The following is a 54,186-nucleotide window of genomic DNA, read 5'->3' as shown; positions in this document are numbered from 1 at the left end:
CCGAAGAGCAGGCCGTATCCCCGGGCCATCGGCGCGGCGGCGGTCTGTGGCGCCCTGGTCCTGACCGGCTGCGGCGCGGAGCACAAGTCGTCCACCCCCTCCGGCACGGCGCCCGCCACTCCCCTCGCCTCCACCACCATCGCCGCCGGTGGCATCGCCTGCGGCAAGGCGGCCAACCTGCTGGCATCCGGCTCGACCGCGCAGCAGTACGCCATGCGGTACTGGATCAAGAACTTTACGCGGGCATGCCCAGGCACCCGGATCACCTACAACGGCACCGGATCCGGAGCCGGGCAGACGGACTTTCTGCAGGGCCGCACCGCGCTCGCAGGCTCCGACTCCGCGCTGAGCCCGGATCAGATCGCCCAGTCCAAGAGTGTCTGCGCCGACGGCGGGCGCGCCGTCGACCTGCCGATGCTCGGCGGCCCGATCGCGGTCGGCTACAACGTCCGGGGAGTCAGCAAACTGGTCCTCGACGCCCCCACGCTCGCGAAGATCTTCGACTCGCAGATCACCATGTGGAACGATCCCGCGATCGCGAAGCTCAACCCGGGCACCACGTTGCCGAAGATGCCGATCCGGCCGTTGCACCGCGCCGACGCCTCGGGCACCACCGACAACTTCACCTCCTACCTGAGCGCCACCGCATCCAGCGCCTGGCCGTACAAGCACGGCAAGCAATGGGTCGCCAAGGGCGGCCAGTCCGCCACAGGCTCCTCAGGTCTGGCCACCAAGGTCAAACAGACAGCGGGCGCGATCGGCTACTTCGAATTGCCGTACGCCATCGACAACGCCATCCCCACGACCTCCATCGCCACGGGCGCCCCTTCCCCCGTCGACCCGAACATCATCAACGCGTCGAAAGCCATCGCAGGAGCGAAGATGTCCGGTAGCGAGGGCGACATCACGCTCACCCTCGACTACACGACCAAGGCCGCGAACGCCTATCCCATCGACATGGTCACCTACGAAGTCGTCTGCAACAAAGGCAACAAGCCGGCAACCTGGCCCGCCACCAAGGCTTTTCTCGCCTACATCGCCGGCCAGAAAGGCCAGCAGGACCTCAGTTTCGAGGGCTACGCCACGCTCCCCGCCGACGTCATCGCCAAAGTCCGAGCCAGCATCGACAGCATGCCTTGACCGCATACGCAGCAGCGAGCCGGTCGCCTTCCGGCCCGCCGACACCGGCATCTCGACGCCATCGACGCCTGCGCCCGAACCGCGGGACGGCCGGCAAGACGGCCAGTTCGCCAAGCACCAGCAGGACGAACCCGGCCTTCGGCAGCACCGAGCCCAGCAGATCGCCGCGCGAGCGGTATCCCCAGTCGTCGGCGGCGACCGTGGAGCCCTTTCTCGTCGGCTCGCTGCCCGCGTCGACATACCCCTCGCCGGTACGCTCGCCGGCGAAACGCCACGTCGCGCGGCAGGTGTACAACTGTGTGCCCTTGTAGCTGTGGGTCGTGCACCGACGCACGTCCAGCACGCCGGCCCGCTCCCCCGTGGCCAACGGCTCGACTTGGTCTGTTCCCCGCCAGCAGCTACGAACTGCGGTCGAGAGGGCGAACGTTGCCTGATCCGGCACTAGCCGACACGGCCTCCGGCGGTGTGCTCGAGGATCGCCGGGACGATCGTCGCCCAGTCGGCTCGCTCGACCCCGTGGCCGGCGTCCTGCAGAGCCAACAGCCTGCCTGCGGGGATCTGTTCTGCGAGTGCCTCACCGTGACCGAGCGGGAACATCGGATCGGCGGTCCCGTGGATCACAAGCGTGGGCACGGCGATCGAGGACAGGGGCGGTTGTGAGCCTTCGCCGTCCGGCAGTACATCGTGGTTGCGGGCCGCGGCGAAGTCGTGTGCGCGCTCGACGTCGCGACGGACAAGGCTACGGGCGGCAGTCTCGTCGAACGGGCGTCGTCCCCCCGAGAGCATGCGCGCGTAGGCGACCAGGTAGTCGATCACCGACTCTGCTTCCGACCAATCGACCTGCACGGACGAGACGAACCGCATGAACTCCTCGGTCGGCCCAGGAAGCTCGCGGTCGCCGGGCACAGCGGAGGACGTGCTGATCAGGACGAGCGACAGGACGCGGTCGGCGTAATTGAGCGCGAGCAGTTGCGCGAACGCTCCTCCGGCCGAGACGCCCACGACGTGCGCGGCTGGGATCTCATGGGCGTCGAGCACGCGGGCGGCGTCACCGACCAGGTCCGACGCGGTGTACCCGGGACGGCCCGGCTCGTAGGTGACCGATCGGCCGGTGTCCCGGTGGTCGTAACGAATGACGAACCGCCCGCCCCCGGCGAGCATCCGGCAAAAGCCCTCCTCCCACCAGAGCATCGAAGCCCCCGTGCCCATGATGAGCAGGACGGGCGGATCCGACGGGTCGCCGAAGGATTCGGTGCACAGCTCGATGCCGTCCGCCTCGATCATGCGCTCGGCCATCGCCGGCTCCCTTCTCCTGCCGCTCCTGACCGATTGTGCCCATCCGTCGGGGCATCGGTCAGGCAGCAGCCCGGTTGCAGACTCCGTGGCGCCGGCGGGCTGCGAAAGGGTTTGGCGGCGCTGAGTTGAGTGGCCGTTCTCCCAGCCGATGCCTGGCGGGAGGGCGGCGTAAGTGGCGTCACCACAGGACAAGTAGGGCGAGCCAGGACGTCCTGCCGACTATCGCTTTGGGAGTGATCGCGGTAGCCCGAACCATGGAAGCACGCTGTTGTCGAAGCGGGTCATGGCGCAGATCCGGTCGCCGGTAAGGGTGAGGACGTAGAGACCGGTCCCGTGGCGGATGCCGGTCGGGGTGCGCAGGTAGGCTCCGAACGCCGGTTGGCCGTTGGCTCGCGTGGGGATGAGGTCGAACCTGCGTCCTGCGCGGAAGATGCTGGCGCAGAAGCGTGCCGTGACTTCTCGGCCCTGGTACTCGAAAGGCATCGGCGGCATCGACATGAAGACGTCGTCGGTGAGTAGGGCCACCAGCGCATCGACATCGGCCGCCTCCCACGCGCGGACGAACTTCGCCACGACCGCCTCCTCGGAGGGTGACTCGGAGGCGGGCTGCGGCCGACGGTCGTCGCTCGTGGGCCGTTGGTGCTGCAGGCTGGCGCGCGCCCGCTTGAGGACGCTCTTGACCGACTCGACGCTGGAGTCCAGCATGTCGGCCACTTCGTCGGCGTGGAATCCGAGGACGTCGCGCAGGATGAGCACGGCCGTCTGGCGTGGCGGCAGGATCTGCAGGGCAGTCACGAAGGCCAGGGAGACGGATTCGGTCTGCTCGTAGCGGGCCTCTGGGCCGAGCGGGGCGTTGACGGCACCCTCGATGAGGGCGTCGGGGTAGGGCTCGAGCCAGACGACTTCGCCGAGTCGGGTCGGCTCGGGCGGTTCGACATTGGGCACCTCCCAGGGCCTGCCAGGGCGTCGGGCTGCCGACCGGCGTGCGTTGAGGCACCGGTTGGTGGCGATCCGGTACAGCCAGGTGCGCAGCGAGGAGCGCCCCTCGAACCCCGCGAAGCCCCGCCAGGCGGCCAGCAGCGTGTCCTGCAGAACGTCCTCGGCGTCCTGGAACGATCCGAGCATCCGGTAGCAGTGCACCTGCAGCTCCCGGCGGTACGGCTCGGTCAGCTCCCGGAACGCCTCGCCGTCCCCGGCCCGCGCCCGGGACATCAGGTCGCCGGTTACCACCCTTGCGTCACCTTCTTCCTGCACCTCGCGGCACTTCCATCGTGTACGGACACCGCCCGAAGAGCGAAGGGGGCGGTCCGCGGGCGCCCCCTTCGCGACGCCGCGGTGTCTACCCCAGCAGTAGTCGGCAACGCCAACCAAGGAGAACCACGATGGGAAAGATCATCATCAGCGAGAACGTCTCACTCGACGGTGTCGTCCAGGACCCGACCGGCGACGAGGGCTTCAGCCGCGGCGGCTGGTTCCTTCAGCTGGGGGACGAGGACCGCGAAGCGTGGGCCAAGCGCCTGCTCGACGAGGCACTGGGCGCCGAGGCCCTGCTGCTTGGCCGGCGTAGCGACGAGTGGTTCGCCGCGCGGTGGCTGTCCCGCAATGGCGAGTGGGCGGACAGGTTAAACAGCTTGCCCAAGTACGTCGTGTCCTCCACCCTCCAAGAGCCCAGGTGGAGCAACTCGACGGCATTCAAGGGCAGGGTGCTCAACGGCGACGTGGTGGACGAGGTCGCGAAGCTGAAGCAGGAGCTGGACGGCGACATCGTCGTCTACGCCAGCACCCAGCTCGTGCACACACTGCTGGAGCACGACCTCGTTGACGAACTGCGGCTCACCATCTTCCCGGTCGTGCTCGGGGCCGGCGAGCGCCTCTTCGGCGAGACCACCGGCAGGGAACCCATGCGCCTCATCGACACCCGCACCGTTGGTGACGGTCTCGCCTTCCTCACCTACCAGCTCGTCCGAGACGCATGAGTGCTGTGCCGTAGACGGAGGTGATTCGGCTCAGGCGGTGGCGGTCAGGGGTGCAGTGGCTTCCCAGACGAACCCGTCCGGGTCGCTGAACGGGCCGGCGGCGCTGGAGAGCACGAGCCGGTGCGATCCGGTGCCGTCGACGGGGACACCCGCATCCTTGGCGAGAGCACGGCGCTTGTACAGAGCGAGCTTGACGGGGCCCGACCCGGTGGCGAACTCGACGTACTTGCCGCCGAAGCTCTTACCCACACTGAGGCCCTGCTCGACGTAGAACTGCTTGCTGGCCTTCACGTCCTCGACGCCCAACAGCAGCACGAGCTCGCCGAAGTCCCGGGTGACCGGGGCCGTGTCCTTCCTTGCCGACGTCGCGATCTTCCAGATTGTGCCGTCCGGGGCCTGAACGACGCCGCCGTAGCCCCACAGCGACTTCGAGGTGGGCTTGAGGGCGGTGGCGCCGCCGTCGAGGGCGGCGTCGACGAGGGCGTCGACGTTGCCCGGCTGGGACACCACAAGCGCAGAGTGAAGCCGCGGAAACCGGTCGTGGGGGCCTCGGAGGCGCGCAGGCGCACTTGCGACGGGTCCAGCCCGAAGGCGGCGGAGTAGAAGCGGCCGGCGGCCGTGGTGTCGGCCACCTCAAGTGTGATGGAGTCGATGGAGTTCATGTCTTCGACGGTATGGGCGGCCGGGTCACCGATGCTTCTCGAAAACTGCTCAGTCCGGCTGCGGCACGGGGCCACGAGCTCGAGCGGCTCTCCGACCACCGCCCCGCCCACTGGTCGTCTACTTCGTCCTGGGTCTCGCATGGTTCTCGTCCGCGCTGTTTCCGGAAGTGCTGCGGCATCTGACCGAGCGGCTGCGTGTGGGACTTGTGGACCAGCTGGCGGATCGCGGCGAAGTCCTCGCTGTTTGTAAAACTCACGCTCTAGGAAACCTGAGTACAGAGGGTGCAGTCGGGGTGTGTTGGTTTTCGAGGTCGCCGACACGGATGTGAAGCTCGGCTGCACTCCTGTCCGAGCGCGACGAGACGTGCCCCGCGGAGCGAGCTATGCACCCTCGTCGGCACCGCGCAGGGAATGGATCATGCTTTGCAGGATCCGGAACGCCTCTGACTGCTCGGTCCCGGTCAGGCCGGCCAGCATTCTGGCCTCGACGGACCGGACGGCGGCGCTCGCCTTCTCGAGGCTTCGCCGGCCGCGGGGCGTGAGCCGCGTGGGAAGCACCTTCCCGACGGGTGCCTCCGCGGGCCTGGTCACGTAGCCGTCTCGTTCCAGGGCCTGGAGCAGCACGTTCATCGTCTGCCGTGTCACGAACGCGCCCCGTGCGAGCTCGGAGTTCGACAGGCCCGGCCGTTGCGCCAGCAGCTCGAGGCAGGAGTAGTGCGTCACGCTCATCCCGAGCGGCCGCAGCACTTCCTCCATGGCCGCGCGCAGCGCGCTCGACGCTTCTTTGAGCAGGTAGCCCAGTGACGTCTCCAGGTCGACGCCGACACCTTCTTGACTCATGTCAGTATTCTGACATACGTTGATGCGTGTCAGAAAACTGACATGCAAAAAGGAGTGTCATCATATGCCCGCCACCGGCCCCGACTTCATCTCGCTCCAAGTACGCGACCTCGACGCTTCGCAGGCGTTCTACGAGCAGTACCTGGGCCTCGTCCGCTCGCCCGCCGGACCTGCGCACGCCGTCGTCTTCGAGACGAAGCCGATCGCGTTCGCACTCCGCGACGTCATTCCCGGCACCGACCTCGCATCCGTCGCCCAGCCCGGCATCGGTGCCGCGATCTGGCTCCACGCCACAGACGTCCAGGCCATCCACGACGCGCTCGTCACCGACGGTCACACCATCGTCTCCGCACCGATCGACGGCCCCTTCGGCCGGACCTTCACCTTCGCCGACCCCGACGGCTACCAGGTCACGCTCCACGACCGCGCCTGACCGACCCAACCCCACCGGACCATCATCAGCGGTTGCGCCCCCCGCTCGTGCGCGACGCCACCTTCCGCCCTGCCGACCTCACGACGTTCTGCCAGCCGGATCACCTCGGCCTGGAAGTGGTCGGCCAACAGCTGCGCGACTGTCCGGGGGTGCCGCGCGACAGCGTGCCGCGCCGACCGGCGCACATCCCGCTCGGCTGGCGGGCAACGATCCTGCACGTCCCATCCACCGCCACCGCCGTTCGGACTGCGGGCAGGTCCGGCGCCAAGACACGACCGCGGCCGCCGCGCCTAGGGCGAAACTCCCGCCGCAGGCGGTGATGCGGGCGTTGAAGAGTGTCGTCATCGACCGGATGTCGATCGCCCGGATCGCCGCCGGGCTCGGGGTGTCCTGGCGACCGGCCGCCAATTGCTGATCGCCGACCCGACCCGCTTCGACGGTGTCCAAGCCTTAGGCGTGGATGAGCATGCGTGGCGCCACACCCTCCACGGGGACAAGCTCGTCACCGTCATCACTGATCTCACCCCGGTCCGCGACGGCACCGGACCGTCGAGACTGCTGGACATAGCCGAATGCCGACCCAAGCAGGTGTTCAAGACCTGGCCCGTAGGCCCAGAGGCCAGCGTTCCGCGACGGGATCAGATCGCGGCCATGGACGGCTTCACCGGCTTCAAGACCGCCGCAGCCGACGAAGTCCCCGATGCAGTCGCGGTGATGGACCCGTTTCATGTTGTCGCCCTGGCCGGCGATGCGCTGGACCGATGCCGCCAACGCGTCCAGCAAGACACCAACGGGGCCCGCGGGCGGCCGGGTCGGTGATCCGCTCTACGGCATCCGCACAGTGCTGCGCACCGCTGTCAGCCAGCTCACCGACCGCCAACACGCCCGACTCGCCATCGACGGTCCGCAGGTACCGTCCGTGAGCCTCACAACGGCACGGCACGCCCTTCACGGGCCAGCTCCCCGGCGAAGCCGAATACATCGACTACGGCTTCTATTGCCGCCTCGAACCGAGCGGCGACGAACCCTGCAATGCCGACGGCATTGGCACGAAGCTTGACTACAACCGTCCCTACCGCGCATGCCGTTGGGACGTCGCCAGCCGGCGAATGCCCCTGTTGCGGCCTGTGCCCGGCGCATGCAAGGTGTCGACGCCATCGGTTGGGACATTCGCCCTGCCACCGAGTTGCTTCGTGGATTCCTTGGCCCCGAGCAGGTTGATGGCGGTCGCGTACCGGTCGGTCATCTGGCCTTCGCGCGTGAGTTCCGCAGCTTCCCGGTCCTTGTCCTGCGTGTGGGTGAACAAGTCACGGATGTGACGGAAGTTGCGATGCGTGTAGTGGAGCCCAATGCCTGCGACGATCCCGGCGCCGACTGCTACGACGGCTGTGCGGAAGCCACCACCAAAGCCGTCGAGCACAGGAAGACCGCCGCATTCAAGGGCCACATGCTCGCCACTGAGCAGCCGTGATTGCGTCACGCTGCGGCTTCCGGTTGATACCTACCCGCCAGTAGCAGCACGCTGGTCCGGCGGTCGTCCCCACCCGCACGAAACACCCCAACCGCCACACCTGACGAACCATCAGGAACCTCAGCATTGGGTCAGGATTGGGTCAGCATCAGTCCGATCAGACCCGGTTCCACCCGACTACACCTGCACATAGACTGGCACCCCACCCCGTGCCCTCTGACCAGCTAGAACGCGGCGGTTGAGCCGATCCGCTAAAGTGAGGAGCGACCCCTTGTTCTATTACGTACTCAAATACGTGTTGTTGGGACCTCTGCTGAGACTGGTCTTCCGGCCTCGCATCGAAGGCCTCGAGCATGTGCCGGCCGAAGGTGCGGCGATCGTCGCCGGCAACCATCTGTCGTTCTCGGACCACTTCCTGATGCCGGCGATGCTCAAGCGCCGTATCACCTTCCTCGCGAAGAAGGAGTACTTCACGGGTCCGGGTATCAAGGGTCGTCTCACCGCGGCCTTCTTCCGCAGCGCGGGCCAGATCCCGGTGGACCGCAAGGGCAAGGAGGCGGGTCAGGCCGCGATCCGCGAGGGCCTCGGCGTGCTGCGCAAGGACGAACTGCTCGGCATCTACCCGGAGGGCACGCGCTCGCACGACGGCCGCCTCTACAAGGGCAAGGTCGGCGTCGCGGTGATGGCACTGAAGGCCCAGGTCCCGGTGATTCCCTGCGCGATGATCGGCACTTTCGAGGCGCAGCCGCCCGGCAAGGTCATCCCGAACATCCACCCCGTCGTCATCCGCTTCGGCAAGCCCCTGGACTTCTCCCGCTACGCGGGCATGGAGAACGAGAGGGCGATCCTGCGCGCCGTGACCGACGAGATCATGTACGCGATCCTGTCGCTGTCCGAGCAGGAGTACGTCGACGAGTACGCGGCCGTCGCGAAGGCGGCGCAGACCGAGGCGGCCGGGGCCGCGGAGAAGAAGCGGCCCTTCCCGCGAATGCCGCTGGGATAGGGCGAGTTGAACAAGTGCGAGGGGCGGCCGGGTTGTTCCGGCCGCCCCTCACTTCGTTCTCGTACGACTACCGGTTACGGCTTGGGCGTGGCGTGCGGGGTGCAGGTCACGTCCGCGGCGTCCAGCTTGCCGGTGAGCAGGTAGTCGTCCACCCGCTGGTTGATGCACGGGTTGACCAGGCCGGTCACACCGTGCGAGCCCGCGTCCTTCTCGGTGATCAGGCGGGAGCCCTTGAACCGCTCGTGCAGTTCGACGGCGCCGTCGTACGGGGTGGCGGCGTCACGCGTGGACTGCACGATCAGCACCTGCGGCAGACCCTTGTGGGTCTTGACGTTGACCGGGTTCTGCTGCTTGACCGGCCAGGTCGCACAAGGCAGGTTGAGCCATGCATTGGCCCAAGTCATGAACGGATACTGCTTGTTGAGCTCGGTGTTGTCCTTGTCCCACTTCTTCCAGCTGGTGGGCCACTTGGCGTCGGTGCACTCGACGGCCGTGTAGACGGCGTTGCCGTTCTCCGAGGCGATGTTGCCCGCGGTGTCGGACAGGTCCGGGGCGGCCGCGTCGACCAGCGCCTGGGTGTCGCCGGCGAAGTACTTGCTGAAGACCGTCGCGACCGGCACCCACGAGGAGTCGTAGTACGGGGCGCTCTGGAAGAAGCCGATCAGCTCGGCCGGGCCGACGACCCCGCCGATGGGGTTCTTCTTCGCGGTGGCCCGAAGCTCCAGCCACTTCGACTGGACCGCGGCACGTGTGGTGCCGAGGTGGAAGGCGGCGTCGTTGGCGGCGACCCAGTCCTCCCAGTCCTTCCAGCGGCCCTCGAAGGCGACGTCCTGGTCCAGGTTGGCCTGGTACCAGATCTTCTCCCGCGACGGGTTGACCACGCTGTCCACGATCATGCGGCGCAGGTGGCCCGGGAACATCGTGCCGTAGACGGCGCCGATGTAGGTGCCGTAGGAGACGCCCAGGTAGTTGAGCTTCTTCTCGCCCAGCGCGGCACGGATCACGTCCAGGTCGCGCACCGTGTTGGGCGTGGTCATCTGCGCGAGGACGTCCTTGCCGCTGCGGTCGGCGCAGCCCTCGGCGTACTCGCGGGCCAGCTTGCGCTGGGCCGTCTTGTCGGCCTCGCTGTCCGGCACCGGGTCCATCTTCGGGGCCTTCACGAACTCCTGCGGGTCGATGCAGGAGATGGGCGCCGAGTGGCCGACGCCGCGCGGGTCGAAGCCCACGAAGTCGTACGCCTTGGCAGTGTTGGCCCAGATCGGGTTCTTGGTCGTGACCCGGCGCGGGAAGCGCAGGCCGGAACCTCCGGGACCACCGGGGTTGTAGACGAGCGCGCCCTGGCGCTCCTCCTTCGTCCCCGTGTTGCCGATGCGGTCGACGGCGAGCTTGATCTGCTTGCCGTACGGCTTGGCGTAGTCGAGCGGGACGCTGACATAGCCGCACTGAATGGGCTTCTCGAGCCCCCAGTCCGCGGGACAGTCCTGCCAGTCGATGCCGGCCTTGGCGGCTCGCGCGGCGGTGATCGCCGCGCCACGGGCCTCACGGTCCTGCCCGTGCCGCGAGCCGGCGCTCGCGTTCGCGGTCGGCGCGGCGACGGCACCGGCTATGAGCGTCGCGGTGACCAGCGCCCCTGCCGAGCCGAGCACCGTCGTCCGCCTGTTCCGTCTCATATCCCTCAAGTGGGATCTCCCCCCAACGTCTTTGCGATTGGTAGAGGGATCCTCGCGGCTGTGAGCTGCCTGGGAACAGGGGTCGTTGACCTTCTTTGCCAATCCGATAAACGGAGAGACCCGTCCCGCTCAGCGGTGACTCAACCGAGCTCGGCGAGCGCCTCGTCCAGCACCCGCCGCAGCCGCAGCGCGTCGGCCGCCACAGCGCTCACGAGCACAGCGGGCCCGGCGAGCGGCACCAGGGCGGCACCGTCCCCAAGTACCCGGGCCGCCACCGGTTCCACCCCGAACTCCGGCCGTACGACGACGAGTTGCCCCACGGCCCGATGCCCGCCCAGCACGGCGGGACCGTCCCACCCACCGGGCGCTCCAGGCCCGCAGGCCAGTTCCTGATCGAGCACGACGCGCCCCGCGACGCGCACCGTAAGACGACTGGCAAGCCGCCCGGGTTCCTCCCCCACCCGACCGAGTACCTGCTCCTCACGCAGTACGAGCCGCGCGGCGGCACCGAGTTCGACCCGGGTGGTGACGTACAGGTCACTGCCCTTGGCGGAGATCAACTGCTCGGGCAGCCAGACCAGTTCACCTTGGTCGGCCACCCGGAGCCGTACGTCGTAGTGAGCCTCCCCCTTCGCCTGCCCGGGCAGCGCGATGGTGGCGGCGGCCGACCCGACGCGCAGCCGCGCGCCGCTCTCCACCTCCGCCTCCACGGCGAAGGCGTCGCCGCCGAGCGGTCCGCTCATCGCCCCGACGAGCATGACCCGGGCCTCGGTGCCGCTCCCCCGGGTCCGCCGCAGCGCGAGCGGTCCGTCGCCCTCCAGCACGGGCAGGGCGGTACCGCCTCTGCCGTCCTCCCGGGCGACGATCCGGGCGGTGGCCCGCACCCCGCTCACGGTCACGCCGTCCAGGCGGCGAGCTGCGCCCGCACCCACGCGGCGACGTCGCCCACACCGGCCTCGCTCCTCAACGACTGGAAGACGACGGGCAGTTCGGCACGCTGGGCCTTGGCGTCGGCCGCCATCCGCGCGAGGTCGGAGCCGACGTGGGGCGCGAGGTCGGTCTTGTTGACGACGAGCAGGTCGGCGGTGGTCACACCCGGCCCGCCCTTGCGCGGAATGTCATCCCCGCCCGCGACATCGATGACGAAGATCTGCGCGTCGACGAGCCCCTTGGAGAAGGTCGCGGTGAGATTGTCCCCACCGGACTCGACCAGGATCAGATCCAACGGCCCGACCTCGGCCTCCAGGTCCTCGACGGCCTCGAGGTTGGCGGAGATGTCGTCCCGGATCGCGGTGTGCGGACAGGCCCCCGTCTCCACGGCAGTGATCCGCTCGGGCGGCAACACGGCTTCCCTGAGCAGGAATTCGGCGTCCTCGCGGGTGTAGATGTCGTTAGTGACGACGGCGAGGGAGAGTTCGTCGCGCAGGGCGCGGCAGAGCGCGGCGACGGTGGCGGTCTTGCCCGACCCGACGGGACCGCCGAGCCCGATCCGCAGGGCACGGCGGGAACCGTCGGGCCGGTGAGCATCGGCGCTTATGGCGGCGGGGCCGTCGTGGGTGTGGTCGAGGTGCATATACGGCTCCTATACAGCTGTGCCTGGCACTTCGGCCCGTCCGGCGTTTGAGGACGAGGCCGTTCAGGCCGATCGGGGGTCCAGGGGGCGGAGCCTCCTGGCGGGGTCGAAGGGGCAGATCCCCTGGTGGTGGGACGGGTAGGGGCGGCGGGGGCGACAACCTCCTACGACGCGAACAGCCGTACAGCCCAAGCGGCATGCACCTCCGCCCCGATCTCCAACAACGGCGCAGAAGCCGCAGGCAACGCATCGACCCCGTCGTCGACAACGGCCCGCGCCGCCTCCACCGCCCGATCCGCGACGCGATCCACCTCCGGCGCCAGCCGAGCCAACACCCCCGTGGCATCGAAGGGATCAAGACTCAGCAACCGCACCGTCGCACTCGCCGGCCCACTGACACTTTCGTAGGCCGCGCAGTAAGCCGCATCCTCGGCCCCCAGCCCCGCCGCCCGGGCCGCAAGCCCCAACACGACCGGCTGATGGGCCCCCTTGGGGAACTCCCGTGCCAGGCCGTCGAGTTCAGCAGAAGGCCAGGTCGCCCGAGCCGCCCGCATCAACTGCCGCCCCAGCTTCCGCGCGGCAACCCGCAACGCAGGCGACGGCGTCCGCGCGTCCGCAGCCGCGTCCAACTCCACCGGATCCACACCGAGTACGGCAGCGGCGGCGAGCGAGGCCGAGACCAGACCCGTGGTGTGCAGCCGTCCCCGGCAGAAGGACTCCAGGCTCGCCGCCCCGGTGATCCGCCCGGCCTTCACGGCCGCCTCGGCCCCGCCGGAGTGCGCATGCCCCCCGGCGGGAAAGCGCCCGTCGGCCAGAACCAGTAGTGCAGCCCTGGACATCAGAAGAGGAAGTACCGCTGGGCCATGGGCAGTTCGGCGGCAGGCGTGGCCTCCACCAGCTCCCCGTCGATGTGCACGGCGAAGCTGTCGGGGTCGACCTGCACCCGCGGCCGGGCGTCGTTCTCCCGCATGTCCGCCTTGGTCACCCCGCGCGTCGACTCGATGGCGACGAACCGCTTCGCGAGCGAGAGCCGCTCCGGCAGCCCGTCCTCGATGGCGAGCGGGGCAACGAAGTTGAAGGAGTTGGAGGCGGGCGCCCGCCCGATCGCCCCGTACATCGGCCGCGGCAGGATCGGCTGCGGCGTGGGGATCGAGGCGTTGGCGTCGCCCATCTGCGCGTAGGCGATCTGCCCGCCCTTGACGACCAGATGCGGCTTGACGCCGAAGAACGCGGGCTCCCACAGCACGAGGTCGGCGAGCTTCCCGGTCTCCACCGACCCGACCTCGCGCGCAAGTCCCTGCGCGACCGCGGGATTGATCGTGTACTTGGCGACGTAGCGCCGTACCCGGCGGTTGTCCGCACGCCCGTCCCCCGGCAGCGCTCCGCGCCGCCGCTTCATGACGTGCGCGGTCTGCCAGGTCCGCATGATCACCTCGCCCACGCGCCCCATGGCCTGGGCGTCGGACGAGATGATGGAGATGGCGCCCAGGTCGTGCAGTATGTCCTCCGCCCCGATCGTGGACGGCCGGATCCGCGACTCGGCGAACGCCAGGTCTTCGGGCACCGCCGGGTTGAGGTGGTGGCACACCATCAGCATGTCGAGGTGTTCCTCGGCGGTGTTGACGGTGAACGGCCGCGTCGGGTTCGTCGAACTCGGCAGCACATACGGCTCGGAGACCACGGTCATGATGTCCGGCGCATGCCCGCCGCCCGCGCCCTCGGTGTGGTACGCGTGGATACCGCGTCCGCCGATCGCGGCGAGCGTGTCGCCCACGAACCCGGCTTCGTTCAATGTGTCCGTGTGGATGGCGACCTGGATACCCGTCTGGTCCGCCACGGTCAGCGAGGCGTCGATGACGGCCGGGGTCGATCCCCAGTCCTCGTGCAGCTTGAGACCCAGCGCACCGCCCCGGATCTGCGACAGCATCGCCTCGCGCGAGACGGTGTTGCCCTTGCCGAGGAAGCCGATGTTGAGCGGGTACTCCTCCATCGCCTCCAGCATCCGCGCGAGGTGCCACGGGCCCGGCGTCACGGTCGTGGCCTTCGAGCCCTCGGCCGGACCGGTGCCGCCACCGACCAGTGTCGTGACACCGGCGGACAGCGCCTCGTCGGCGATCTGCGGACAGATGAAGTGCACGTGCGCGTCGATGGCGCCGGCCGTCAGGATCCGCCCGTTGCCCGCGATGACCTCGGTCTCCGGGCCGATCACCAGATCCGGATGCACCCCGTCCATCGTGTCGGGGTTGCCGGCCTTGCCGATCCCGGTGATCCGGCCGTCACGGATGCCGACGTCGGCCTTGACGATCCCCCAGTGGTCGACGATCACCGCACCGGTGATGACGGTGTCCGGGGTGCCTTCTGCGCGCGTAGCACGCGACTGGCCCATGGACTCCCGGATGACCTTGCCGCCGCCGAACACCGCCTCGTCACCGGCGAGTCCGGGCCCGCCGGAACGATCCTCCTCGATCTCGACGACGAGGTCGGTGTCGGCGAGCCGGATGCGGTCGCCGGTGGTGGGGCCGAACAGGTCGGCGTACGCGGCACGCGAGATCTCAGGCATCGAGGGCACCTCCGGTCTCCCCGCGCAGCCCGGGCACCACTCGGGCACCGGAGAGCGGGACGAGTTCTACGTCTACGGGGATTCCGGGCTCGAAGCGCACGGCCGTACCCGCGGCGATGTTGAGCCGCTTGCCGCGCGCGGCTGCGCGGTCGAAGTCCAGACCGGGGTTGGCCTCGGCGAAGTGGTAGTGGGAGCCGACCTGGACGGGCCGGTCGGCGGCGTTGAGGACGGTCAGGCGGGTGACCTCGCGGCCCTCGTTGTACACAACGGGCTCGTCCGCGAACAGGATCTCGCCGGGAATCATCGAGGCCCCCTCAGACGATCGGGTCGTGGACGGTGACGAGCTTGGTGCCGTCCGGGAAGGTCGCCTCGACCTGGACGTCGTGGATCATCTCGGGGATGCCCTCCATGACGTCGTCCCGGGTGAGCAGCTTGCGTCCCGAGGCCATGAGCTCGGCGACCGTACGGCCGTCACGGGCGCCTTCGAGGATGTGCGACGTGATGAGGGCGACGGCCTCGGGGTGGTTGAGCTTGAGCCCGCGGGCCCGGCGCTTCTCGGCCACGTCGGCCGCCACGTGGATGAGCAGCCTCTCTTGCTCGTGCGGGGTCAGTTGCACGTCCCACCTCACAGTCCTCGCTCCGGACCGTGCGGGGTCCGGTTGCCTCAGCCGCCGGGAAAAGTCCCTGGTGGCGTGGATCGGCAGGCTAGTTGGACCGAGTTTCAAGCAAGTTAACCGAGCTGTGATCCTGCACGCTCATCAACGCCCGTAGACCGTCCCGCAGGACCTCGCTCGACGCCGGCCCGAACAGGGCCTGCTGCGCGAGGAAACCCATCGCGGCGGCCATCATCGTGCGGGCCACGCGGTCCGGGGGCACGTCCGACCGCATCATCCCGGCGTCCTGGTACCCCTCGGCGATCCGTGTCCACGCATCCTGGACGGCGCCGTAGCCCTCGCGCAGCAGGGCCGCGAGCTCGTCGTTGCGGAGCGTCTCCGTCCAGACCTGGACGACCAGCCTCGGGAACGCGGGCCGCCCGTCCACGGTCACGGACTCCCTGCTGGCGAGGACGCCGCCCAGGACCGACGCCACCAGAAGGTCCGGAGGCGGGGGCGGGCTGCTGTGGGCCGCCGCCTCGAAACCCTCGTGGACCTGGCCGAGCACCTCGCCGACGATCGCGGCGATGAGCTCCTCCTTGCCGCTGAAGTAGCGGTACACGGCTCCGGCCGACAGATCGACCTCCTTCAGCACGTCCTGCATGGACGTGGCATGGAACCCGTTGCGGGCGAAGCAGCGCGCGGCGCCGTCGAGGATCTGCCGGCGGCGGGCGTCGAGGTGTTCCTGGGATACGCGGGCCATGGTTCCCAAATTAAAACGAACATTCCTTCTTGACAAGGGACCCCGGACGGCAGGACGGTGGTGCCACAGCTAAAACGAACGATCCTTCTTTTTGACTCCGCCCCGAAGAGGAAGCCCATGTCCGCCACATCCGCTACCCCCGCAAGGACACAGACCCGCCGCCTGATCGCGGTCGTCGTCCTCGTCCCCGTCCTCGCCGCCCTGGCGCTGTGGGCCTTCGCCTGGCCCGCCGCCCGCACCGCCCCGCGCGACCTGCCGCTCGGCGTGGCCGGGCCCGCCGCGGCGACGGTCCAGGTGGAGAAGCAACTGGCGCAGCACAAGGGTGCGTTCGAGATCCACCGCTACGCCGACGAGGCCGCGGCCCGCGACGCCATCGAGGACCGGACCGTATACGGCGCGGTCGTCGTCACCACCCAGGGCCCCGAGCTGCTGACCGCGTCGGCCGCAGGCCCCGTCGTGGCGCAGATGCTGCAGCAGGCGGTGGCACAGCAGGCGTCCGCCGACGGCACTCAGGTCCGGACGGTCGACGTCGTGGCCGCACCGGAGAAGGACCCGCGCGGCGCGGCCCTGACCGCCAGTGTGCTGCCGCTCGCCCTGGCCGGGATCACGGCGGGCGCGGTGGTGACGATGCTCGGGCTGCGCGGATTCCGTGCCGTGACCGCGCTGGTCGGTGCTGCCGCCCTGGTCGGCGTGGCCGGCGCCGGCATCGCGCACAGCTGGCTCGGAGTGCTCACCGGTGACTGGTGGGCGGAGGCCGGCACGCTGGGCCTTGCGACGCTGGCCGTGAGCGGCGCGGTCGCCGGACTCGCCGCACTCGTCGGTCAGGCCGGCATCGGGCTGGTCGCCGGTGTGGTGATGCTGTTCGGCAACCCCTTCTCCGGCGCGTCCTCGGCGCCGCAGATGCTGCCGGAGCCGGCCGGCACGATCGGCCAGTGGCTGCCGCCGGGCGCCGGCACGACCCTGCTCCGGTCGGTGTCGTTCTTCGACGGCGCGGCGGCGACCGGCCCCGCCCTGACACTCACCTGGTGGGCCGCGCTGGGCCTGGGCGCCGTAATCCTCGGCAACGCGCTCAAGGGACGCACGAAGACCGCGGAGCCGACCGTCGATCGGCAGCTCGCCCCCGTCGGCTGACCGCCCGCCACCTCACCCCAGGACCGGCCGTGCACCCCGCAGTAGCGGACGGGGTGCACGGTCTTTGCGTTGCGTCTCTTACGAGGCGCCGCTTCCCCGGTGGTGCGCCGCGATGCCGAAGCGCTGCTGTTCGCGAGGAGCGGACGCCACCTCGCGGACCGAGGAGACCGAGCTGATCACCTGCTCCTCGGCCGGTTCCTCGAGCTCCTGGAGCTTTTCCAGTCGTGCCAGGTCGGCGGCGGAGACGAGGGCGACGAGGGGCTTGCCGTGCCGTGTCACGACGACGCGCTCACCGCCGTACACCACCCGGTTGATCAGGTCGGCGAGCTCAGCCCTGGCTTGCGTCACCGGAATCTCGTAGGCCATACCCCCATCATAACGTCACGTACGTCCTGTACATTTTTTACAGACGCCGAAGGAGGGGTACCCATGACCCGACCGACCGCCCGCTACGTCCTGCCCGAGTTCACCGAACGCACGAGTTACGGAACCAAGTCGATGGATCCGTACTCGAAGCTGCTGGAGGAGCGGATCGTCTTCCTCGGCACGCAGATCGACGACACCTCGGCGAACGACGTGATGGCGCAGTTCATGTACCTGGAGCACAAGGACCCCGACCGGGACATCGCGCTGTACATCAATTCGCCGGGCGGCTCGTTCAGTGCGATGACGGCGATCTACGACACGATGCAGTACGTCACCTGCGACGTGGAGACGACCTGTCTGGGCCAGGCGGGTTCCTCCGCCGCGGTGCTGCTGGGCGCCGGCGCGCCGGGCAAGCGGTTCGTGCTGCCGGGTGCCCGCGTGGTGATCCACCAGCCGGCTCTGACCGAGCCCGTCGAGGGACAGGCCAGTGATCTGGCCATCCAGGCAGCGGAGTTGACGCGGACGCGCAACCGCCTGGAGGAGATGCTCGTACGGCACACGGGACGCAGCCCGGAGCAGGTCAACGCGGACATCGAGCGGGACAAGATCCTGGACGCCCAAGGGGCTGTCGACTACGGGCTGGTGGACCAGATCATCCCCAGCCGCAAGGCCACCCTCGCCCCGCCCACCGGGCGGTGAGCGTCCGGTGCTCCCACCCGAACTTCCGCCGTTGCCCGCACTCACGCGCGCCGAAGGCGAGTTGATCGACCGCTACCTCGACGTGGTCGACCTGCTCGGCCGCATCAACCCGGCGCACCACGGGGACACGTACCGCGGACTGCGCGCCGCGCAGGCGCTGGTGAGCAAGGCCGCCGAACTGCGCGACGCGCTCGCGCTGATGCACCAGCGGGGCGAGACCGAGCTGCACGCCCCCACGCTCGGGCGGGCCCTCAGGGTCCTGGACGGAGAGCGGCGCACGGCCCGGGTCACCGTGCCGCCGCAGACCGACAGTTGACGCACGTACGACCGGTCCGGACGCCCTGACCCGACGGCGAGGCGTCCGGACCGGCGTTCAAACGGACCAAATGGCGTACCCCCTTTTGGAGTAGACACGGCTCCCTTTTCACGACCGTCAGGGTTGCGCAACGCGCGTATCCAGAGGGCGGAATGAACTGTTCCGCCGCAGGTCCGAGGCTCGTCGGGGGCCTCAACGCCCCCTCGAACACAGGGGTGTCCACCCGAACGGGTGAGTGGTGAGTAACAACACAAACACCCGTTTCCATTGGGATTTTCGGACTTCTTTAGGTGAAGATCCCTTCCTGACGACAAGCCCCCGCCGCAGCGGCGGGGCGGTCCGGGCGGACGCCGAGTCCTGCCGCCTCCCGGATGACCGGTCGACAGGAGTGGATCGGCAGGAGTGGAGGACCCAAGCAAGACGGGTCGCCGGAACGGTCACGCCATGACCGGGTCGAGCAGCCCTTGGGGTGAAGCCGCGTCAGCGGCCGGGCAACTTCGCCAGCCCGAATCCGACAGGTCATCCTTCACAGGCGGCTGACGAAGGGTTGCGCATGACTGCGCTCAATCGTGTCCCGTCGCTGATGGCCCGGGCCGGTACGGCCTCGGCTCTGACCATTGCCGCTGTGGGCGGCTCCATCGTGGTCCCGGGTGTCGCCTCCGACGCCGCGGCCGCCACGCCGGCGACGAAGGCACTTCAGATCGCGGCCTCGAAAAAGGGTTCCCCCTACAAGTGGGGCGCCACGGGGCCACGGCGATTCGACTGCTCAGGGCTCACGCTGTACTCGTTCAAGAAGGCGGGCAAGAAGCTGCCCCGTACGGCGGCCCAGCAGTACAACAAGACCCACCACATCTCGTCGAAGAGCCGCAAGGCCGGAGACCTGGTGTTCTTCCACTCGGGCTCCAACGTCTACCACGTGGGCATCTACGCCGGGAAGGGGAAGATCTGGCACGCCCCGAAGACCGGGGACGTCGTAAAGCTGCAGAAGATCTGGACCAAGAGCGTCTGGTACGGCCGGGTCAGCTGACTCTCCCGCGGGGGCGACGCCGACCTGACCGGCCGTCGTCCCCGCGGGCCTGCCCCGGACCCTGCCGGTCACCCGTACGCCCTCTTCGCCTTCCCGCTGCCCCTTGCCTTCGCCCCGCGCTTCCCGTCCCTCGGCACGGTCCAGCGCGCCCTCCGCCCTGCAGCGCCGGCTTCCGCTACGGCTCCTGGGGCCCCCCGGCCGTCACCGGCTGGGCCGGCACGGTCCACGGGAGTTCGATGGAGACCGTCTTGCCGCCCTCGCGGGTCGGGCGCACCTGGAGGCGGCCGCCGCACTCGGCGGCCAGCCAGCGGATGATCACCATGCCTCGGCCGTTGTCCTGCTGGACGGCGGCCGGCAGTCGTTTCGGGAAGCGGGGGTGGCTGTCGGTGACGCCGATGCGCAGCTGTTCGTCACGGTCGAGCTCGATGTCCACCGTGAAGGTGGGTGACTGCCCGAAGGTGTGCTGTACGGCGTTGGTGGCGAGTTCGGAGACGATGAGACGGATCGTCTCGGCCACTTCCGTGTCGGCCGGCAGCCCCCACTCCGCCAGGGTGGTGACCACGTAACCGCGAGCCGCGGAGACCGAGGCGGGAACGCTCGGCAGAGTGACGGATGCTTCCAGATGGTCTGCCATGGCGCGGTCGTCCCTTTCCCACGGGACCGGAGTCCGACACGGAGCGGATGGTTCGAGTACGGTCCCGGACTGGTGCTTCTTCGCCAGACTGCCATTACCGCGCCGGTCACGGGTGGGATCCACCAAGATATGCATATATCTGTCGCTCAAAGCGGTGAACTCTGCGACGGGAGACCGTATTTGGGTGGCCCGGAAGGAGTAAGGAGTAGCGCATGCAGCACGGTCCCGCGGTACGCCGCCGGAAGCTGGGCGCCGAACTGCGTGCGTTGCGCACGGGTGCGGGGCTCACCAGTGGCGAGGCGGCCCGAATGGTGGGCTGGCACCAGTCCAAGGTGAGCCGGATCGAGACCGGGTCCAGCGGGGCAAAACCGGCCGATGTGCGGTTACTTCTCGACGTCTACGGCGTGGCCGACGCCCAACTGCGGGAATTGATCCTGGTGTTGGCGGGTTCCGACGAGGGCAGCGGCCGCCATCATTGGTGGCACGCCTATCGCGGCGTACTGCCGCCGACCTACCGGGATTTCATCAGCCTGGAGTCCCAGGCGAGCGCGATGCGCACCCTGGAGACCTCCGTCGTACCCGGTCTGTTGCAGACGCCCGAGTACGCGCGCGCGGTGACCCGCGCTGCGGTCGACGGGCTGGACGACGAGCGGCTCGACGCCCTGGTCGAGGTGAGGCTGGCCAGGCAGGACGTACTGCGTGCCGATCCGCCGCTGGAGCTGAGCGCGGTGCTGGACGAGGCGGTGCTGCACCGGGAGATCGGCGGCCCCGACGTCATGGCGCAGCAACTCGGGCGGCTCGTCGAGGCGGCGCGTCTACCTCAAGTGCGGCTTCAGGTACTGCCGTTCGCTGCCGGGGCGCATGTCGGCGTCACCGGACCTTTCGTTATCTTCTCATTTTCGCGCACTTCTGATCTGGATGTGGTTGTTCTCGACCACTTGACGAGTAGCCTCTACCTCGAACGGAAAGAAGACCTCCAGGCCTATACCGAGGCCTTCAACGCCCTTCAGATCCACGCCCTTTCGCCCGAGGACTCGTTGGATTACATCGCCGGGATAGGTGACGGCGCGTAACGCGTAAGGAGGCACCATGTCTGCACTGCCTCGGAACGTAACTTCCAGTACCGATCTGCACGGCGTGCGGTGGCTGCGCAGCAGCTACAGCACAGGCGCGAACAACTGCGTCGAGACGGCACTGCCGCACTCCGGCCCCTGCGCCGGGCTGCTGGCCGTGCGCGACTCCAAGGACCCGGCCGGACCCGCGCTGCTCTTCTCCCCCGAGAGCTGGGCGGGCTTCACGGCCGCGTTCCGTTCCTGATCAGTTCCGCATCGTGCGACACACGGCCGTGTCACGCCGACTCATGGTCGCGTCTCGCCGATCACACGCACAGCGCGTTCGATCTGCTCCCCGGAGAGGTCCGCGCGGGCGGTCAGCCTGAGCCGTGAGATGCCGTCCGGCACGGACGGCGGACGGAAACAGCCCACGGCAAGGCCTGCCGTACGGCAGTCGGCCGCCCACTGCACGGCCTCCTCCGGGGACGGCGCGCGCACGGAGACGACCGCGGCGTCCGGACGTACCGCCTCGTGACCCGCGGCGGTCAGGCGTGCGTGCAGTTCGGCCGCCACCTCGCGGGCCCGCGCCGCGCGCTCCGGCTCGCGGCGCAGCAGCCTGAGGGCCGCCAGGGCCGAGCCCGCCGCCGCGGGGGCGAGGCCCGTGTCGAAGATGAACGTGCGGGCCGCGTTGACCAGGTGGTCGATGACCCGGGCGGGCCCGAGCACCGCTCCGCCCTGGCTGCCGAGCGACTTGGACAGCGTGACCGTGACGACCACGTCGTCGGCGCCCGCGAGTCCCGCCGCCTGCGCCGCGCCCCGGCCGCCGTCGCCCAGGACGCCGAGCCCGTGGGCGTCGTCGACCAGCAGCCCCGCACCGCGCTCCCGGCACGCGGCGGCGTACTCGGCCAGCGGGGCGGCGTCGCCGTCGACGGAGAAGACCGTGTCGGAGACGACGACCGCGGTGCCCTCGTGCGTCCGCAGCGCCTTGCGGACCGCCTCCGGGTCGGAGTGCGGCACGACCTGTGTGGTGCCGCGGGCCAGCCGGCAGCCGTCGATCAGCGAGGCGTGGTTGCCCGCGTCGGAGACGATCAGCGAGCCGTGCGGGGCGAGCGTGGTGACCGCGGCGAGGTTGGCCGCGTAGCCGGAGGAGAAGACGAGCGCCGCCTCGAAGCCGCAGAAGTCGGCCAGTTCGCGCTCCAGCTCGGTGTGGAGTTCCGTCGTACCGGTGACGAGCCGCGAGCCGGTCGAGCCGCCGCCCCAGGTCCGCGCCGCCCCGGCCGCGCCCTCGGCGACGGCGGGATGGTGGGCCAGACCCAGGTAGTCGTTGCTCGCGAGATCCAGGAGCGGGGAGTCGGCCGGGCGCGGGCGCAGGGTCCGTACGAGTCCGGCGCGGCGGCGCAGCTCCGCCTGCTCGTCGATCCAGCCGAACGCCATGACTCCTCCGGGGCTTTTGTAGGCAGTGGACAGACACTAGCCGCAGCGGCCGCACCCCATGATGTGGCAATACCCACACGACGAAGTGCCTCTCTTGTTCAATCTCTCCTTGGCCGGGAGCGCTTCCTTAGGACAGGATCGGCTCTCATGGACCTGCTGAACACGCTGGTGGACAAGGGGCTTCGGCGCGAGCTGCCGACCCGCGAGGAAGCTCTGGCCGTCCTGGCCACTTCCGACGACGACGTGCTGGACGTGGTGGCCGCGGCCGGAAAGGTGCGCCGGCACTGGTTCGGCCGACGGGTGAAACTCAACTATCTCGTCAACCTCAAGTCCGGGCTGTGTCCGGAGGACTGCTCCTACTGCTCCCAGCGGCTCGGCTCCAAGGCCGACATCCTGAAGTACACCTGGCTCAAGCCCGAGCAGGCCTCCGAGGCCGCGGCCGCCGGTCTGGCCGGTGGCGCCAAGCGGGTCTGCCTGGTCGCCTCCGGGCGCGGGCCGACGGACCGGGACGTGGAGCGGGTCGCGGGCACCATCAAGGCGATCAAGGAGCAGAACGAGGGCGTCGAGGTGTGCGCCTGCCTCGGTCTGCTCTCCGACGGCCAGGCCGAGCGGCTGCGCGAGGCCGGCGCGGACGCCTACAACCACAACCTGAACACGTCCGAGGGGACGTACGGGGACATCACGACCACGCACACGTACGCCGACCGGGTCGACACCGTCAACAAGGCGCACGCGGCCGGTCTGTCCGCCTGCTCCGGGCTGATCGCCGGCATGGGCGAGAGCGACGAGGACCTGGTCGACGTGGTGTTCTCGCTGCGCGAGCTGGACCCGGACTCGGTGCCGGTCAACTTCCTGATCCCGGTCGAGGGCACCCCGCTGGCCAAGGAGTGGAACCTCACGCCGCAGCGCTGTCTGCGGATTCTGGCGATGGTGCGGTTCGTCTGCCCGGACATCGAGGTGCGCATCGCCGGCGGCCGCGAGGTCCATCTGCGTTCGATGCAGCCGCTCGCCCTGAACCTGGCCAACTCGATCTTCCTCGGCGACTACCTGACCACCGAGGGCCAGGCCGGCCAGGCCGACCTGGAGATGATCGCGGACGCCGGCTTCGAGGTGGAGGGCGCCGACCAGGTCACCCTTCCGGAGCATCGGGTGACGGCGGGCGGAGGCTGCGGTTCGCACGCCGGTGCCGGCTGCGGGTCCCACGAGGACGCCGGGTGCGGGTCGCACGAGAGCGGCGGGGTCTGCGGTACGGCCGCCACGGCGCCCGCGGTCAACGAGCCCCGCACCGACCTGGTCGCCCTGCGCCACCGCGGCGTCGGAACGGACCTCGCACCCAATGCCTGACCTGCCCGTGTCCGAGCTGCTGGAGCTCGACCGACGGCATGTGTGGCATCCGTACGGGCCCATGCCCGGCCGTCAGGAACCGCTCGTCGTGGAGTCGGCGAGCGGGGTGCGGCTGCGGCTGGCGGACGGCTCCGGCGAGCTGGTCGACGGCATGTCGTCCTGGTGGTCGGCGATCCACGGCTACAACCACCCGGTGCTGAACGAGGCCGCGCGCGAGCAGCTCGGCCGGATGAGCCATGTGATGTTCGGCGGGCTGACGCACGAGCCCGCCGTACGGCTTGCGAAGCACCTTGTCGACATGTCTCCCGAGGGCCTGGAGCACGTCTTCCTCGCCGACTCCGGTTCGGTGTCGGTCGAGGTCGCGGTCAAGATGTGCCTGCAGTACTGGCGTTCGCTGGGCCGTCCGGCCAAGCAGCGCCTGCTGACCTGGCGCGGCGGCTACCACGGCGACACCTGGCAGCCGATGTCGGTGTGCGACCCCGAGGGCGGGATGCACCAGCTGTGGAGCGGGGTGCTGCAGCAGCAGGTGTTCGTGGACCCGCCTCCGGTCGAGTACGAGGAGTCGTACGCGCAGCTGCTGCGTTCGGCGATCGAGCGGCACGCCGACGAGCTGGCCGCGGTGATCGTCGAGCCGGTGGTGCAGGGCGCGGGCGGGATGCGGTTCCACTCCCCCGCGTATCTGCGGGTGCTGCGCGAGGCCTGCGACGCACACGGCGTGCTGCTGGTGTTCGACGAGATCGCGACCGGCTTCGGGCGCACGGGCGCGCTGTTCGCCGCCGACCATGCGGCGGTGACGCCCGACGTGATGTGCGTGGGCAAGGCGCTGACCGGCGGCTACCTGACCATGGCGGCCACGCTCTGCACTGCACGCGTGGCGGACGGGATCTCGCAGGGCGAGGTCCCGGTCCTGGCCCACGGCCCGACCTTCATGGGCAACCCCCTTGCGGCGTCCGTCGCCTGCGCCTCGATCGAGCTGCTGCTCGGGCAGGATTGGCTCGGCGAGGTCAAGCGGATCGAGACGGGGCTGCGGGAGGGCCTGGCGCCGACCCGCGAGCTCCCGGGCGTCAAGGACGTACGCGTCCTCGGCGCGATCGGTGTCGTCCAGCTCGACCATGACGTCGACATGAAGGCCGCCACGGCCGCCGCCGTGCGCGAAGGCGTGTGGCTGCGGCCGTTCCGCGACCTGATCTACACGATGCCGCCGTACGTCACCGGGGACGAGGACCTGGCACGGATCGCACGCGCGGTGTGCGCGGCGGCACGGGAGGGATGAGCATGCCGATCCTGGTGATCACGGGCACGGGCACGGAGGTCGGCAAGACCATCACGACCGCCGCCGTCGCCGCCTCGGCGGTCGCGGCCGGCCGGTCGGTGGCCGTGCTCAAGGCCGCGCAGACGGGTGTACGGCCGGACGAGCGCGGGGACGCGCAGGAGGTGGCGCGGCTCGCGGGTGCCGTGACGGCGACCGAACTCGCCCGCTATCCCGAGCCGTTGGCGCCGGGGACGGCCGCGCGGCGGGCCGGTATGGCGCCGGTGCATCCGCGGGACGTCGCCGAGGCCGCCGCCAAGCTGGCCACCGAGCACGATCTGGTGCTGGTGGAGGGCGCGGGCGGACTGCTCGTCCGGTTCGACCCGGCGGGCGGAACACTGGCGGACGCGGCGGAGATGCTGCGGGCGCCGGTGCTGGTCGTGGCGTCGGCGGGCCTGGGCACGCTGAACACGACGGAGCTGACGGCGCGTCAACTACGCTCGCGGAGCGTGGAGTTGCTGGGTGTCGTCATCGGCGGCTGGCCCGACTCCCCGGATCTCGCGATGCGTTGCAACATCACGGACCTGCCGGACGTCGCCGGGGCCCCGCTGCTGGGCGCGCTGCCCATGGGCGCCGGATCGCTCGCCCCCGCCGACTTCCGTGCCACGGCACCGAGTTGGCTGGCGCCGCGGCTGGACGGGACGTGGGACGCGGAGGTGTTCCGGGTGCGCGAGGCGCCCTAGGCGCCGTCGGAATGCCCGCTCGCCTCGACGAGCCGGGCGAGGTTCGCCAAGGCCATGCGGGTGCCCGTCTCGTTGTCGGCGGCGGGCACCGCGTCGGGGATCCCCTCGTGCAGAATGCGGACGTCGGTGCCGCCGTCCGCGGCGGTGAGCGTGGTCGTCATCGTCATCGTGCCCCGCAGGGCGGGATCCGCGGTCTCGAACTCGAGCACTTCGACGACCTGCTCGTTCGGCACGAGCTTCGCGAAGTGGCCGTGGTACGTGTCGGTGTGTGAGGCCGACTTGCCGGTGCCGACCGGTGTGTCGTAGGTGAGCGAGACGCGGAACCTTCCGCCTTCGCGGGCGTCGAACTCGTGCACGTGACTGCTCATGCCGGCCGGCACCCGCCACTCCGCGATCGCGTCCGCATCCACCAGCGCCCGGTAGACCGCCGAAGGCGGGGCGTTCACATGCCGGGAGACCTGCGCCGAGTACATGGAGTCAACATAGCCCCCGGCGAAGGCGCACCCCTCCGGCAGCGCCCGCAGCTTGCCGATCATAGGGGTGGGTGCTTACGTCACGGTGATCACGGCCTTGCCGCGGGCGTGACCCCGTTCCACATGGCGCAGGCCCTCGGCCGTGTCGGCCAGGGGGTGGGCCCGGTCGACCACCGGGGTGAGCTTGCCGGCCTCGATGAGCGCGGTGACGGCGAGCAGGTCCTCGTGGGTCGGCCCGGCCGGGGCCGCCGGGAGGATCGCGCGGAGCCGCTGCCCGACGACCGCGTTGACCGCGGCCACTTGCAGCAGGGAGCCCACCGCGCCGAAGAGATGGCCGGGCGAGCCGCCGCCGTTGGCCACCAGGGTCCCTGTCGGGGTGAGCGCCTGGCGTACCCGGCTCAGCGGGTGGTTGCCCACGTTGTCGAGAATCACGTCGTAGCGCACCCGCCCGTCGGTGAAGTCCCCCCGGGTGTGGTCGACGACGTGCGTGGCGCCCAGCGAGCGCACCAGGTCGACGTTCCGGGTGCTGCACACCCCGGTGACCTCCGCATCCAGGGCCGCGGCGATCTGTACCGCGAACGTGCCCACGCCCCCGGCTGCCCCGTTGACCAGTACGCGCTGCCCGGCCTGCACCCGGCCCACGGTCCGGATGCCGCGCAGGGCGGTCACCGCCGCCATCGGCACGGCCGCGGCCTCCTCGAAGGTCAGGCGGGCGGGCTTGGGCACCAGTAGGTCCGCGGCGGTGCGCGCGTACTCGGCAAAGGAGCCCGGGCAGAAGCCGAGTACCTCGTCGCCGGGCCGAAGCGTGCTCACGCCGGGGCCGACCGCCTCCACCTGTCCTGCCGCATCGATCCCGGCCACCCGGGACTTCGGGCGCAGCAGCCCCACGCCTCCCATGAGCCGCGCCACGTACGGGTCGCCGCGCAGCATGTGCCAGTCGTAGGGGTTGAGCGCAGCCGCGTGCACCCGCACCAGGACCTGGTCCGCCCCGACCTCGGGCCGGTCGGTGTCCACCAGCAGCAGGGTGTCCGGCGGGCCGAACCGCTCCTGAACGATTGCCTTCATCACGTCTCCCCCACTCGGCGCACCTCGTGGTGTACGGCGTACACCATTGAGGGCACGGTAGGTGTACGCCGTACACCCGTCAAGGGGTGAAGAGGATCGCGGCCCGGAAGCTGCCCCGGGTCCTTGGTCGAGGGTTCAGGTCGTGCCGTAGAGCCGTTCGAGGCCGTCCAGCGTCAGGTCCAGGGCGAACTCGAACTCGAACTGGTCGTCACAGCCCGAGCCGACGACGGACTCCTGGTCGTGGGCGACCGCCAAGGCCAGTTCGGTGATGTGGGGATAGCGCGCGGCCATCTCCTCGGGCGGAATCGCGTCCGGATCGGGCTCGCGGTCGGAGCGGTCGGCGGAGTCCTCGAACAGCTCCTGGGAGAAGCCCAGCAGGCGGCTGCCCATGACGTGCATCGCGTGATGGACCAGGTCGATCGAGAATCCCCCGGCCCGGAAGATCCCGATCATCGAGTCCAGATACGCCATGACCGCAGGGGTCGGCGTGGTCCGCGCCTTCATCCGTGACTCGATGACCTCGGGTGCCCACGGGTGGCGCAGCAGCATCCGGCGGGCCGACAGCACCCGCCGGCGAATGGTGGTCTTCCAGTCGGTGTCGCCGGCCGGTGGATCGATCTCGGCGACGATCTCGTCGATCATGCCGTCCAGCAGCTCGTTCTTGTTGGCCACGTGCTTGTACAGCGCCATGGGCACGACACCGAGCGCCTGCGCGATCTTGCGCATGCTCAGCGCGTCGGCTCCGCCTGCGTCGGCCAGGGTGACGGCGGTTCTCAGAACCCGCTGCTTGCTCAAGGGTGCGCGGGGCTGCGCGGCGGCGCCGACCTGCGTGGTTATCTCCACCATCCCCTCTCGCACGGGCAAGGCCCGAGCCAGACCTCGATCCCCTCGCCGAATCTACCGCGTCCCCCTGCGCGTTCCCACAAGCGCATTCGCCTTACACACGGCGCGGATCAGGGCACCTTCCCGGCGTTCTCGTGCCGGCCGGGCACGCGCCGCCGGATCGCTCGCGTCCCGTCCGTGTGATCGTCGGCCAGTGTCCGGATCAGGCCGTGGTCGGGGGACAGCCGGCACGCCGGGTCCGTGCGGGCGGCGTCCCCGGTGAGCGCGAACGCCTGGCAGCGGCAGCCGCCGAAGTCCTCGTCGCGGCGGGAGCAGCTGCGGCAGGGGTCGGCCATCCAGTCGGTCCCGCGGTAGCGGGTGAACGCCTTGGAGTGGTCCCAGATCCAGGCCAGCGAACGGTCGCGGACGTTCGGCGGGTCCAGGTCCGGCAGGGAGGCCGCGGCCGGGCAGGGAAGGACGGTGCCGTCCGGGGCGACCGTCAGCGAGACCGCTCCCCATCCGCCCATGCACGGCTTGGCCACGCCGTCGAAGTAGTCGGGGACGACCCAGACCAGTTCGGGGCCGTCCGGCGTGAGCCGCTTCCGCCATCGCTCCACGGCGTCGCGTGCGCGGGTGAGCTGGTCGCGGGTGGCGAGCAGCGCGGCGCGGTTGAGCAGACCCCAGCCGTAGAACTGCGCGTTGGCGAGTTCGATGCGGTCCACGCCCCAGGACACGCCCAGTTCGACTACGGCGTCGATGGCGTCGAGGTTCTCGCGGTGCAGGACGACGTTGAGGCCGAGAGGGAGACCGGCCTCCCGTACGAGCGCGGCGGCGCGTTCCTTCTCGGCGAAGGAACGGCGTCCGGCGATCCGGTCGGAGGCGCGCGGGTCGGCGTGCTGGACGGACAGTTGGACGCTGCGCAGCCCGGCGGCGGCGAGCGCGGACAGCCGGGCGCGGTCCAAGCCCACGCCGCTGGTGACCAGTTGGGTGTAGATCCCGGCGCGCTCGGCCGCGGTGACGATCTGTTCCAGGTCCGAGCGCAACAGTGGTTCGCCGCCGGAGAGATGGGTGTGGACCACGCCCAACTCGCCCGCCTGGCACATCACTTCCGTCCACCGCTCGGTGCTGAGCTCACGCGAACGCCGCGTCAGCTCAAGGGGGTTGGAGCAGTACCCGCAGTGCAGCGGGCAGGCGTGGGTGAGTTCGGCCAGCAGCGCCCAGGGGCGGGCGGGCGCGGGTACCGGGGCGGCGGTGGGCGCCGGGTCGGCGACGGTCATCGGAGCCAGCCCTCCATGCGCAGCCGTTCGAGGAAGGCGGGGACGTCGGTGGTCACGGAGGAGCCGGGGAAGCGTTCGGCCAGTTCGTCGACGATGTCGCGCACGCTGCGGGTGCCGTCGCACAGGCCGACGATCGTTCCGGCCCCTCCCTTCAGGACGACGACGCGCTCGGGAAGGAGCAGCAGGTCCGCGTCGCGTGCGCGGTCGTGCCGCAGGACGATGGCCGGCGCGAGCGCGGGCCGCCAGTCGGCCACGGTCGCCGCTCTCACACCTGCTCCCGGTGGCCGGCCTGGTCCACGGCGTCGAGCAGCGACCACAGGACGTCGCACTTGAAGCGCAGTGCGGCCACGGCGCGCTCCTGGTCGGGCCGGGTGCGAGCCCAGCCGAGCACGAGGTCGAGTGCCTCACCGCTGTCGCGCCGCCCCTGGGAGACACGGGTACGGAAGTAGGCGAGGCCCTGGGGTTCGATCCACCGGTAGTGGCGTTCGAAGGCCTCGATACGGGTGGTCATCAGATCCGGCGCCGACAGCTCGGTCAGCGACGCGGCGACGGCTTCGAGCGGCGGGCGCAGCCGGCAGAAGTTGACGTATCCGTCGACCGCCAGCCGGACGCCCGGCAGCACGGTGTCGGCGCGCAGCAGCGTCTCGCGGTCCACCCCGGCCGCCTCACCGAGCCGCAGCCAGCGCTCGATGCCGCCCTCGCCGTCCTGCAGCCCGTCGTGGTCCTGGATGCGGCGCAGCCACATCCGGCGCAGTGCGGGTGTGTCGAGTTTGGCGGTGATCAGCGCGTCCTTGACGGGGATGTGGCGCTGGTAGTGGAAGCGGTTGGTGATCCAGCGGCGCAGCTCCTCGCGGCTCAGATCGCCGCTGTGCATACGGAGGTTGAAGGGGTGGCTGTCGTGGTACCGCTCCTCCCCCACCGCGCGCAGTCGTGCCTCGAACTCCGCGGGGCTCCAGGGCTCGGCTAGCAGGGCGGGTGCCGTGGTCACGGCGGCCGGATTCAAAGCTCGATCACCATCCCGTCGTTCGCCACCTCGAGGCCCAGCCGCGCCAGCCGCTTGTGCTGCGGGGCCGCCGGATCGACGAGGGGGTTGGTGTTGTTGAGGTGCGTGTACAGGCATCGGGCGGTCAGGCCGGCGAGCCGTTCGGCCGTGCCGTCCGGTCCCTCGATGGGCAGGTGGCCCATGCCGGTGGCGGTGCGCTCGGAGATGCCCGTGCGGCGGGGCTCCTCGTCGTCCCAGAAGGTGCCGTCGACGATCACGCAGTCGGCCTCGACGGCGGCCTGCTGGAAGCGGTCCGGCCAGGCGGCCAGGGCCGGGGCGTAGAGGGCGGTCGCGCCGGAGGCCGGGTCGTACAGGCGCAGTGCGACGACCCAGGCGTCGTCGTCCGGGGCGTCGGCGGCGTAGCGCGGCCGCTTGCCCGACACCGGGATGCCGCTGAGCTGCAGGCCCGACGTGCCGGGGTCGAGGGGTTCGGCGCCGCGTGGCTGCAGCTCGCGCCAGGTGATGGAGGTGTACGGCGCCAGTACGTCGCCGAGGTGCAGTCGGTCCAGGAGCGCCTGGCGGACCGGGGCCGTGGTGATCACCTCGAGGCCGTCGGCCTCGCGCAGCCGGGCGATGCCCAGGGTGTGATCGAGTTCGGCGTCGGTGAGGACGAGTCCGGCGATCGGTGTCTGCCGGCGCCCGGGCCCCGGGTGGAGTTCGGGGCGGTTCTCGATCTGGTCGCCGATGTCGGGTGTCGCGTTGACGATGTACCAGCGGCCGTCGTCGGTGCGTACGGCGAGGGAGGCGTGACGGCGGCGCCGGTGCGGATGGGCGCGTGCCCCGGAGCAGCCGGGGCACGCGCAGTTCCACTGGGGGATGCCGCCACCGGCGGCGGTGCCGAGTACCAGCAGCAGCATGGCGTCGGCTAGCGGGAGCTGAGGGAGTAGGCGGTGACCTCGAGTGCGGTGTCGACGATCTCGTAGGAGGGCGGCTGCCAGGTGACCTTGTCCGTCTCCTTCGAGGGGACTTGCTCGACGGGCTTGAGCTGCTGCGTGGCCTCGTTCATGACTGGTACTTCCTCTCTGGGCTTTCCGTGGGTGGTTTCCGGGCGGGTGGTCACTTGATGGATACGCGGAGGATCTTGTCCTTGCCGTATCCGAGATCACTGGTGCCGAGCCACAGTTCGTCCTTGCCGGGCACCTTGGCCATGGCGCGCAGGCGGCCGTACTTGCCGGGGAAGAAGTCGACCGGCGTGCCGACGTACTCGCTGTCCCCCACGATCGGGATCCGCCACAGCCGCTTGCCGCGCAGCGACGACACGTAGAGGACGTTGTTGACGATGACGACCTGGGAGGGCACGCCCCACTCCGGGTGGAAGACGACGCTCGGGTTGGTCATGCCCTGGTGGTCGCAGGTGCCCTCGCAGACAGGGAACCCGTAGTTGGCGCCCGGCTTGATGAGGTTGACCTCGTCCCAGGTCTGGTCGCCGACCTCCGCCTCCCACAGGCGGCCGTTGCGGTCCCAGGCCAGGCCCTCCGGATTGCGGTGGCCGTAGCTGTAGATGCGGTCGCCGAAGGGGTTGCCGGGCGCCGGGGCGCCGGTCTTGGTGATGCGGAGGATCTTTCCGTTGAGCGACTTCTTGTCCTGCGCGAGGTTCGGCGTGTAGGCGTCGCCGGTCGTGACGTAGAGGTAGCCGTCGGGGCCGAACTTGATCTGGCCGCCGTTGTGGTTCCCGATCCGCTTGATCCCGGTGATCAGCGTCTTGTAGTGGCTGAGCTTCTTGCCGTCGTAGTCCATCCTGACGATCTGGGTCTGGGTCTTCGTGGTGTGCACGAAGAACACCTGCTTGTCCTTCTTGCCGTCCCAGGTCGGTGACGGCTCGACACCCAGCAGGCCGCCGGGGCCGTCGTCATAGGGCTCGGGGACTGTGTTGGGCACCTCGCCGACGTCCGTCCTCTTGCCGTCGAGGCCGAGGCGGTAGACCTGGTAGGTGAGCCGCTCGGTCACCAGCGCCGAGCGTCCGTCCGGCATGAACGTGATGTCCCAGGGCGTCTGCCAACCCGTCGAGAACGTGGTGACGTCGGCCGGGGCGCCGCCTTCCATGGCAACCGTGTCGGCGGTGACGGCATCCCCGTCCGCGGTGGTGGGCGGAGCAGCGGCGGCGGGCGCCGGCTGCGACAGGCCGGTCGCCAGCAGCGCGGCCGCGGCGGCGAGCGAGGCGAGGACGAACCAGGACGGGCGTCTCACCGGGCGGCCTGGAGCTGACATGTCGACACCCTTCGTCGTTCCTCGAGCCGTCGTGGCGCAGCGTGTCCGCACGGCTGCGAGGAGCAGCGTATTTGCCCGGAGTCGTCCCGCTTTGCAGCGACATCTGCACGATGAGCGACCGATCTGCCATTCGGATGAGCGGCGCGGCCTCGTCACCGGGTGGTGCCGTCGTCGCCGAAGAGCCGTACCAGTTCGATCCGTGAGCGGATGCCCAGCCGGCTGAACACGCCCCGCAGATGGTGGTCGATGGTGCGGGGGCTGAGGGCCAGGCGGGCGGCGATCTCGCGGTTGGTGGCGCCGTCGGCGGCCATCCGGGCGATCAGTTGCTGCTGTGCCGTCAGGCGCGTGGTGGGGTCGTCGCCGCCTCCTCGCGATGCGGTGGCGGGTGCGCCCAGCGCACGGAGTTCGGCGCGGGCCTGCGCCGCGCAGTGCGGGGCGCCGAAACAGTCGAACGCCTCCAGGGCGCCGGCGAGACGGTCGCGTGCCTCCGTACGGCGGCGCAGCCGGCGCAGCGCACTGCCGAACAGCAGCTCCGTGCGGGCGCGTTCGAAGTCGCGGGTGCCGCGCGCGTGCAGGTCGAGCGCGGTGCGGTAGTGCTCGACGGCCTCGGCGCCGGGCGCGAGCAGGGCCCGGCAGCGGGCGCTGAGGGCCAGGTCGTCGGGGCTGCGCACGGCGGTGGCCCAGCGGTGGTAGTCGGCGTGGGCGGCCCGGGCGACACGGGTGTCGCCGGTGCGGACGGCGGCCTCCACGTAGTGCGGGGTGGCCAGATGCCGGATGGCTCGGTGGCCGTGGCCCGGGCCGAACCCGGCGAGGGCGCGCAGCCGGACCGCCGCACCGGCGAAGCGGCCGTCCGCCAGGTCGAGGAAGGCGAGCGCCCACTGGGCGAGCGCGGCGGGCAGTCCCAGACCGCGGGGCAGGGCGTACGACCGTGCGGCCGCCGCGCGCTGACGGCAGGTGTCGGCGTCGCCCGTGACGGCCGCGAACATGGCGAGGGCGGCCTGCAGATGGCCGGCGCCGTTGTCCTGGCCGGTGGCGTAGGCCTGGCGCAGGGCGTCCGTGGCGGTGGCCGCGCCGGCGTGCGGGCGCCCGGTCCAGAACTCGGCGTAGGCCCGGAACTCCTGTGCCTGCACGGCAGTTGCGGTCACGCCACGCGCGCGTGCCGACGCGGCCGCCCGCACCGTGGCGGTGGCGGCGCGGGTGTGGTCGCCGAGCAGAAGGGCGGCGATGCCGGCGTGCACCAGCAGGGTGGGGTCCCCTCCCGGACCGCACCGCCCGGCCGCCGCCTCCAGCAGATCCCGCGCGTCCTCGTACCGCCCCTCGAACGCGGCGGCTAGCCCGCCCAGCGTGCCGGGCGGCACGACCCCCAGCCGCTCGGCCACGCCCGCAGCCTCGCGGCAACGGCGCAGGTCACCGGTGTACATGGCGGCTTCGGTGGCTCGGGCGAGGATGTGGGCGGCGGGGGCCGTGCCATCGGTGGCTGCGGAACCGTCGGGCGCCGAAGCACCGCCGTTGGCCGACGCAGCGTCGACCGCCGCAGGGCCGCTGGCAGGCGCAGAACCGTTCCCTCGCCCATCCGTGCCGGTCTGCGCCGCCGCTGCCAGCAGTGCGTCGAAGGCCTCCGTCGCATTCCCCGCGCGAAGTGCGAACAAGCCTGTCAGGGCGTCGTCGGCCGTGGCGGTGGCCGCCAGGCGGTGGGCGCGGTCGGCGTCGCCCGCGTGCCAGGCGTCGGTGGCGGCGCGGGTGAGCAGGCGGGTCTGTTCGGACGGGTCGGGGCAGAGCCCGGCGGCGCGTTCGGTCAGCGCGCGGGCCAGCGTGAGCTGGCCGGTGTCCCGTGCCTGGCCCGCGGCGGCGCCCAGCTCCGTGGCGAGCCGTCCGCTCGGGCCGAGCGCACCCGCGCCCCGGTGCCAGGAGCGGCGGGGGGTCTCGCCGCCGCCGCGCAGCACGCGGGCCAGCAGCCGGTGCACGTCACGCCGGTCCGCCGGGGAGCCGGCCTCGTACGCGGCGATCCTCGTCCAGGCGTCGCGGAAGACGACACCGCCCGCTCCCGCGTGCGCGATGCCGGCGGTGTCGGCCGTCTCCAGCGGGCGGGTGTCCAGGCGTGCGGCGGCGACCGCGCGCAGGAAGGCGTGGGTGGCGACCGGGTACTGGTCGGCCGCCGCGAGGAGCAGCAGGAGGCGGGTGTCGTCCGGGAGCGCCCGGATCTCCGCGCGGTGCGCCCGCAGCAGGGCGGGGGCCAGTGCGGCGGGGTCCGTGGGCAGCGGGTCGAGGCCGGCCGACTGGCGCTCGGTGAGCAGCGGTACGAGTTCGGCGGCGGCGCGCGGGTCGCCGTACACCACGTGCAGTACCCGGATCCGGACGCCCTCGGGAAGCGCGGAGGCGTCGCGCTGCGGTGGCGAAGTGCGGTCGAGGGGCGGGGGGTTCACCTGAGTCACCACACGAATGACGTTACTGGCGAGTTAATTGACCCGTAAAGACCGGCGATTTCGCCGATGCGGCGCGCGTAGACCCGATCCGACACTCCTGGCAACCCCACCCGTACCAGGAGGCATCATGCAGCGCTTCAAGCGTCGCATCGTCACGGTCGTGTCGGCCGTGGTCTCATCGCTCCTTCTGTCTCTCTCCCTGTCCGCCGCGCCCGCTCACGCGGCGACCCACAACCCGATCGTCTTCGTGCACGGCCTGAGCAGTTCGGCGAGCAGCTGGGACGACTGGATCGCCGACTTCGAGGCCGACGGCTACTCCTCCTCCGAGCTGTTCGCCTGGTCGTACGACTGGTCGCAGTCGAACGTCACCACCGCCCAGCATCTGGCCACCGAGGTCAAGAGCGTGCTCGCGCAGACGGGCGCCTCGAAGGTCGACCTGGTCGTCCACTCGATGGGCGCCCTCGGCTCGCGCTACTACCTCAAGAACCTCGGCGGGACCTCGTACGTCGACGACTTCGTCTCGGCGGCGGGCGTGAACCACGGCACGACGACCGCCTCGTGGTGCAAGTGGCTCTACACCTCCTGCGCGGAGATGTACACCGGAAGCTCCTTCCTGACCTCGCTGAACTCCGGTGACGAGACACCGGGCAGCGTCTCGTACGCCAGCTACTGGTCGAACTGCGACGACGCGCTCACCCCGGACACCACCGCGATCCTGAGCGGCGCGACCAACGTCGAGGTCGGGTGCATCTCGCACACCGACATGAACAACGACCACGGGGTGTACGAGCAGGTGCGGGACTTCATCGCGTGAGCCGAGCCTGACAAAAGACAGCGGGGGTGCGCGGGGCCCGTACGGGGGAGAATCGTGGCAAGGCCCGTCCTGCACAGGAGGTCCCCATGCCGCTACGGTCCCCCGGCGCCACCAAGGTGGCGCGGGATCCCGTGCACCATCCGCTGTTCGCCCGCTACTACGCCCGGATCAGTGTGTCCGCCGAGACCCGGATGGGGATGGGCGGGATCCGCGACCGGCTGCTCACCGGTCTGTCCGGGCGGGTGATCGAGATCGGCGCGGGCAACGGACTGAACTTCGCGCACTATCCGAGCACGGTCTCGGAGGTCGTGGCGATCGAACCGGAGCGCACGCTACGGCAGTTGGCCGTCGAGAACGCCCTGCGCGCCGAGGTCCCGGTGGACGTCGCACCGGGCGCGGCGGAGGCACTCCCCGTCAAGAGCGAGGCCTTCGACGCGGTGGTGGTCTCGCTGGTGCTGTGCAGCGTGCGCGACGTGCCGCGGGCGCTCGCAGAGGTACGACGGGTGCTGCGCCCCGGCGGTGTCGTGCGGTTCTTCGAGCACGGGCGGGGCGGCGGACCGGCGATGGTCCTCACCCAGCGCGCCCTGGACCGCACCCTGTGGCCGCCGCTCAACGGCGGCTGCCACCTGGCCCGCGACCCGATCGCAGCCCTGCGGAACGCCGGGTTCGAACTCGGCCCCTACCGGCGGCTGTTGATGCCGGACAAAGGGCCGAAGCTGCCCACCTCGTACTGCGTGCTCGGTACGGCGTGGCGGCCTGAGACCGGCGAAGAGGCCGCCTGATCGCCCCGCTCACATGGTCCAGCTGCGCAGCTCCGCCGCGATGTCGTACACCGTGGCATTGCCCTTCTTGACCAGGCGCGCCAGGTCGCGCACCTGCACCGGCGAAGTGGTGACCCTGAGGCCGCTGGCGACGAGGTAGGCGTATGCGACGGCCGAGGCGAAGAGGGCGTTCGAGCGCTCCAACGCGGGCACGTGGATGAGGAGTTGGAGCAGGGCCGCCGCGCGTGCGTGCGGGTCGTCGTAGACCGGGACGTCGAAGATCTGGGCCTCGTGGCGCGCGACCGCCGCGACGAGGGCACCCCAGTCAGTGACCTGGGGATCCCCGGGCGTCTTCTGTTCGGCGAGCATGAGAAGCCAGGCGAGATCGATGCTGAGGTTGCTCAAGGGATCAGCGGCGAGCTTCGCGCGTGTTGTCGTCCTCGCTGCCGAACTCCTCGGCGAAGACCGCCTCGTACTGCTTCATGAAGTCTGCGGCGGCCTCCACGAACGTGTGGCCGACCTCTCCGGTGTCCTGTTTCACGAGTTCCTCGATGTAGCGGTTGACGCTCATGCCACGGGCCAAGGCGCGCTCACGGGCGGCGCGGGCCGTGCCCTCGTCCACTCTCACGTTCAGCTGGGTCTTCGCCATACTTCGAAGCTAGCGCTGAAGTGCTAGCGCGACAAGAGGTCCTCCCAGGGGTGGAAAGTGCCCCTTACACGGGTCTCAGGGGCCCGACCTGCGGTGGAGACCACCCTGGACCTCCGGGGGATTTCGACTGTGCTCAGGATCACACTAGGCTCGGCCGGGACGAGGAGGTCGAGTGTCCATGAGCGAGGAGGCGGCCTTGTCCACACCTGCTGCGGAGCACGCCCCGGGCCATGCGTCGGCCGACGGGAACGCGGCCCGCGCCCGCGGTCTGACCAAGGCGTACGGCTCGGGCGAGACGACCGTGCTGGCCCTCGACTCGGTGGACGTGGACATCGCGCGCGGCCGCTTCACCGCGGTCATGGGCCCTTCGGGCTCCGGAAAGTCCACGATGATGCACTGCCTGGCGGGCCTGGACACGGTGTCGGCCGGGCAGGTGTGGCTCGGCGACACCGAGATCACCGGGCTGAAGGAGCGCGAGCTGACCCGGCTGCGCCGGGACCGGATCGGCTTCATGTTCCAGTCGTTCAACCTCATCCCGACGCTGAACGCGGCCGAGAACATCACCCTGCCCATGGACATCGCGGGCAAGAAGCCCGACGAGAAATGGCTGGACCAGGTCATCGACACGCTGGGGCTGCGGGACCGCCTCAAGCACCGGCCAGCCCAGCTGTCCGGCGGTCAGCAGCAGCGCGTGGCCTGCGCGCGGGCGCTGGCCTCCCGGCCCGAGCTGATCTTCGCGGACGAGCCGACCGGCAACCTCGACTCCCGGGCCGGCCTCGAGGTTCTCGCCTTCCTGCGCCGGGCCGTCGACGAACTCGGCCAGACGGTCGTCATGGTCACCCACGACCCCGGCGCCGCCGCCCACTCCGACCTGGTGCTGTTCCTCGCGGACGGGCGCATCGTGGACGAGATGCAACGGCCGACGGCGGAGGCGGTGCTGGAACGAATGAAGCGGTTCGACGTGATCCGCAGCCAGTTCGAGGACGACGGCCCCTCCGCGGACGTAACCGACGGCCCCTCCACCGACGTGACACTGGACAAGGACTGAACCCGTGCTGAAGGCGACGCTCAGGAGCTTCCTCGCGCACAAGGGACGCCTGCTGCTCTCCGCGCTGGCAATCGTCCTGTCCGTGGCGTTCGTCGCGGGCAGCCTGATCTTCTCCGACACGGTCACCCGCACCTTCGACCGGCTGTTCCACTCCACGTCCGCCGATGTGACGGTGGAGCCGAGGCAGGACCTCAAGTCCCAGGTGCCGACCGGCGAGGCCGAGACCGTGCCCGCCGCGCTCGCGGAGCGCGTGGCGAAGGTCGACGGCGTCGCCTCGACCCACGCGGACGTCAGCGTCGAGAACATCACCGTGGTCGACAGCAAGAACAAGTCCGTCGGCCCCACCACCGGCGCACCCACCATCGCCACGGACTGGTACCTCACCGCCCGCAGCCCCGTGAAGCTGACCTCGGGCCACGCCCCGCAGTCCGGCGGCGAGGCGCTGCTGGACGCCGACACCGCCGACAAGAAGCATGTGAAGATCGGCGACACCCTCACCGTGCTGGCCCAGCCGGGCACCTTCAAGGTGCGGATCGTCGGCATCGCCACCTTCACCACCACCAACCCGGGTGCGGCCCTGGTCTTCCTCGACCCGAAGACCGCCGCCACCCAGCTGCTCGGTTCGGCGGGCAAGGCCACCAGCATCTCGGTGGACGCGGCCAAGGGCGTGAGCGACGCCCAGCTCAAGACCCGGATCGTCGCCGCGGTCGGCACCGGCACCTACGACGTCAAGACCGCCGACGAGCAGGCCAAGTCGGCCACCTCGGACCTCGGCGGGTTCCTCGACGTGATCAAGTACGTGATGCTCGGCTTCGCCGGGATCGCCGTCCTGGTCGGCGTCTTCCTGATCGTCAACACCTTCTCCATGCTGATCGCCCAGCGCACCCGGGAGCTGGGCCTGCTGCGGGCCCTCGGCGCGGACCGGCGGCAGGTGCGGCGGTCCGTGCTGACCGAGGCGATCCTGCTCGGCCTGGTCGGCTCGACGCTGGGCCTGGCGGCGGGCATCGGGCTCGCAGCCGGGCTGATCAAGCTCATGAGCGTGTTCGGGATGAACCTCAAGACCACGGAGATGGTCGTCGGCTGGGGAACTCCCGTGGCGGCGTACGTCGTCGGCGTCGGTGTCACCTTCGTCGCGGCCTACCTGCCGGCCCGGCGCGCGGCGGGCGTCTCGCCGATGGCCGCGCTCGCCGACGCCGAGATCGCCGGTATCGGAAAGCCGTTGCGGGTGCGGGCGATCGTCGGCTCGGTCGTCGGGGTGCTCGGCGCCGCGGCCCTCGTCGGCTGTGCCACCGCGACGAAGACGGCCTCGTCGGCCTCGCTGCTGGGGCTCGGCGTCGTACTGACCCTGATCGCGACCGTCATCGCGGGCCCTCTCCTGGTCCGCCCGGTGATCCGCGTGCTGGGCGGCGCCTTCCCGGCCCTGTTCGGCTCGGTCGGCCGCATGAGCCAGCGCAACGCCCTGCGCAACCCGCGCCGTACGGGCGCCACCGCGGCCGCCCTCATGGTGGGCCTCGCCCTGGTCGGCGGCATGTCAGTGGCCAGCGCCTCCATGTCGAAGTCCTTCGACCAGCAGATCGACAAGACGCTGGGCGCCGACTTCGTGATCCAGAACAGCAACTTCGTGCCGTTCTCGCAGGAGGTCACCGACAAGGTGCGCGGCACCGAGGGCGTCGGTCTCGTCGTACGGCAGCGGTTCGCACCGATCGCCGTACGACTGCCGGACGGCAAGCGCATCGAGACGACCGCGGCGGGTTACGACAACGGGGTCGACGACGTCGCCCACGTGACGTACGCCTCCGGGAACTCGGCGGCGGCACTCGCACCCGGCAGCCTCGGCATGGACGTCGACTTCGCCAAGGACCACGGCGTCCGGGTCGGCAGCACGATCCCCGTCGAGTTCCCCGCCGGAAAGAAGACGGAGTTGAAGGTCACCGCGCTCACCGACCAGGACAACTCCGGCGGTTTCGGGATGCAGGGCGGGCTGTTCTTCGGGATCGCGACGGTCGAGAAGTACGTGCCCGGCGGGCAGGACTCCGCGCTGTACGTGAACGCGGCCTCCGGCACGAGCCCCGACCAGCTGCGCAAGAACCTGGACACGAACCTCGAGCCGTATCCGCAGGTCCAGGTGCGCGACCAGGCCGACTACAAGAAGCTGGTGCACGACCAGATCGCCGTGCTGCTCTACCTGGTGTATGCGCTGCTCGGGCTCGCGATCATCATCGCGGTGCTCGGCGTCGTCAACACCCTCGCCCTGTCGGTCGTGGAGCGGACCCGGGAGATCGGCCTGCTGCGGGCCATCGGGCTCGCCCGGCGCCAGCTGCGCCGGATGATCCGGCTGGAGTCGGTGGTGATCGCGGTGTTCGGTGCGGTCCTGGGGCTCGCGCTCGGCTTGGTGTGGGGCGTGTGCGTCCAACAGGTGCTGGCCCTGCAGGGCATGAAGGCGCTGGCGATCCCGTGGACCACCGTCGTCGCGGTTGTGATCGGCTCGGCGGTGGTGGGCATCGTGGCGGCGCTGCTGCCGGCGCTGCGTGCCTCCCGCATGAACGTACTGGCGGCGATCGCGCACGAGTGATGGGATGGCGGCAGGTCCTCAATTCGCTTGCCGGTGAGGAGAGTTCATGCCGCGCCCCTTCCGCTTCGGAGCAAGCCTGATCACCCCGTCCCCCGCCGCCGAGTGGCGCGCCAAGTGCCGACGTGCCGAGGAACTCGGCTACGACGTGATCCTGGTCCCCGACCATCTCGGCATGGTCGCCCCCTTCCCGGCACTGGTCGCGGCGGCGGAGGCGACCGAGCGGCCGCGACTGGGCACCTTCGTGCTCAACGCGGGCTTCTGGAACCCCACGCTGCTCGCCCGCGAGGTCGCCACCACGGACGCTCTGACCGGCGGGCGCCTCGAACTCGGCCTGGGCACCGGCTATGTACAGACCGAGCACGACACCGCCGGACTGCCCTTCGGCTCGGCGCGCGAGCGGGTGGACCATCTCCGGCGCACGGTCGAGGAGTTGGAGCGGCTGCTCACCTCCGACGAGCAGCCGCAGCCCGTCCAGCAGCCCCGTGTGCCCTTGATGATCGGCGGCAACGGCAACCGGATGCTGCGACTCACCGCCGAGCACGCCGACATCGCGGCCTTCGCGGGGGCGTATCTCGAACCGGGCAGCACGACTGGAAAGCTCGCCCCTACCACCGCCGAGGAACTCGACGAGCGCGTCGCCCGCTACCTCCGGCTGGCCGAGGCCCGCAAGGAACCGGCCGAACTGAACCTGCTCGTCCAGATGGCGGTCGTCACGGAGGATCCGGAGGCCGTTCTCCGGCCGCTGCTGTCCCGACGTCCGGAACTGAGCCTGCACACCGTGCTGGAGCTGCCCGCCATCCTCGTCGGCACCCTGGACGAGATCGTCGCGAAGGTGCTGGCACAGCGCGAGCGGTACGGCTTCTCGTACGTCACCGTGCTCGAACCGTACATGGAGGCGTTCGGTCCCGTCGTGGAGCGCTTGCGGGGCCGGTGACGGGGCGCGATGCGTGCATCCGCCATGGACGTACTGGCGGCCGTCCCACCCGAGTGATGGAATCACGGTGAGCACTCAAGTCGCTTGCTGCTGAGGAGAGTTCATGCCGCGCCCGTTCCGTTTCGGAGTCAACCTCAACGCCGCCGCCCCCACCGACGCATGGCGCGCCAAGTGCCGGCAGGCCGAGGAACTCGGCTACGACGTGATCCTGATCCCCGACCACCTCGGCAAGCCCTCGCCGTTCCCGGCGCTGGTCGCGGCGGCAGCGGTCACCGAGCGGCCGCGGGTGGGCACGTTCGTACTCAACGCGGGCTTCTGGAACCCCACGCTGCTCGCCCGCGAGGTCGCCACGACCGACGCCCTGACCGGCGGACGCCTCGAACTCGGACTTGGCGCGGGTTACGTCAAGGCGGAGCACGACAAGGCCGGGCTGCCGTTCGGCTTGCCGGGCGAGCGGGTGGACCATCTGCGGCACACCGTCGAGGAGTTGGAGCGGCTGCTGACCTCCGACGAGCACCAGCCGCAGCCGACGCAGAAACCGCGGGTGCCGCTGCTGATCGGCGGCAACGGCAACCGCATGCTGGAGCTGGCCGCCGAGCACGCCGACATCGCGGCCTTTGCGGGCGCGGCCCTGGTACCGGGCAGCACCGACGGACAGGTGACCCCGGCCACCGCCGAGGAGCTCGACGAGCGCGTCGCCCGCTACCTCCGGATGGCCGAGGCCCGCAAGGAACCGGCCGAACTGAACCTGCTCATCCAGTCGGTGGTCGTCACCGACGACCGCGAGGCGGTGGCCGCGCCGTTCCTGCGGCGCATACCGAACCTGACCCTCGAACAGGCACTGGAGCTGCCCATCGTGCTGATCGGCACCGTGGACGAGATCGTCGCGCAGGCGCTGGAGCGGCGCGAGCGGTACGGCTTCACGTATCTGACGGTGCTCGAAGGGTCCATGGAGGCGTTCGCGCCGATCATGGAGAAGCTGCGCGGCCGATGACCGTCCGCCGACCGTCCGCATGCCGGAATTCCGCCTCCCCGTCCGGCGCCCGTGATGGGATCGCGGCATGACTGATCTGCGCATACGGGCCGCGACGCCCGCCGACCTCGACACCGTGCTGGCCTTCTGGAAGACGGCCGCCGAGGGCACGAGCATCAGCGACGACCGGGACGGTGTGGAGCGACTGGTCGCCCGTGACCCCGAGGCACTGATCCTGGCCGAGCGGGGCGGCGAACTCGTCGGCACCGTGATCGCCGGCTTCGACGGCTGGCGCTGCCACCTGTACCGGCTGGCGGTGCACCCGGAGCGGCGGCGGCAGGGCATCGGCTCGGCGCTGCTGGCCGCCGCGGAGGAGCGCTTCGTACGGCTCGGCGGGCGGCGCGGGGACGCGATGGTGCTGGTGCGCAACGAAACCGGGCAGCACGCCTGGCGGGCGGCCGGGTACACGCCCGAGGAACACTGGCGACGCTGGGTGAAGCACCTCACACACTGATCGCCTTTGCCGATCCTTTACCATTGCGGGAAAGCATCCGGATCCGATCCGGTCCTCCAATGAAAGGTGTGAGCGTCCGCCCATGGGCGAGCCTCCCAGTAGTACGCGCAGTGCACGACATCGCGCGTTCCTCCCGCCCCTGCCCGACGATGGGACGGAGGTGACCCGATGACCGAAGTGCTCCTCCTGCTGGTGGCGATCCTGCTCTCGCTGGCCTGCGGCGCCTTCGTCGCGGCCGAGTTCTCGCTGACCACGGTCGAGCGCGGCGAGCTGGAGCGCGCCGTCGAGCGCGGCGAGCGCGGCGCGTCGGGTGCCCTGAAGGCCGTCCGGAGCCTGACGTTCCAGCTCTCCGGCGCCCAGCTCGGCATCACCGTCACCAACCTGGTCGTCGGCATGCTCGCCGAACCCTCGATCGCCAAGCTGATCGCGGGCCCGCTCGAGGCGCTCGGCATCTCCTCCTCCGCGGCGAGCTCGCTCGCCCTGGTGCTCGGTACGGCGCTGTCGACCGTCTTCCTGATGGTGGTCGGCGAGCTGGTGCCGAAGAACTGGGCGATCTCCTCGCCACTGGCCGTGGCCAAGCGGGTGGGCAATGCGCAGCGCCTGTTCAGCGCGGCCTTCCGCCCCTTCATCACCCACCTCAACAACACGGCGAACCGCGTAGTACGCCGCTTCGGCCTGGAGCCCACCGAGGAACTGGCCTCCGCACGCAGCCCCAAGGAGCTGGCGGCGCTGGCCCGGCACTCCGCCAAGGAGGGCGCCCTGGAGGCGGACACCGCCGAGCTGTTCGTACGGACCCTGAACCTCGCCGACCTGACCGCGGAGAACGTGATGACGCCACGCGTCCAGGTCATCGCCCTCGACGTCCAGGCGACCTGCGAGGACGTGGCGAACGCGACCCGGGCGACGGGGCTGTCCCGGTTCCCGGTCTACCGCGGCAACCTCGACTCGGTCGTGGGCACCGCGCACGTCAAGGACGTCCTGGCGATACCCGCCGAGCGCCGCACCCGCGTGCACGTCTCCGAGATGATGCGCGAACCGCTCCTGGTCCCGGAGACCCTCACCGTCGACCGGCTGCTGGACCGCCTGTCCGGCAAGCGCACCATGGCCGTGGTCATCGACGAGTACGGCGGCACCGCGGGCGTCGCCACCCTCGAGGACATCGTCGAGGAGGTCGTCGGCGAGGTCCGCGACGAGCACGACCCGCACGAGACGCCCGACCTGGCCACCGCCGGCAGCGACGACGAAGGCCGGACCCTGTACTCGGCCGACGGCTCCGCGCGCGTGGACCAGCTCGCGCGCGTGGGCCTCAGGGCGCCCGAGGGGCCGTACGAGACGCTGGCCGGTCTCGTGGCGACGGAGCTCGGCCGGATCCCGGCCGTGGGCGACCGCGTGGAGGTCGCCGGGTGGCAGCTCGACGTGGTGGACGCCTCGGGGCGCCGGGCCGCACGGGTACTGATGCACGCACCCTTCACCGACCCAGCCGATTCAACCGACGAGACCCACGCGAAGGACGAGCAGGGGGACGCCCGATGACCGCCGTACAGCTGCTGATCGGTTTTGCGACCCTCGTCGTCAACGCCTTCTTCGTCGGCGCCGAGTTCGCGCTGATCTCCGTACGCCGCAGCCAGATCGAACCGCACGCCGAGGAGGGCGACCGGCGGGCCAGGAGCGTGCTGTGGGGACTGGAGCACGTGTCCGCGCTGATGGCCGCCGCCCAGCTCGGCATCACCCTGTGCACCCTGGTCCTGGGTGTGGTCGCCGAGCCGGCGATCGCACATCTGCTGGAGCCGGTGTTCCACGCCCTGGGCGTGCCGACCAGTGCCGGGCACGCGGTGTCCTTCGTGATCGCGCTGGCCCTGGCGACGTATCTGCACATGCTGCTCGGCGAGATGGTGCCCAAGAACATCGCGCTCGCGGAACCGGTGCGCAGCGCGCTGCTGCTCGGTCCGCCGCTGGTCGCCCTGTCCCGGGCGCTGCGCCCGGTGATCTTCGCGATCAACGCCTTCGCGAACGCCCTGCTGAAGCTGTTGCGGGTGGAGACCAAGGACGAGGTCGCGGCCACCTTCTCGGACGCCGAGCTTGCCCGGATCGTGCGGGACTCCGGCGAGGCGGGCCTGATCGACGATCGCGCCCGGGAACGGCTGCACGACGCGCTGGAGCTGGGCCGCCGCCCGGTGCGCGACGTCGTCCTGCCGCTGGAACGCGTCGTCTACGCGCGCGTGGGCGTCACACCGGAGGAGCTGGAGCAGCTGTCGGCCCAATCCGGCTTCTCCCGCTTCCCGGTGGTGGACGAGAACCGCAGGATCGTCGGCTATCTGCATGTGAAGGACGCGCTGGACGCCCCCGGCCGGGACGTGCCGTTCCGGGTGCAGGACATGCGACCCAGCGCGCGCGTACGGGAGACCACACCGCTGGACGACGTCCTCACGGCGATGCGCGGCAGCCGCACACACCTCGCCGCCGTGCTCGGCGACGACGGGCGACTGGCCGGCCTGGTGACCATGGAGGACGTACTGCGGGAGCTGTTCGGGCAGCCGGCCTGAGCGGCCCGGAGGGGTACCCGGGCCGACCGACCGACGGGTATGGGCCCGGGATACCATCTCTGACGCCATGCAGAAGAACCCCACTCACACCAGCCTGGTCGCGGTCGGCGACTCCTTCACCGAGGGCATGTCGGACCTGCTGCCGGACGGCACGTACCGGGGCTGGGCCGACCTCCTCGCCGGACGGATGGCCGCCGTCACCCCCGGATTCCGGTACGCCAACCTCGCCGTGCGCGGCAAGCTGATCGGGCAGATCGTCGACGAGCAGGTCGACGTCGCGGCAGCCATGCGACCCGATGTGATCACGCTGGTGGGCGGCCTCAACGACACCCTGCGGCCCAAGTGCGACATGGGGCGGGTGAAGGGCCTGCTCACCGAGGCCGTCGAACGGCTGGCCCCGTCCTGCAAACAACTGGTGCTGATGCGCAGCCCCGGCCGCCAGGGTCCGGTCCTGGAGCGGTTCCGGCCGCGCATGGAGGAGCTGTTCGTCACCGTCGACGACCTCGCCGCACGCCACGGCGCACTGGTCGTCGACCTGTACGCGGCCCCCTCGCTCAGCGACCCGCGCCTGTGGGACGTGGACCGGCTGCACCTCACGGCCGAGGGCCACCGCAGGGTCGCCGAGGCGGTCTGGCAGACACTCGGCTACGACCCCGAGGACGCCGACTGGCACACGCCGATGGCGGTGACGCCGCCTCCGGGGTGGGCCGCGCGACGGGTCGCGGACGTCCGCTTCGCCCGGCAGCACCTGCTGCCGTGGATCGGCCGCCGACTGACCGGCCGCTCCTCGGGCGACGGCCTGCCCCCGAAGCGCCCCGAACTGCTGCCCTACGAGGGCCCGGCGGCGTAACCGCCGATGACGACTCGGGTGATCAACGTCAGGGGCCGGATCCACGAGTTCGGCCCCCGGCTGGAACACGCCCCCGAGGACGTCGTCTACGTCGGCCGCCGCTGGACCATGGGAGGCTGGGACCTGCCCCGGCACCCGCTGTACAACCCCTTCGCCTACGACACCCCGAAGCGCCGCCGGGACGGCACGCGCGCCGAGGTCATGGCGATGTACCGGGCGTATCTGCTGGAGCGTCCCGAGCTGCTGGACCTGGTGCCGGAGCTGCGCGGGCGGACACTGGCCTGCTGGTGCGCGCCCGAGCTGTGCCATGCGGATGTGCTGGCGGAGCTCGCGGACTCGGAGCTGCGGTGACGCAGGTCTCGTAGCTTCCGACAAGGGGGGCTGTGGCGCTGGCCTGCACGAATCGCCAGTAGAATCCGTCTACGTGACTTCTGCGCCCGCCAAGCCCCGCATCCCGAACGTCCTCGCCGGACGCTACGCCTCCGCCGAGCTCGCCACGCTCTGGTCGCCCGAGCAGAAGGTGAAGCTTGAGCGGCAGCTCTGGCTCGCCGTGCTGCGGGCCCAGAAGGACCTCGGGATCGAGGTGCCGGACGCGGCGATCGCCGACTACGAGCGTGTCCTCGACACCGTCGACCTGGCCTCCATCGCGGAGCGCGAGAAGGTCACACGGCACGACGTGAAGGCGCGGATCGAGGAGTTCAACGACCTCGCCGGGCACGAGCACGTGCACAAGGGCATGACCTCCCGCGACCTCACCGAGAACGTCGAGCAGCTGCAGATCCGGCTCTCGCTGGAGCTGATGCGCGACCGCACGGTGGCCGTGCTGGCCCGCCTGGGCAAGCTCGCGGGCGAGTACGGCGAGCTGGTCATGGCGGGCCGCTCGCACAACGTGGCCGCTCAGGCCACGACGCTGGGCAAGCGGTTCGCGACCGCCGCCGACGAACTGCTCGTCGCGTACGGCCGGGTCGAGGAGCTGCTCGGGCGCTACCCCCTCCGGGGCATCAAGGGCCCGGTCGGCACGGCGCAGGACATGCTGGACCTGCTGGGCGGGGACGCGGGCAAGCTGGCCGACCTGGAGAACCGGATCGCCCGGCACCTGGGCTTCTCGCAGGCCTTCACCTCGGTCGGCCAGGTCTACCCACGCTCGCTGGACTACGAGGTCGTGACCGCGCTGGTCCAGCTGGCCGCAGCGCCTTCGTCTCTCGCGAAGACGATCCGGCTGATGGCCGGGCACGAGCTGGTGACCGAGGGCTTCAAGCCGGGCCAGGTCGGCTCCTCCGCGATGCCGCACAAGATGAACACCCGCTCCTGCGAGCGCGTGAACGGCCTGATGGTCATCCTGCGCGGCTATGCGTCGATGACCGGCGAGCTGGCCGGCGACCAGTGGAACGAGGGCGATGTGTCCTGCTCGGTGGTGCGCCGGGTCGCGCTGCCGGACGCGTTCTTCGCGCTGGACGGTCTGCTGGAGACGTTCCTGACGGTGCTGGACGAGTTCGGCGCGTTCCCGGCGGTCGTCGCGCGCGAGTTGGACCGCTACCTGCCGTTCCTCGCCACGACCAAGGTGCTGATGGGTGCGGTGCGGGCGGGTGTCGGCCGTGAGGTCGCGCACGAGGCCATCAAGGAGAACGCCGTCGCTTCCGCGCTGGCGATGCGCGAGCAGGGCGCCGAGCGCAACGAGCTGCTCGACAAGCTGGCCGCCGACTCGCGGCTGCCGCTCGACCGCGCCGAGCTGGACGCTCTGATGGCCGACAAGCTGTCCTTCACGGGCGCCGCGGCCGACCAGGTCGGCATCGTCGTCGGCCGTATCGAGGAGATCGTCAAGCAGCACCCGGAGGCCGCGGGCTACACGCCGGGGGCGATCCTCTGACCCGCTTCACTCCGGCGGAACTGGAGGCCGCCCGCGACCGTCTCGTCCCCGACGTGGTCGCGGACGGCCTCGATGTTCTGTTCTGCGGCATCAACCCAGGTCTGATGACGGCGGCGACGGGCCATCACTTCGCCCGGCCCGGCAACCGCTTCTGGCCGGTGCTGCACCTGTCGGGCTTCACGCCACGGCTCATGAAGCCGTCGGAGCAGGGCGAGTTGCTGTCGTACGGGCTCGGCATCACGAACGTGGTGGCCCGGGCGACGGCACGGGCCGACGAGCTGAGTACGGAGGAGTACCGCGAGGGCGGGCGGCAGTTGGCCCTGAAGGTGGACCGGCTGAAGCCGCGGTGGCTGGCGGTGGTGGGGGTCACGGCGTACCGGGTCGCATTCGACGACCGCAAGGCCCAGGTGGGGCCGCAGGAGCGGGTGATCGGGGACACGCGGGTGTGGGTGCTGCCCAACCCCAGCGGGCTGAACGCGCATTGGACGGCGCAGACGATGGCGGAGGAGTTCGGGCGGTTGCGGGTGGCGGCGGAGGCGTGACTCGTCAGACCGGGGCGACGTTCGTGGCGGCGAGGATCAGGCGAACCTCGGCCTCGGGTTCCGCGTCGGCCACGGCGACGATGAGCCAGCGGCCGGTGGCGTTCTCCCAGGCCCGAAGCTCCACTGCCTCGACGGCGAGTCGCGCCCAGGGCTCGGGTATCTCCTCCCCACGGCCAATGCGCTCCTGGAGGGTTCCCGTCCCCCAACGAGCCGGCGCTCCTCGCCAGGCGGTCAACTGCTCCGTGAGTGCTCGTTCCAGGGCATACACGTCACCCGCCGTCAGGTGGCCCTCCGGGCAGTCACCGTTGCTTGCCCCTAACACAACTATGTCGTGACCGGGCCCACCCGCGTCCCGGGACCACAGTTCGTCAACGAGGTCGAGGCACTTCGCGATGTCCATGTGATCCAGTATTCCGCCTACCACTGACAATTGGCGGGGTGTCAGGCGTCCCGCCGCCCCACACTCCACGCCCCCGCCAACAACGCCGCCCCCGCCCAGAGCCCCGTCACCGCAAGCCCCGTCCACGGCCCCAACGCACCGTCCCACGTCTCGTGGAACACCACCTGCCCCGCCCTGTCCGGCAGGACATCCGCCACGGAACCGGACATGTCCCCGATCACGAACGAGACGATCAGCAGAAACGGGATCAGGATGCTCAGCGTGGCGACGCCGCTGCGCAGCAGCGCGGTCAGACCGGCCGCCAGCAAGGCCATCAGCGTCAGATAGATCCCGCAACCGACCACACCGCGCAGTTCCTCGCTCCAGGTCAGCCCGTCCGCCTTCGCACCCAGGACGGCCCGCCCGACGACCATGCTCACACCTCCCGTCACCAGCCCCACGACCAGCACGGGTACGCCGACAGCCACCGCCTTCGCCGCGAACCACCGCCCCCGACTCGGCACCGCGGCCAACGTGGCGTGCAGGGCGCCGCTGCGGAACTCCGCGGACACGGCCGTCACGCCGAAGGCGATCGCCGCGATCTGGCCGAAGCTGATGCCGAAGAAGACCGAGAACAACGGGTCGAAGTCCGCTCCGCCGCTGTCGGTTGCGGCGAGCGCGGAGAACACGGCGGTGGCGGGCAGGACGGCACACAGACCGGCCACCAGCGACCGCAGCGTACGGATCTTGAGCCACTCCGAGTGGAGTACGGGCGTGAATTCCATGGTCAGGCCTCCTGAGGCTGTGCGGTGAACTCGGTCTCGGTGCCGGTGAGATCCAGATAGGCCTGCTCCAACGTGCCCTCTTCCGCGGCGAGTTCGAGGATCGGCACGCCCGCGGCGGAGGCGAGCCGTCCGATGTCGTCCACGCGCGCGTGGTCCACGGTCCAGTGCCCGTCCTCGTGCTCCACGGCGTCGTGACCGTGCCGGGCGAGGACGCTCTTGAGTGCCGTCGCGTCCGTCGTACGGATCCGTACGCGTGGCTGCACGCGCGCGTGGATGAACTCCCGCATCGGGGTGTCGGCCAGGAGGCGTCCGCGTCCGAGGACGACGAGGTGGTCGGCGAAGGACGCCGTCTCGCTCATGAGGTGGCTGGAGACCAGCACGGTGCGGCCCTGCCCCGCGAGCCGGCGCAGCAAGGCGCGGATCCAGATGATGCCTTCCGGGTCGAGGCCGTTGGAGGGCTCGTCGAGCATGACCACCTCGGGCTCGCCGAGCAGCGCGGCGGCGATGCCCAGTCGCTGGCGCATGCCCAGGGAGTACGTCTTCACGCGGCGCCGCGCGACCGAGGCGAGCCCGCTCTCCTCGAGCACCTCGTCGACCCGGCGGCCGGGGATACGGTTGCTCGCCGCCAGTACGCGCAGGTGGTCCCGGCCGGTACGGGATCCGTGCGCGGCCTGCGCGTCGAGCAGGGCGCCGACGTGGCGCAGGGGTTCGCGGAGTGTGGCGTAGGGCCGGCCGCCGACCGTGGCGGTGCCGGAGGTGGGTCGGTCGAGGCCGAGCACGAGCCGCATGGTGGTGGACTTTCCGGCGCCGTTGGGACCGAGGAAGCCGGTGACGCGGCCGGGTCGGACGCTGAAGGTGAGGTGGTCGACGGCGCGTCGGGTGCCGTACTCCTTGGTGAGGTTCTGGATGTCGATGCTGGTCATGGCAGCAGCGTGGCCGGTCGGGCGGGCGTTCTCCTCCCCCGGCGGTGCGGATCGTCTCCCCCACGCGGGGGAAGTCCGTTGTCAGTGGCGCCTGGCACGATGTCGAAATGGCCCGCTTTCTGCGCCCGTTGCTCCGGGGGACGACGTACACGCGCTTGCTGCACCTGTGGGTGCCGATGCTCATCGTCAGCGTGTGGCTCTACATCGACATGTCGACATGGTGGGTGCCCGCGGCCGCGCTCGTGCCGGTCGGGCTCATCCCGGCGGTGCGGCTTGGCGAAGGGGTGCAGGCGCGGCTGCTGCTGACGCCGAGTGAGCAGGACTCGGGCATCTCCGTGAGCCCGGCGGTGGCCTGGCGGGACCGGCTGCGCACCGTGTTGTGGCTCGAGGTGCGCATGGCGCTGGGCGCGGTGGCGATGGCGAGCTGCGTGTGGCTGCCGGGCCTGGCGTACGAGCTGGCCCGGATCGCGCTCGGATACGCGCCGGACGACGCCGTCCCGCTCCTGCGCGAGGCCCAACCGCACTGGGCGTACTGGCTGTTGGTGCCGCTGCCGCTCATCGCGCTCTACGGGGTCGTCGTCGGCCTGGGTGCGCTGATCACCGCAGTCGCGCGCCGGCTCCTCGGCCCGTCCGCGGCCGAGCGCCTCGAGGCGCTGGAAGAGCGCACGGACCAGCTCCTGGAGCGCAATCGCATCGCGCGTGAACTGCACGACTCCATCGGCCACGCCCTCACGGTGGCGGTCGTGCAGGCGGGTGCGGCCCGCGCGGCGGGCGACCCGGAGTTCACCGACCGGGCTCTCGCCGCCATCGAGGACACCGGCCGTGCCGCGCTGGAGGACCTGGAGCGGGTGCTCGGCGTGCTGCGGGAGGCGGAGCGGCCGGTGAGCAGCCGTCCGACGCTGGCGGAGGCGGACCGCCTCCTGGAGTCCGCGCGCGCGTCCGGCGCGAAGGTCGACTCGGAGGTCTCCGGTCCGCTGGAGTCCATCCCGGGCCCGGTCTCCCGTGAGGGCTACCGCATCCTGCAGGAGGCGCTGACCAATGTGCTGCGGCACGCGGGTGCCGTGCCGACACGCGTGCGCGTGACCGTCACCGACGGCACCCTCACCCTCGAGGTCCGCAATCCGCTGACCGCCGAGATACCGGGGCCCGGCCGGGGCAGCGGCCTGCGCGGCATACGGGAGCGTGCGGCCCTGCTGGGCGGCCGCGCGCTCACCGGTCCGGACGAGGGCGACTGGCAGGTACATGTGGAGCTGCCGCTGAGTTGATCTAGGCTGACCGGATGCCGGTGACCGTTCTCCTCGTCGACGACGAACCGCTCGTACGCGCCGGCCTGCGGGCCGTTCTGGAGGCGCAGCCCGACATCGAGGTCGTCGGGGAGGCGGCCGACGGGGCGGCGGTGATCCCACTGGTGCGGCAACTGCGGCCGGACGTGGTCGCCATGGACGTACGGATGCCGCTCCTGGACGGCATCGAGGCCACGCGCGCGGTGCTGCGGACGGTGGACGATCCGCCGAAGATCCTCGTGGTGACGACGTTCGAGAACGACGAGTACGTGTACGAGGCGCTGCGGGCGGGAGCCGACGGGTTTCTGCTGAAGCGGGCGCGGCCGGCCGAGATCGTGCACGCGGTGCGGCTGGTCGCCGAGGGCGAGTCACTGCTGTTCCCGGCCTCCGTGCGGCGGCTGGCCGCCGAGTACGGCGACGACGGCGGGAACCGGGCGGCCCGGGCCGCGATGGAGCGGGCCCGGCTGACCGAGCGGGAGGCCGAGGTGCTGCGGCTGATGGCCCGTGGACTGTCGAACGCGGAGATCGCCACCCGGCTGGTGGTCGGGACGGAGACGGTGAAGTCGCATGTCAGCGCCGTACTGGCGAAGTTGGGCGCGCGGGACCGGACGCAGGCCGTGATCGCCGCGTACGAGTCGGGGTTCGTGGCGCCGGGCTGATCCGCCGGAGGAGCCCCTGGCACTCGCCGGGGTCCGCCGCGCCGAGTACGATCCGGCCAACACGCGCACGAGCTGGGAGGACGGACGTTGGGGCGGCTGACCGGCGGGGATCCCTCGCTGCTGCGAAGGATCAACTCCGCGGTGGTGCTGCACGCGCTGCGCGCCACGGACTCCGCGACGCTGACGGAGATCACCCGGGTGACCGGGCTGTCCCGGCCCACCGTCGAGGGTGTCGTCGAGGGGCTCATCGAGGCGGGCTACGTCGTCGAGAAGGCGGCCGACGAGAGCGTCGTACGGCGGCAGGGGCGGCCCGCGCGAAGGTTCCGGTTCCGGGCCGAGGCGGGGCATCTGCTGGGCCTGGAGATCGGGCCGCACCGCGTCGCCGCGCTCCTGGCCGACCTGGACGGCCGGGTGCTGGGCGCCCAGGCCAAGGAGGTCGACGAGACGGCTGCGGCGGACGAGCGGCTGGAACGGCTGCGCACCGCCGTGGCCGAGCTGCTGCGCCGGGCCGGCGTCCCGCGCAGCTCCCTGCGGGCCGTCGGGGTCGCCACACCGGGGATCGTCGAGGCGGACGGGACTGTACGGCTGGGCACGGCGCTGCCCGAATGGACGGGACTGAATCTCGGCGAGCGGCTGAGCCGCTCCTTCAAGTGCCCGGTGCTGGTCGAGAACGACGCCAACGCCGCGGCCGTCGCCGAGCACTGGAAGGGCGCTGCGATCGAGTCCGACGACATGGTGTTCGTGCTGGCCGGCCTCAGCCCGGGCGCCGGTTCACTGATCGGCGGGCAGCTGCACCGCGGCTACG

60 protein-coding genes, 2 pseudogenes and 1 riboswitch (2 of these 63 cut by a window edge) are annotated in these 54,186 nt (G+C 70.6%); of the genes and pseudogenes, 31 read left to right on the top strand and 31 right to left on the bottom strand.

The genetic code is table 11. The annotated features are described in order from the left end of the window. Positions 1-1,140, top strand: partial view of a phosphate ABC transporter substrate-binding protein PstS gene (pstS, locus tag ACFY1L_RS20805; RefSeq protein ID WP_388825987.1) — the 3' portion only. 12 nt of this gene lie to the left of the window's left edge; the window shows 1,140 of its 1,152 coding nt (coding positions 13-1,152); the start codon falls outside the window, past its left edge; its stop codon occupies positions 1,138-1,140. Here pstS and ACFY1L_RS20800 read toward each other — a convergent pair. The 3 genes from ACFY1L_RS20800 to ACFY1L_RS20790 form a co-directional block, all read right to left on the bottom strand. Further along, positions 1,100-1,483 carry a hypothetical protein gene (locus ACFY1L_RS20800; protein WP_388825984.1) on the bottom strand — a complete coding sequence of 128 codons (384 nt, stop codon included), beginning with the start codon at positions 1,481-1,483 and terminating at the stop codon, positions 1,100-1,102. The two genes, pstS and ACFY1L_RS20800, sit on opposite strands and share 41 nt — an antisense overlap. A 98-nt stretch (positions 1,484-1,581) precedes the next feature. Continuing rightward, positions 1,582-2,436 (bottom strand): alpha/beta fold hydrolase, encoded by an 855-nt coding sequence (locus ACFY1L_RS20795; protein ID WP_388825981.1) that lies wholly within the window; start codon positions 2,434-2,436, stop codon positions 1,582-1,584. 219 nt (positions 2,437-2,655) lie between these two features. Further along, complete coding sequence (locus ACFY1L_RS20790; RefSeq protein ID WP_388825978.1) at positions 2,656-3,666, bottom strand: sigma-70 family RNA polymerase sigma factor; 1,011 nt, start codon at positions 3,664-3,666, stop codon at positions 2,656-2,658. Positions 3,667-3,818: 152 nt separating this feature from the next. Between ACFY1L_RS20790 and ACFY1L_RS20785 the strand changes: the two genes are divergently transcribed. Next, complete coding sequence (locus ACFY1L_RS20785) at positions 3,819-4,412, top strand: dihydrofolate reductase family protein (RefSeq protein ID WP_388825975.1); 594 nt, start codon at positions 3,819-3,821, stop codon at positions 4,410-4,412. Positions 4,413-4,442: 30 nt separating this feature from the next. On the opposite strand, the pseudogene ACFY1L_RS20780 reads toward ACFY1L_RS20785, so the two are convergent. Both ACFY1L_RS20780 and ACFY1L_RS20775 read right to left on the bottom strand, forming a co-directional pair. Next, positions 4,443-5,074, bottom strand: a pseudogene (locus ACFY1L_RS20780) (glyoxalase). A gap of 381 nt (positions 5,075-5,455) precedes the next feature. Further along, positions 5,456-5,914 (bottom strand): MarR family winged helix-turn-helix transcriptional regulator, encoded by a 459-nt coding sequence (locus ACFY1L_RS20775; protein ID WP_388825972.1) that lies wholly within the window; start codon positions 5,912-5,914, stop codon positions 5,456-5,458. Between the two features lie 64 nt (positions 5,915-5,978). Between ACFY1L_RS20775 and ACFY1L_RS20770 the strand changes: the two genes are divergently transcribed. The 4 genes and pseudogenes from ACFY1L_RS20770 (at position 5,979) to ACFY1L_RS20755 (ending at position 8,821) form a co-directional block, all read left to right on the top strand. After that, positions 5,979-6,347, top strand: coding sequence for a VOC family protein (locus tag ACFY1L_RS20770; RefSeq protein WP_388825969.1), 369 nt, complete (start codon positions 5,979-5,981; stop codon positions 6,345-6,347). 47 nt (positions 6,348-6,394) lie between these two features. Beyond that, positions 6,395-7,242: pseudogene (locus tag ACFY1L_RS20765) on the top strand (transposase); the annotation flags it as partial. A 243-nt stretch (positions 7,243-7,485) separates the two neighbouring features. Continuing rightward, positions 7,486-7,818, top strand: a complete 333-nt coding sequence (locus ACFY1L_RS20760; RefSeq protein ID WP_388825966.1) for a hypothetical protein — start codon at positions 7,486-7,488, stop codon at positions 7,816-7,818. A gap of 271 nt (positions 7,819-8,089) precedes the next feature. After that, complete coding sequence (locus ACFY1L_RS20755; RefSeq protein WP_388825963.1) at positions 8,090-8,821, top strand: lysophospholipid acyltransferase family protein; 732 nt, start codon at positions 8,090-8,092, stop codon at positions 8,819-8,821. Between the two features lie 74 nt (positions 8,822-8,895). Here ACFY1L_RS20755 and ACFY1L_RS20750 read toward each other — a convergent pair whose 3' ends face one another. The 8 genes from ACFY1L_RS20750 to ACFY1L_RS20715 form a co-directional block, all read right to left on the bottom strand. Beyond that, positions 8,896-10,491 (bottom strand): alpha/beta hydrolase, encoded by a 1,596-nt coding sequence (locus ACFY1L_RS20750; RefSeq protein WP_388825960.1) that lies wholly within the window; start codon positions 10,489-10,491, stop codon positions 8,896-8,898. 140 nt (positions 10,492-10,631) lie between these two features. Then, entirely contained in the window at positions 10,632-11,399 is a 768-nt protein-coding gene (locus tag ACFY1L_RS20745; protein ID WP_388826899.1) for an urease accessory protein UreD, read from the bottom strand. Further along, a complete protein-coding gene (gene ureG, locus ACFY1L_RS20740) occupies positions 11,387-12,064 on the bottom strand; it encodes an urease accessory protein UreG (protein WP_388825957.1) in 678 nt (225 codons plus the stop codon). Before ureG ends, ACFY1L_RS20745 begins: the two co-directional genes overlap by 13 nt. 164 nt (positions 12,065-12,228) lie before the next feature. Beyond that, complete coding sequence (locus ACFY1L_RS20735) at positions 12,229-12,903, bottom strand: urease accessory protein UreF (protein WP_388825954.1); 675 nt, start codon at positions 12,901-12,903, stop codon at positions 12,229-12,231. Then, positions 12,903-14,624, bottom strand: a complete 1,722-nt coding sequence (locus ACFY1L_RS20730) for an urease subunit alpha (RefSeq protein ID WP_388825951.1) — start codon at positions 14,622-14,624, stop codon at positions 12,903-12,905. Before ACFY1L_RS20730 ends, ACFY1L_RS20735 begins: the two co-directional genes overlap by 1 nt. After that, complete coding sequence (locus ACFY1L_RS20725; RefSeq protein WP_388825948.1) at positions 14,617-14,928, bottom strand: urease subunit beta; 312 nt, start codon at positions 14,926-14,928, stop codon at positions 14,617-14,619. Before ACFY1L_RS20725 ends, ACFY1L_RS20730 begins: the two co-directional genes overlap by 8 nt. Positions 14,929-14,938: 10 nt before the next feature. Then, positions 14,939-15,241, bottom strand: a complete 303-nt coding sequence (locus ACFY1L_RS20720; protein WP_010355509.1) for an urease subunit gamma — start codon at positions 15,239-15,241, stop codon at positions 14,939-14,941. Positions 15,242-15,329: 88 nt separating this feature from the next. Further along, entirely contained in the window at positions 15,330-15,980 is a 651-nt protein-coding gene (locus ACFY1L_RS20715; RefSeq protein WP_388825945.1) for a TetR/AcrR family transcriptional regulator, read from the bottom strand. A 117-nt stretch (positions 15,981-16,097) separates the two neighbouring features. Between ACFY1L_RS20715 and ACFY1L_RS20710 the strand changes: the two genes are divergently transcribed. Next, positions 16,098-17,111 carry an ABC transporter permease gene (locus ACFY1L_RS20710; RefSeq protein WP_388825942.1) on the top strand — a complete coding sequence of 338 codons (1,014 nt, stop codon included), beginning with the start codon at positions 16,098-16,100 and terminating at the stop codon, positions 17,109-17,111. Between the two features lie 78 nt (positions 17,112-17,189). Here ACFY1L_RS20710 and ACFY1L_RS20705 read toward each other — a convergent pair whose 3' ends face one another. Next, entirely contained in the window at positions 17,190-17,477 is a 288-nt protein-coding gene (locus tag ACFY1L_RS20705; RefSeq protein WP_388825940.1) for a type II toxin-antitoxin system Phd/YefM family antitoxin, read from the bottom strand. 63 nt (positions 17,478-17,540) lie between these two features. Here ACFY1L_RS20705 and ACFY1L_RS20700 point away from each other — a divergent pair, with 63 nt between their 5' ends. From ACFY1L_RS20700 to ACFY1L_RS20690, 3 genes are all read left to right on the top strand, one after another. Beyond that, complete coding sequence (locus tag ACFY1L_RS20700; protein ID WP_388825937.1) at positions 17,541-18,176, top strand: ATP-dependent Clp protease proteolytic subunit; 636 nt, start codon at positions 17,541-17,543, stop codon at positions 18,174-18,176. A gap of 7 nt (positions 18,177-18,183) precedes the next feature. Continuing rightward, complete coding sequence (locus ACFY1L_RS20695) at positions 18,184-18,492, top strand: hypothetical protein (RefSeq protein ID WP_388825934.1); 309 nt, start codon at positions 18,184-18,186, stop codon at positions 18,490-18,492. 338 nt (positions 18,493-18,830) lie between these two features. Further along, positions 18,831-19,042, top strand: a riboswitch (cyclic di-AMP (ydaO/yuaA leader). Between the two features lie 3 nt (positions 19,043-19,045). Next, positions 19,046-19,519 carry a C40 family peptidase gene (locus tag ACFY1L_RS20690; protein ID WP_361272027.1) on the top strand — a complete coding sequence of 158 codons (474 nt, stop codon included), beginning with the start codon at positions 19,046-19,048 and terminating at the stop codon, positions 19,517-19,519. Between the two features lie 175 nt (positions 19,520-19,694). Here ACFY1L_RS20690 and ACFY1L_RS20685 read toward each other — a convergent pair whose 3' ends face one another. Further along, entirely contained in the window at positions 19,695-20,153 is a 459-nt protein-coding gene (locus ACFY1L_RS20685) for an ATP-binding protein (RefSeq protein WP_388825931.1), read from the bottom strand. A 212-nt stretch (positions 20,154-20,365) separates the two neighbouring features. Between ACFY1L_RS20685 and ACFY1L_RS20680 the strand changes: the two genes are divergently transcribed. Then, positions 20,366-21,226: a helix-turn-helix domain-containing protein gene (locus ACFY1L_RS20680; protein WP_388825928.1), complete on the top strand. Its 861-nt coding sequence runs from the start codon at positions 20,366-20,368 to the stop codon at positions 21,224-21,226. A gap of 16 nt (positions 21,227-21,242) precedes the next feature. After that, a complete protein-coding gene (locus ACFY1L_RS20675) occupies positions 21,243-21,470 on the top strand; it encodes a DUF397 domain-containing protein (RefSeq protein ID WP_388825925.1) in 228 nt (75 codons plus the stop codon). Between the two features lie 41 nt (positions 21,471-21,511). Here the strand turns inward: ACFY1L_RS20675 and ACFY1L_RS20670 are convergent, their stop codons facing one another. Beyond that, complete coding sequence (locus ACFY1L_RS20670; protein ID WP_388825922.1) at positions 21,512-22,639, bottom strand: 8-amino-7-oxononanoate synthase; 1,128 nt, start codon at positions 22,637-22,639, stop codon at positions 21,512-21,514. A gap of 147 nt (positions 22,640-22,786) precedes the next feature. Here ACFY1L_RS20670 and bioB point away from each other — a divergent pair, with 147 nt between their 5' ends. Genes bioB through bioD form a run of 3 tightly spaced genes read left to right on the top strand, consistent with a single transcriptional unit; the run spans position 22,787 to position 25,975 of the window. Continuing rightward, positions 22,787-23,983: a biotin synthase BioB gene (gene bioB / locus ACFY1L_RS20665; RefSeq protein WP_388825919.1), complete on the top strand. Its 1,197-nt coding sequence runs from the start codon at positions 22,787-22,789 to the stop codon at positions 23,981-23,983. After that, positions 23,976-25,256: an adenosylmethionine--8-amino-7-oxononanoate transaminase gene (locus ACFY1L_RS20660; RefSeq protein WP_388825916.1), complete on the top strand. Its 1,281-nt coding sequence runs from the start codon at positions 23,976-23,978 to the stop codon at positions 25,254-25,256. The genes bioB and ACFY1L_RS20660 overlap by 8 nt, the downstream gene beginning before the upstream one ends. 2 nt (positions 25,257-25,258) lie before the next feature. Further along, positions 25,259-25,975 carry a dethiobiotin synthase gene (gene bioD, locus ACFY1L_RS20655; RefSeq protein ID WP_388826896.1) on the top strand — a complete coding sequence of 239 codons (717 nt, stop codon included), beginning with the start codon at positions 25,259-25,261 and terminating at the stop codon, positions 25,973-25,975. Here bioD and ACFY1L_RS20650 read toward each other — a convergent pair. The 10 genes from ACFY1L_RS20650 to ACFY1L_RS20605 form a co-directional block, all read right to left on the bottom strand. Continuing rightward, positions 25,972-26,448: an SRPBCC domain-containing protein gene (locus tag ACFY1L_RS20650; RefSeq protein WP_388826893.1), complete on the bottom strand. Its 477-nt coding sequence runs from the start codon at positions 26,446-26,448 to the stop codon at positions 25,972-25,974. The two genes, bioD and ACFY1L_RS20650, sit on opposite strands and share 4 nt — an antisense overlap. 75 nt (positions 26,449-26,523) lie before the next feature. Further along, complete coding sequence (locus ACFY1L_RS20645) at positions 26,524-27,513, bottom strand: NAD(P)-dependent alcohol dehydrogenase (protein ID WP_388825913.1); 990 nt, start codon at positions 27,511-27,513, stop codon at positions 26,524-26,526. A gap of 135 nt (positions 27,514-27,648) precedes the next feature. Then, positions 27,649-28,359: a TetR/AcrR family transcriptional regulator C-terminal domain-containing protein gene (locus ACFY1L_RS20640; RefSeq protein WP_388825910.1), complete on the bottom strand. Its 711-nt coding sequence runs from the start codon at positions 28,357-28,359 to the stop codon at positions 27,649-27,651. A gap of 107 nt (positions 28,360-28,466) precedes the next feature. Beyond that, positions 28,467-29,612: a pyrroloquinoline quinone biosynthesis protein PqqE gene (gene pqqE, locus ACFY1L_RS20635; RefSeq protein ID WP_388825908.1), complete on the bottom strand. Its 1,146-nt coding sequence runs from the start codon at positions 29,610-29,612 to the stop codon at positions 28,467-28,469. Beyond that, entirely contained in the window at positions 29,609-29,881 is a 273-nt protein-coding gene (pqqD, locus tag ACFY1L_RS20630) for a pyrroloquinoline quinone biosynthesis peptide chaperone PqqD (protein ID WP_388825905.1), read from the bottom strand. The genes pqqE and pqqD overlap by 4 nt, the downstream gene beginning before the upstream one ends. Beyond that, positions 29,878-30,600 carry a pyrroloquinoline-quinone synthase PqqC gene (gene pqqC / locus ACFY1L_RS20625; protein ID WP_388825902.1) on the bottom strand — a complete coding sequence of 241 codons (723 nt, stop codon included), beginning with the start codon at positions 30,598-30,600 and terminating at the stop codon, positions 29,878-29,880. Before pqqC ends, pqqD begins: the two co-directional genes overlap by 4 nt. 11 nt (positions 30,601-30,611) lie before the next feature. Further along, positions 30,612-31,511: a pyrroloquinoline quinone biosynthesis protein PqqB gene (gene pqqB / locus ACFY1L_RS20620; protein WP_388825899.1), complete on the bottom strand. Its 900-nt coding sequence runs from the start codon at positions 31,509-31,511 to the stop codon at positions 30,612-30,614. 8 nt (positions 31,512-31,519) lie between these two features. Next, entirely contained in the window at positions 31,520-31,660 is a 141-nt protein-coding gene (gene pqqA / locus ACFY1L_RS20615) for a pyrroloquinoline quinone precursor peptide PqqA (RefSeq protein ID WP_388825897.1), read from the bottom strand. 50 nt (positions 31,661-31,710) lie between these two features. Beyond that, complete coding sequence (locus ACFY1L_RS20610) at positions 31,711-32,862, bottom strand: PQQ-dependent sugar dehydrogenase (RefSeq protein ID WP_388825894.1); 1,152 nt, start codon at positions 32,860-32,862, stop codon at positions 31,711-31,713. A 152-nt stretch (positions 32,863-33,014) separates the two neighbouring features. Continuing rightward, positions 33,015-35,297 carry a LuxR C-terminal-related transcriptional regulator gene (locus ACFY1L_RS20605; RefSeq protein WP_388825891.1) on the bottom strand — a complete coding sequence of 761 codons (2,283 nt, stop codon included), beginning with the start codon at positions 35,295-35,297 and terminating at the stop codon, positions 33,015-33,017. Positions 35,298-35,412: 115 nt separating this feature from the next. On the opposite strand from ACFY1L_RS20605, the gene ACFY1L_RS20600 reads away from it, so the two are divergent. After that, a complete protein-coding gene (locus ACFY1L_RS20600; protein WP_388825888.1) occupies positions 35,413-36,099 on the top strand; it encodes an esterase/lipase family protein in 687 nt (228 codons plus the stop codon). Positions 36,100-36,185: 86 nt separating this feature from the next. After that, a complete protein-coding gene (locus tag ACFY1L_RS20595; protein ID WP_388825885.1) occupies positions 36,186-36,881 on the top strand; it encodes a class I SAM-dependent methyltransferase in 696 nt (231 codons plus the stop codon). Positions 36,882-36,890: 9 nt separating this feature from the next. Here the strand turns inward: ACFY1L_RS20595 and ACFY1L_RS20590 are convergent, their stop codons facing one another. Beyond that, positions 36,891-37,265, bottom strand: a complete 375-nt coding sequence (locus tag ACFY1L_RS20590; protein WP_388825882.1) for a fic family toxin-antitoxin system, toxin component — start codon at positions 37,263-37,265, stop codon at positions 36,891-36,893. A gap of 4 nt (positions 37,266-37,269) precedes the next feature. Next, on the bottom strand, positions 37,270-37,509 hold the full coding sequence (locus ACFY1L_RS20585; protein WP_388825879.1) for a toxin-antitoxin system HicB family antitoxin: 240 nt from the start codon (positions 37,507-37,509) through the stop codon (positions 37,270-37,272). A gap of 196 nt (positions 37,510-37,705) precedes the next feature. Here ACFY1L_RS20585 and ACFY1L_RS20580 point away from each other — a divergent pair, with 196 nt between their 5' ends. From ACFY1L_RS20580 to mug, 11 genes are all read left to right on the top strand, one after another. After that, entirely contained in the window at positions 37,706-38,557 is an 852-nt protein-coding gene (locus ACFY1L_RS20580; protein WP_388826890.1) for an ABC transporter ATP-binding protein, read from the top strand. Between the two features lie 4 nt (positions 38,558-38,561). Beyond that, positions 38,562-41,129 (top strand): ABC transporter permease, encoded by a 2,568-nt coding sequence (locus ACFY1L_RS20575; RefSeq protein WP_388825876.1) that lies wholly within the window; start codon positions 38,562-38,564, stop codon positions 41,127-41,129. Between the two features lie 46 nt (positions 41,130-41,175). Further along, the gene (locus ACFY1L_RS20570; RefSeq protein ID WP_388825873.1) at positions 41,176-42,063 is read left to right on the top strand and encodes an LLM class F420-dependent oxidoreductase; all 888 of its coding nucleotides are present in this window, start codon (positions 41,176-41,178) and stop codon (positions 42,061-42,063) included. A gap of 103 nt (positions 42,064-42,166) precedes the next feature. After that, positions 42,167-43,057 carry an LLM class F420-dependent oxidoreductase gene (locus ACFY1L_RS20565; RefSeq protein WP_388825870.1) on the top strand — a complete coding sequence of 297 codons (891 nt, stop codon included), beginning with the start codon at positions 42,167-42,169 and terminating at the stop codon, positions 43,055-43,057. Positions 43,058-43,124: 67 nt separating this feature from the next. Beyond that, the gene (locus ACFY1L_RS20560) at positions 43,125-43,550 is read left to right on the top strand and encodes a GNAT family N-acetyltransferase (RefSeq protein WP_388825867.1); all 426 of its coding nucleotides are present in this window, start codon (positions 43,125-43,127) and stop codon (positions 43,548-43,550) included. A 168-nt stretch (positions 43,551-43,718) separates the two neighbouring features. Continuing rightward, on the top strand, positions 43,719-45,083 hold the full coding sequence (locus tag ACFY1L_RS20555; protein WP_388825864.1) for a hemolysin family protein: 1,365 nt from the start codon (positions 43,719-43,721) through the stop codon (positions 45,081-45,083). Further along, complete coding sequence (locus ACFY1L_RS20550) at positions 45,080-46,093, top strand: hemolysin family protein (protein ID WP_388825861.1); 1,014 nt, start codon at positions 45,080-45,082, stop codon at positions 46,091-46,093. Before ACFY1L_RS20555 ends, ACFY1L_RS20550 begins: the two co-directional genes overlap by 4 nt. A 67-nt stretch (positions 46,094-46,160) precedes the next feature. Then, positions 46,161-46,943 (top strand): SGNH/GDSL hydrolase family protein, encoded by a 783-nt coding sequence (locus ACFY1L_RS20545; protein ID WP_388825858.1) that lies wholly within the window; start codon positions 46,161-46,163, stop codon positions 46,941-46,943. Positions 46,944-46,949: 6 nt separating this feature from the next. Next, entirely contained in the window at positions 46,950-47,294 is a 345-nt protein-coding gene (locus tag ACFY1L_RS20540) for a DUF4326 domain-containing protein (protein ID WP_388825856.1), read from the top strand. Positions 47,295-47,367: 73 nt separating this feature from the next. Next, entirely contained in the window at positions 47,368-48,810 is a 1,443-nt protein-coding gene (gene purB / locus ACFY1L_RS20535; protein WP_388825852.1) for an adenylosuccinate lyase, read from the top strand. Beyond that, positions 48,807-49,352, top strand: coding sequence for a G/U mismatch-specific DNA glycosylase (mug, locus tag ACFY1L_RS20530; protein WP_388826887.1), 546 nt, complete (start codon positions 48,807-48,809; stop codon positions 49,350-49,352). The genes purB and mug overlap by 4 nt, the downstream gene beginning before the upstream one ends. A gap of 4 nt (positions 49,353-49,356) precedes the next feature. On the opposite strand, the gene ACFY1L_RS20525 is transcribed toward mug, so the two are convergent. From ACFY1L_RS20525 to ACFY1L_RS20515, 3 genes are read right to left on the bottom strand one after another with little or no spacing between them, the layout of a single operon-like run. Further along, positions 49,357-49,752, bottom strand: a complete 396-nt coding sequence (locus ACFY1L_RS20525; protein ID WP_388825849.1) for a hypothetical protein — start codon at positions 49,750-49,752, stop codon at positions 49,357-49,359. Positions 49,753-49,793: 41 nt separating this feature from the next. After that, complete coding sequence (locus ACFY1L_RS20520) at positions 49,794-50,516, bottom strand: ABC transporter permease subunit (protein WP_388825846.1); 723 nt, start codon at positions 50,514-50,516, stop codon at positions 49,794-49,796. Between the two features lie 2 nt (positions 50,517-50,518). Next, positions 50,519-51,439 (bottom strand): ABC transporter ATP-binding protein, encoded by a 921-nt coding sequence (locus tag ACFY1L_RS20515; RefSeq protein WP_388825843.1) that lies wholly within the window; start codon positions 51,437-51,439, stop codon positions 50,519-50,521. Between the two features lie 107 nt (positions 51,440-51,546). Between ACFY1L_RS20515 and ACFY1L_RS20510 the strand changes: the two genes are divergently transcribed. From ACFY1L_RS20510 to ACFY1L_RS20500, 3 genes are all read left to right on the top strand, one after another. Further along, positions 51,547-52,704 carry a sensor histidine kinase gene (locus ACFY1L_RS20510; protein ID WP_388825840.1) on the top strand — a complete coding sequence of 386 codons (1,158 nt, stop codon included), beginning with the start codon at positions 51,547-51,549 and terminating at the stop codon, positions 52,702-52,704. Between the two features lie 14 nt (positions 52,705-52,718). Beyond that, a complete protein-coding gene (locus tag ACFY1L_RS20505; RefSeq protein WP_388825837.1) occupies positions 52,719-53,381 on the top strand; it encodes a response regulator in 663 nt (220 codons plus the stop codon). Positions 53,382-53,468: 87 nt separating this feature from the next. Next, positions 53,469-54,186: the 5' portion of an ROK family protein gene (locus ACFY1L_RS20500; protein ID WP_388825834.1), read on the top strand. The gene runs 440 nt beyond the window's last position; the window shows 718 of its 1,158 coding nt (coding positions 1-718); its start codon is at positions 53,469-53,471; its stop codon lies beyond the right edge, outside the window.

This window comes from Streptomyces sp. NPDC001663, from assembly GCF_042893105.1.
Lineage (GTDB): Bacteria > Actinomycetota > Actinomycetes > Streptomycetales > Streptomycetaceae > Streptomyces.
This window is presented reverse-complemented; position numbering and strand designations above follow the sequence as displayed.

Excerpts from the sequence above, each read along its gene's own strand:
- ACFY1L_RS20795 (WP_388825981.1), bottom strand. The coding sequence starts at position 2,436 with ATGGCCGAGCGCATGATCGAGGCGGACGGCATCGAGCTGTGCACCGAA.
- ACFY1L_RS20785 (WP_388825975.1), top strand. The coding sequence starts at position 3,819 with ATGGGAAAGATCATCATCAGCGAGAACGTCTCACTCGACGGTGTCGTC.
- ACFY1L_RS20775 (WP_388825972.1), bottom strand. The coding sequence starts at position 5,914 with ATGAGTCAAGAAGGTGTCGGCGTCGACCTGGAGACGTCACTGGGCTAC.
- ACFY1L_RS20770 (WP_388825969.1), top strand. The coding sequence starts at position 5,979 with ATGCCCGCCACCGGCCCCGACTTCATCTCGCTCCAAGTACGCGACCTC.
- ACFY1L_RS20760 (WP_388825966.1), top strand. The coding sequence starts at position 7,486 with ATGCAAGGTGTCGACGCCATCGGTTGGGACATTCGCCCTGCCACCGAG.
- ACFY1L_RS20750 (WP_388825960.1), bottom strand. The coding sequence starts at position 10,491 with ATGAGACGGAACAGGCGGACGACGGTGCTCGGCTCGGCAGGGGCGCTG.
- ureG (WP_388825957.1), bottom strand. The coding sequence starts at position 12,064 with ATGCACCTCGACCACACCCACGACGGCCCCGCCGCCATAAGCGCCGAT.
- ACFY1L_RS20735 (WP_388825954.1), bottom strand. The coding sequence starts at position 12,903 with ATGTCCAGGGCTGCACTACTGGTTCTGGCCGACGGGCGCTTTCCCGCC.
- ACFY1L_RS20730 (WP_388825951.1), bottom strand. The coding sequence starts at position 14,624 with ATGCCTGAGATCTCGCGTGCCGCGTACGCCGACCTGTTCGGCCCCACC.
- ACFY1L_RS20725 (WP_388825948.1), bottom strand. The coding sequence starts at position 14,928 with ATGATTCCCGGCGAGATCCTGTTCGCGGACGAGCCCGTTGTGTACAAC.
- ACFY1L_RS20715 (WP_388825945.1), bottom strand. The coding sequence starts at position 15,980 with ATGGCCCGCGTATCCCAGGAACACCTCGACGCCCGCCGCCGGCAGATC.
- ACFY1L_RS20710 (WP_388825942.1), top strand. The coding sequence starts at position 16,098 with ATGTCCGCCACATCCGCTACCCCCGCAAGGACACAGACCCGCCGCCTG.
- ACFY1L_RS20705 (WP_388825940.1), bottom strand. The coding sequence starts at position 17,477 with ATGGCCTACGAGATTCCGGTGACGCAAGCCAGGGCTGAGCTCGCCGAC.
- ACFY1L_RS20700 (WP_388825937.1), top strand. The coding sequence starts at position 17,541 with ATGACCCGACCGACCGCCCGCTACGTCCTGCCCGAGTTCACCGAACGC.
- ACFY1L_RS20690 (WP_361272027.1), top strand. The coding sequence starts at position 19,046 with ATGACTGCGCTCAATCGTGTCCCGTCGCTGATGGCCCGGGCCGGTACG.
- ACFY1L_RS20685 (WP_388825931.1), bottom strand. The coding sequence starts at position 20,153 with ATGGCAGACCATCTGGAAGCATCCGTCACTCTGCCGAGCGTTCCCGCC.
- ACFY1L_RS20680 (WP_388825928.1), top strand. The coding sequence starts at position 20,366 with ATGCAGCACGGTCCCGCGGTACGCCGCCGGAAGCTGGGCGCCGAACTG.
- ACFY1L_RS20675 (WP_388825925.1), top strand. The coding sequence starts at position 21,243 with ATGTCTGCACTGCCTCGGAACGTAACTTCCAGTACCGATCTGCACGGC.
- ACFY1L_RS20670 (WP_388825922.1), bottom strand. The coding sequence starts at position 22,639 with ATGGCGTTCGGCTGGATCGACGAGCAGGCGGAGCTGCGCCGCCGCGCC.
- bioB (WP_388825919.1), top strand. The coding sequence starts at position 22,787 with ATGGACCTGCTGAACACGCTGGTGGACAAGGGGCTTCGGCGCGAGCTG.
- ACFY1L_RS20660 (WP_388825916.1), top strand. The coding sequence starts at position 23,976 with ATGCCTGACCTGCCCGTGTCCGAGCTGCTGGAGCTCGACCGACGGCAT.
- bioD (WP_388826896.1), top strand. The coding sequence starts at position 25,259 with ATGCCGATCCTGGTGATCACGGGCACGGGCACGGAGGTCGGCAAGACC.
- ACFY1L_RS20650 (WP_388826893.1), bottom strand. The coding sequence starts at position 26,448 with ATGTACTCGGCGCAGGTCTCCCGGCATGTGAACGCCCCGCCTTCGGCG.
- ACFY1L_RS20645 (WP_388825913.1), bottom strand. The coding sequence starts at position 27,513 with ATGAAGGCAATCGTTCAGGAGCGGTTCGGCCCGCCGGACACCCTGCTG.
- ACFY1L_RS20640 (WP_388825910.1), bottom strand. The coding sequence starts at position 28,359 with ATGGTGGAGATAACCACGCAGGTCGGCGCCGCCGCGCAGCCCCGCGCA.
- pqqE (WP_388825908.1), bottom strand. The coding sequence starts at position 29,612 with ATGACCGTCGCCGACCCGGCGCCCACCGCCGCCCCGGTACCCGCGCCC.
- pqqB (WP_388825899.1), bottom strand. The coding sequence starts at position 31,511 with ATGCTGCTGCTGGTACTCGGCACCGCCGCCGGTGGCGGCATCCCCCAG.
- pqqA (WP_388825897.1), bottom strand. The coding sequence starts at position 31,660 with ATGAACGAGGCCACGCAGCAGCTCAAGCCCGTCGAGCAAGTCCCCTCG.
- ACFY1L_RS20610 (WP_388825894.1), bottom strand. The coding sequence starts at position 32,862 with ATGTCAGCTCCAGGCCGCCCGGTGAGACGCCCGTCCTGGTTCGTCCTC.
- ACFY1L_RS20600 (WP_388825888.1), top strand. The coding sequence starts at position 35,413 with ATGCAGCGCTTCAAGCGTCGCATCGTCACGGTCGTGTCGGCCGTGGTC.
- ACFY1L_RS20595 (WP_388825885.1), top strand. The coding sequence starts at position 36,186 with ATGCCGCTACGGTCCCCCGGCGCCACCAAGGTGGCGCGGGATCCCGTG.
- ACFY1L_RS20585 (WP_388825879.1), bottom strand. The coding sequence starts at position 37,509 with ATGGCGAAGACCCAGCTGAACGTGAGAGTGGACGAGGGCACGGCCCGC.
- ACFY1L_RS20570 (WP_388825873.1), top strand. The coding sequence starts at position 41,176 with ATGCCGCGCCCCTTCCGCTTCGGAGCAAGCCTGATCACCCCGTCCCCC.
- ACFY1L_RS20565 (WP_388825870.1), top strand. The coding sequence starts at position 42,167 with ATGCCGCGCCCGTTCCGTTTCGGAGTCAACCTCAACGCCGCCGCCCCC.
- ACFY1L_RS20560 (WP_388825867.1), top strand. The coding sequence starts at position 43,125 with ATGACTGATCTGCGCATACGGGCCGCGACGCCCGCCGACCTCGACACC.
- ACFY1L_RS20555 (WP_388825864.1), top strand. The coding sequence starts at position 43,719 with ATGACCGAAGTGCTCCTCCTGCTGGTGGCGATCCTGCTCTCGCTGGCC.
- ACFY1L_RS20550 (WP_388825861.1), top strand. The coding sequence starts at position 45,080 with ATGACCGCCGTACAGCTGCTGATCGGTTTTGCGACCCTCGTCGTCAAC.
- ACFY1L_RS20545 (WP_388825858.1), top strand. The coding sequence starts at position 46,161 with ATGCAGAAGAACCCCACTCACACCAGCCTGGTCGCGGTCGGCGACTCC.
- ACFY1L_RS20540 (WP_388825856.1), top strand. The coding sequence starts at position 46,950 with ATGACGACTCGGGTGATCAACGTCAGGGGCCGGATCCACGAGTTCGGC.
- ACFY1L_RS20525 (WP_388825849.1), bottom strand. The coding sequence starts at position 49,752 with ATGGACATCGCGAAGTGCCTCGACCTCGTTGACGAACTGTGGTCCCGG.
- ACFY1L_RS20520 (WP_388825846.1), bottom strand. The coding sequence starts at position 50,516 with ATGGAATTCACGCCCGTACTCCACTCGGAGTGGCTCAAGATCCGTACG.
- ACFY1L_RS20515 (WP_388825843.1), bottom strand. The coding sequence starts at position 51,439 with ATGACCAGCATCGACATCCAGAACCTCACCAAGGAGTACGGCACCCGA.
- ACFY1L_RS20510 (WP_388825840.1), top strand. The coding sequence starts at position 51,547 with ATGGCCCGCTTTCTGCGCCCGTTGCTCCGGGGGACGACGTACACGCGC.
- ACFY1L_RS20505 (WP_388825837.1), top strand. The coding sequence starts at position 52,719 with ATGCCGGTGACCGTTCTCCTCGTCGACGACGAACCGCTCGTACGCGCC.